Annotated in this window: 43 protein-coding genes and 1 pseudogene (1 of these 44 running past the window's edge); 36 read left to right on the top strand and 8 right to left on the bottom strand. The window is 47.4% G+C overall.

What is annotated here, in order from left to right:
• The 20 genes and pseudogenes from AC0YNT_RS19330 to AC0YNT_RS19235 all read left to right on the top strand — a co-directional run.
• On the top strand, positions 1-1,678 hold the 3' portion of the coding sequence (locus AC0YNT_RS19330) for a glycosyl hydrolase family 95 catalytic domain-containing protein (protein WP_475806102.1). The gene continues 1,040 nt to the left of window position 1, outside the view; 1,678 of the gene's 2,718 nt are visible here — the last part of the coding sequence; the start codon falls outside the window, past its left edge; its stop codon occupies positions 1,676-1,678.
• A gap of 34 nt (positions 1,679-1,712) precedes the next feature.
• Entirely contained in the window at positions 1,713-3,908 is a 2,196-nt protein-coding gene (locus tag AC0YNT_RS19325) for a helix-turn-helix domain-containing protein (RefSeq protein ID WP_475806101.1), read from the top strand.
• A 26-nt stretch (positions 3,909-3,934) separates the two neighbouring features.
• Positions 3,935-5,617, top strand: a complete 1,683-nt coding sequence (locus AC0YNT_RS19320) for a type 2 periplasmic-binding domain-containing protein (RefSeq protein ID WP_475806100.1) — start codon at positions 3,935-3,937, stop codon at positions 5,615-5,617.
• A gap of 245 nt (positions 5,618-5,862) precedes the next feature.
• Positions 5,863-6,810 (top strand): ABC transporter permease, encoded by a 948-nt coding sequence (locus AC0YNT_RS19315; RefSeq protein WP_475806384.1) that lies wholly within the window; start codon positions 5,863-5,865, stop codon positions 6,808-6,810.
• Between the two features lie 16 nt (positions 6,811-6,826).
• Entirely contained in the window at positions 6,827-7,726 is a 900-nt protein-coding gene (locus AC0YNT_RS19310; protein WP_475806099.1) for a carbohydrate ABC transporter permease, read from the top strand.
• A 114-nt stretch (positions 7,727-7,840) separates the two neighbouring features.
• Complete coding sequence (locus AC0YNT_RS19305) at positions 7,841-9,520, top strand: type 2 periplasmic-binding domain-containing protein (RefSeq protein WP_475806098.1); 1,680 nt, start codon at positions 7,841-7,843, stop codon at positions 9,518-9,520.
• 40 nt (positions 9,521-9,560) lie between these two features.
• Positions 9,561-11,051, top strand: coding sequence for an alpha-L-fucosidase (locus tag AC0YNT_RS19300; protein WP_475806097.1), 1,491 nt, complete (start codon positions 9,561-9,563; stop codon positions 11,049-11,051).
• Between the two features lie 271 nt (positions 11,052-11,322).
• Positions 11,323-12,417 (top strand): glycoside hydrolase family 88 protein, encoded by a 1,095-nt coding sequence (locus AC0YNT_RS19295; RefSeq protein WP_475806383.1) that lies wholly within the window; start codon positions 11,323-11,325, stop codon positions 12,415-12,417.
• Between the two features lie 35 nt (positions 12,418-12,452).
• Positions 12,453-13,892, top strand: a complete 1,440-nt coding sequence (locus AC0YNT_RS19290) for a glycosyl hydrolase family 28 protein (RefSeq protein ID WP_475806096.1) — start codon at positions 12,453-12,455, stop codon at positions 13,890-13,892.
• A 92-nt stretch (positions 13,893-13,984) separates the two neighbouring features.
• Positions 13,985-16,285, top strand: a complete 2,301-nt coding sequence (locus tag AC0YNT_RS19285) for a helix-turn-helix domain-containing protein (protein WP_475806095.1) — start codon at positions 13,985-13,987, stop codon at positions 16,283-16,285.
• Positions 16,286-16,539: 254 nt separating this feature from the next.
• A complete protein-coding gene (locus AC0YNT_RS19280) occupies positions 16,540-17,517 on the top strand; it encodes an ABC transporter permease (protein ID WP_475806094.1) in 978 nt (325 codons plus the stop codon).
• 20 nt (positions 17,518-17,537) lie between these two features.
• Positions 17,538-18,422 carry a carbohydrate ABC transporter permease gene (locus AC0YNT_RS19275; RefSeq protein ID WP_475806093.1) on the top strand — a complete coding sequence of 295 codons (885 nt, stop codon included), beginning with the start codon at positions 17,538-17,540 and terminating at the stop codon, positions 18,420-18,422.
• Positions 18,423-18,476: 54 nt separating this feature from the next.
• Positions 18,477-20,099, top strand: coding sequence for a DUF3502 domain-containing protein (locus AC0YNT_RS19270; RefSeq protein ID WP_475806092.1), 1,623 nt, complete (start codon positions 18,477-18,479; stop codon positions 20,097-20,099).
• A 158-nt stretch (positions 20,100-20,257) separates the two neighbouring features.
• Complete coding sequence (locus AC0YNT_RS19265) at positions 20,258-26,341, top strand: OmpL47-type beta-barrel domain-containing protein (RefSeq protein ID WP_475806091.1); 6,084 nt, start codon at positions 20,258-20,260, stop codon at positions 26,339-26,341.
• 88 nt (positions 26,342-26,429) lie between these two features.
• Positions 26,430-26,744: pseudogene (locus tag AC0YNT_RS19260) on the top strand (early set domain-containing protein); the annotation flags it as partial.
• Positions 26,745-26,899: 155 nt separating this feature from the next.
• Positions 26,900-27,859 carry a hypothetical protein gene (locus AC0YNT_RS19255; protein ID WP_475806090.1) on the top strand — a complete coding sequence of 320 codons (960 nt, stop codon included), beginning with the start codon at positions 26,900-26,902 and terminating at the stop codon, positions 27,857-27,859.
• Positions 27,835-28,128 (top strand): glycoside hydrolase family 95-like protein, encoded by a 294-nt coding sequence (locus tag AC0YNT_RS19250; RefSeq protein ID WP_475806089.1) that lies wholly within the window; start codon positions 27,835-27,837, stop codon positions 28,126-28,128. Before AC0YNT_RS19255 ends, AC0YNT_RS19250 begins: the two co-directional genes overlap by 25 nt.
• Before the next feature lie 113 nt (positions 28,129-28,241).
• Positions 28,242-28,493 carry a beta-xylosidase family glycoside hydrolase gene (locus AC0YNT_RS19245; protein ID WP_475806088.1) on the top strand — a complete coding sequence of 84 codons (252 nt, stop codon included), beginning with the start codon at positions 28,242-28,244 and terminating at the stop codon, positions 28,491-28,493.
• A gap of 262 nt (positions 28,494-28,755) precedes the next feature.
• Positions 28,756-29,670, top strand: a complete 915-nt coding sequence (locus tag AC0YNT_RS19240) for a glycosyl hydrolase (protein WP_475806087.1) — start codon at positions 28,756-28,758, stop codon at positions 29,668-29,670.
• Positions 29,671-29,763: 93 nt separating this feature from the next.
• Positions 29,764-30,096 carry a Spo0E family sporulation regulatory protein-aspartic acid phosphatase gene (locus AC0YNT_RS19235; protein WP_475806086.1) on the top strand — a complete coding sequence of 111 codons (333 nt, stop codon included), beginning with the start codon at positions 29,764-29,766 and terminating at the stop codon, positions 30,094-30,096.
• Between the two features lie 123 nt (positions 30,097-30,219).
• Here AC0YNT_RS19235 and AC0YNT_RS19230 read toward each other — a convergent pair whose 3' ends face one another.
• Positions 30,220-30,408 carry a hypothetical protein gene (locus AC0YNT_RS19230; RefSeq protein ID WP_475806085.1) on the bottom strand — a complete coding sequence of 63 codons (189 nt, stop codon included), beginning with the start codon at positions 30,406-30,408 and terminating at the stop codon, positions 30,220-30,222.
• A gap of 435 nt (positions 30,409-30,843) precedes the next feature.
• Between AC0YNT_RS19230 and AC0YNT_RS19225 the strand changes: the two genes are divergently transcribed.
• From AC0YNT_RS19225 to AC0YNT_RS19195, 7 genes are all read left to right on the top strand, one after another.
• Positions 30,844-32,607 carry a cache domain-containing sensor histidine kinase gene (locus AC0YNT_RS19225; RefSeq protein WP_475806084.1) on the top strand — a complete coding sequence of 588 codons (1,764 nt, stop codon included), beginning with the start codon at positions 30,844-30,846 and terminating at the stop codon, positions 32,605-32,607.
• On the top strand, positions 32,582-34,033 hold the full coding sequence (locus AC0YNT_RS19220; RefSeq protein WP_475806083.1) for a response regulator: 1,452 nt from the start codon (positions 32,582-32,584) through the stop codon (positions 34,031-34,033). Before AC0YNT_RS19225 ends, AC0YNT_RS19220 begins: the two co-directional genes overlap by 26 nt.
• A gap of 116 nt (positions 34,034-34,149) precedes the next feature.
• Positions 34,150-35,892, top strand: coding sequence for an extracellular solute-binding protein (locus AC0YNT_RS19215; RefSeq protein WP_475806082.1), 1,743 nt, complete (start codon positions 34,150-34,152; stop codon positions 35,890-35,892).
• Between the two features lie 75 nt (positions 35,893-35,967).
• Complete coding sequence (locus AC0YNT_RS19210; protein WP_475806382.1) at positions 35,968-36,924, top strand: ABC transporter permease; 957 nt, start codon at positions 35,968-35,970, stop codon at positions 36,922-36,924.
• A gap of 14 nt (positions 36,925-36,938) precedes the next feature.
• A complete protein-coding gene (locus AC0YNT_RS19205) occupies positions 36,939-37,862 on the top strand; it encodes a carbohydrate ABC transporter permease (protein WP_475806081.1) in 924 nt (307 codons plus the stop codon).
• Positions 37,863-37,893: 31 nt separating this feature from the next.
• A complete protein-coding gene (locus AC0YNT_RS19200; protein WP_475806080.1) occupies positions 37,894-38,817 on the top strand; it encodes a glycosyl hydrolase in 924 nt (307 codons plus the stop codon).
• A 547-nt stretch (positions 38,818-39,364) separates the two neighbouring features.
• The gene (locus AC0YNT_RS19195) at positions 39,365-39,538 is read left to right on the top strand and encodes a hypothetical protein (protein ID WP_167279225.1); all 174 of its coding nucleotides are present in this window, start codon (positions 39,365-39,367) and stop codon (positions 39,536-39,538) included.
• A 74-nt stretch (positions 39,539-39,612) separates the two neighbouring features.
• Here the strand turns inward: AC0YNT_RS19195 and AC0YNT_RS19190 are convergent, their stop codons facing one another.
• Entirely contained in the window at positions 39,613-39,795 is a 183-nt protein-coding gene (locus AC0YNT_RS19190) for a hypothetical protein (RefSeq protein WP_441891940.1), read from the bottom strand.
• A gap of 93 nt (positions 39,796-39,888) precedes the next feature.
• Positions 39,889-41,559 carry a ribonuclease J gene (locus AC0YNT_RS19185; protein WP_475806079.1) on the bottom strand — a complete coding sequence of 557 codons (1,671 nt, stop codon included), beginning with the start codon at positions 41,557-41,559 and terminating at the stop codon, positions 39,889-39,891.
• A gap of 189 nt (positions 41,560-41,748) precedes the next feature.
• On the opposite strand from AC0YNT_RS19185, the gene AC0YNT_RS19180 reads away from it, so the two are divergent.
• Positions 41,749-42,600: a sugar phosphate isomerase/epimerase family protein gene (locus tag AC0YNT_RS19180; protein WP_475806078.1), complete on the top strand. Its 852-nt coding sequence runs from the start codon at positions 41,749-41,751 to the stop codon at positions 42,598-42,600.
• A 128-nt stretch (positions 42,601-42,728) separates the two neighbouring features.
• The gene (locus AC0YNT_RS19175; protein ID WP_475806077.1) at positions 42,729-43,568 is read left to right on the top strand and encodes an SPL family radical SAM protein; all 840 of its coding nucleotides are present in this window, start codon (positions 42,729-42,731) and stop codon (positions 43,566-43,568) included.
• Positions 43,569-43,613: 45 nt separating this feature from the next.
• Here AC0YNT_RS19175 and AC0YNT_RS19170 read toward each other — a convergent pair whose 3' ends face one another.
• From AC0YNT_RS19170 to AC0YNT_RS19160, 3 genes are all read right to left on the bottom strand, one after another.
• Positions 43,614-45,968: an MMPL family transporter gene (locus AC0YNT_RS19170; protein WP_475806076.1), complete on the bottom strand. Its 2,355-nt coding sequence runs from the start codon at positions 45,966-45,968 to the stop codon at positions 43,614-43,616.
• A gap of 51 nt (positions 45,969-46,019) precedes the next feature.
• Entirely contained in the window at positions 46,020-46,634 is a 615-nt protein-coding gene (locus AC0YNT_RS19165; RefSeq protein WP_475806075.1) for a TetR/AcrR family transcriptional regulator, read from the bottom strand.
• Positions 46,635-46,971: 337 nt separating this feature from the next.
• A complete protein-coding gene (locus AC0YNT_RS19160; RefSeq protein WP_475806074.1) occupies positions 46,972-47,775 on the bottom strand; it encodes an alpha/beta hydrolase in 804 nt (267 codons plus the stop codon).
• Positions 47,776-48,159: 384 nt separating this feature from the next.
• Here AC0YNT_RS19160 and AC0YNT_RS19155 point away from each other — a divergent pair, with 384 nt between their 5' ends.
• Complete coding sequence (locus tag AC0YNT_RS19155) at positions 48,160-48,558, top strand: DUF1259 domain-containing protein (RefSeq protein ID WP_475806073.1); 399 nt, start codon at positions 48,160-48,162, stop codon at positions 48,556-48,558.
• A gap of 171 nt (positions 48,559-48,729) precedes the next feature.
• Here AC0YNT_RS19155 and AC0YNT_RS19150 read toward each other — a convergent pair whose 3' ends face one another.
• Complete coding sequence (locus AC0YNT_RS19150) at positions 48,730-49,047, bottom strand: cupin domain-containing protein (RefSeq protein WP_475806072.1); 318 nt, start codon at positions 49,045-49,047, stop codon at positions 48,730-48,732.
• Between the two features lie 204 nt (positions 49,048-49,251).
• Between AC0YNT_RS19150 and AC0YNT_RS19145 the strand changes: the two genes are divergently transcribed.
• The 5 genes from AC0YNT_RS19145 to AC0YNT_RS19125 all read left to right on the top strand — a co-directional run bounded on the left by AC0YNT_RS19145 (position 49,252) and on the right by AC0YNT_RS19125 (position 54,841).
• Complete coding sequence (locus AC0YNT_RS19145; protein ID WP_475806071.1) at positions 49,252-49,749, top strand: TRAP transporter small permease; 498 nt, start codon at positions 49,252-49,254, stop codon at positions 49,747-49,749.
• Positions 49,749-51,044: a TRAP transporter large permease gene (locus AC0YNT_RS19140; protein WP_475806070.1), complete on the top strand. Its 1,296-nt coding sequence runs from the start codon at positions 49,749-49,751 to the stop codon at positions 51,042-51,044. The genes AC0YNT_RS19145 and AC0YNT_RS19140 overlap by 1 nt, the downstream gene beginning before the upstream one ends.
• A 101-nt stretch (positions 51,045-51,145) precedes the next feature.
• On the top strand, positions 51,146-52,174 hold the full coding sequence (locus AC0YNT_RS19135) for a TRAP transporter substrate-binding protein (RefSeq protein WP_475806069.1): 1,029 nt from the start codon (positions 51,146-51,148) through the stop codon (positions 52,172-52,174).
• A 131-nt stretch (positions 52,175-52,305) separates the two neighbouring features.
• Positions 52,306-54,090, top strand: a complete 1,785-nt coding sequence (locus tag AC0YNT_RS19130) for a sensor histidine kinase (protein WP_475806068.1) — start codon at positions 52,306-52,308, stop codon at positions 54,088-54,090.
• Entirely contained in the window at positions 54,071-54,841 is a 771-nt protein-coding gene (locus tag AC0YNT_RS19125; RefSeq protein ID WP_475806067.1) for a response regulator transcription factor, read from the top strand. The genes AC0YNT_RS19130 and AC0YNT_RS19125 overlap by 20 nt, the downstream gene beginning before the upstream one ends.
• Before the next feature lie 7 nt (positions 54,842-54,848).
• Here the strand turns inward: AC0YNT_RS19125 and AC0YNT_RS19120 are convergent, their stop codons facing one another.
• On the bottom strand, positions 54,849-55,685 hold the full coding sequence (locus AC0YNT_RS19120) for a helix-turn-helix transcriptional regulator (RefSeq protein ID WP_475806066.1): 837 nt from the start codon (positions 55,683-55,685) through the stop codon (positions 54,849-54,851).
• Between the two features lie 167 nt (positions 55,686-55,852).
• Between AC0YNT_RS19120 and AC0YNT_RS19115 the strand changes: the two genes are divergently transcribed.
• Positions 55,853-57,241, top strand: a complete 1,389-nt coding sequence (locus tag AC0YNT_RS19115) for a family 4 glycosyl hydrolase (RefSeq protein ID WP_475806065.1) — start codon at positions 55,853-55,855, stop codon at positions 57,239-57,241.
• Positions 57,242-57,671 lie beyond the last annotated feature (430 nt).

Genomic DNA, 57,671 nt, shown 5'->3' with positions numbered 1-57,671 from the left:
CGTACGTTTTTCTTTGGCAGGCGACGATGACGGCAAGCTCGCAGACAATGTAACGCTGATCAACGCGCAGAAGGCATCCAAATCGAGGATCAATCATGCTTTTATGGAACAGGTGTACAACCAGGGGCGATATGCCTTGATTTGCTGCAGCGGCTCAAGCGCGCCGCGATTGTATGGCATGTGGACCGGAGAGTGGAATCCGGGCTGGCGCGCTATTTATACCCTCGACGCCAACGTGAATTTGCAGGTCTCTCCCATGATTACAGGCCATATGACGCATGCCCAGCTTGGATATATCACTTTCTTTTTGCGAAATACGCCCGATTTTGAATACAATGCGCGAATGGCCTACGGGATGCATGATGCGCTTCAGGTGTCGGTCAACTCGGACATCGACCGTGGGATGCACGTGGAATACGACAATGACTACCCGTTTCAATATTGGAATGCGGGAGCAAGCTGGTGTCTGCTTCCCATCTTCGAATATTGGCAGTGCTATGGAAATCAACAGATCCCGATCAACGATTACATGAGAATCCATGAACTGAAGCCTATTCTCAGCGTAAAAGACGGGGGGCTGACGGATGGAGAATTCGAAAAGCTGCTCGAAAATGGATATCTGGATTTGGAAAAAGATATTTTGCTTCCGCTGTTGACCAAGCAGGCTAATTTCTGGGAGCAGTTATGTACGCCGGAGTACTATACCGATGTAAACGGCAAAGCGTGCTATGAGCAAGGCAAATCGGTGCTAAATCCAGGCGAGAAATATTTGCTCATCCCTACCTATTCGCCGGAGAATAACCCGATTGGTTACAACAGCACGCTTACGGCCAATGCCACCATGGATATTTCGGCAGCGAGGGACGGACTGCATATGGTCATAACCGTGGAACGAGCGGTCATGCGCGAAGGATACGAAGCAGCGGTCGAACGATGGGAGTCTTTGCTGGGACTGCTGCCGGACTACAAGGTGGACAAGGACGGCGCTTTGCGCGAATGGGCGATGAATGAATATACCGAGAACAACAACCACCGCCATTTGAGCCATCTCTACCCGGCATGGCCAGCATACGAGACGCAGAACGATGCGGAGCTCACGAAAGCCGCCATTACCGCGGTGGAGAACAGAAACAAATACAATACGTCGGATGCCACGGCGGGGCACGGCTGGATGCACAAGGCGCTGGTCTCTGCGAGATTAAAGGACGGCAACGAAGTATCCGCTGCCCTTCTGCCGATGATGACGGATTCCGGTTATTACGCATCGCTGATGACGGACCATGATACAAACAGAAGATGCGATACTTATTGCACAGATACCTTATTCGGTACTATGGGAGCCGTTAATGAAGCGCTGCTATTCTCCAACACCGGTGAAATTGAGGTTCTTCCGGCACTGCCCTCCGAATGGCATTCGGGTTCCATTTATGGATTGATGGCAAGAACCCGGGTGGAGGTCCGCGCTTTAACATGGGATCTCTTATCCCAAACGGTGAGCGTTACCTTGAATTCCATTGTTAATTCCAATGAAATCAAATTAAAATTGGGCATCCCTTGGACAAAAGCCACAGTCAACGGAAGAGAAGCAGCGGCTCTTGAAGGGGGATCTGGCAAACATCTTCACCTATCGCTGAATTCCGGTATAGACGTTACCGTCGAATTTACATTATCCGATTAACGGGATAGACCGAGCTTGTTAGAGGAGGAGGCTAATGAGTAAGATTTGGCTTCGAAAGATGATCTGGTCATACATCCCGCTCTTTCTGATCGTTTTTTCCTTTTTGCTTTTCGTTTTTCTTCGGGTAATCGTGGACCAGAACCGAAAGAATGCGAAAGAGTCCAGCGAGGTATTCACAGCCCAACTGCTGCAGTCGGTCAATGTTTCCTTGAAAACGGTGGATCATATGGTGATCCGCGAGCTTCTGAACAGCAAAGTGCTGGCCAGTTATTTCGAAGACAGCGGAACCGGCAGCGTTTATTTAAACTATGAGGTTCTGGAGCGTCTCAACGAATTGAAGCGGGAAGTGCCGTTGATCGATTCCTTCTATTTGTACCGATACAGCGACGGAACCATTCTTTCGGGAAATATGCGGAAAAATATCGATATATTCGAAGACCGGGCGTTCGCTCGGTCCGTTTCCGGTTTCCATAACGGACCTCTTTGGACCGATGTACGGGAGTATCGCGAACTCTCTTTCCAGAACACAAAGCGTGTCGTCAGCCTCGTTCATGAGGTTCCAGTTAGCTCCGGTTCGAAAGGGATTATCGTGGTGAATATCGATACTTCTTCTATCCGGACAACCGTATCCTCTCTTTACGACGAATCTAACACTTACGTGAATATTTTTGGCCGGAACCGGCAACCGATTTATATCGGTAATTTGGAACCGGACCGCAAAGTAATGGCCAGCTTAACGTCCGATTACACCGGCTGGACTGTAGAAAGCGGGATGAACAGCGGACTACTGGCCCGGTCAACATCTGCATTCTCCAGCGTTTGGATTGCAGTCGGTGTACTTGTGTTTGTCGGCGGCCTTATACTCACCATCTATATTACACGAGCGAACTATAAGCCTCTTGAAGAGCTGGTGGTGAAGCTGAACCATTCGCTGTTCGACGGAAACGGCTCAGCAGGCAGCGTATCACTCGATGAGTTTGCCTTTATTGAATCCGCTATCAATAATTTTGCTGCACAGTCGAAGCTTGTCGAGAGGGAATTCAGCGAGACGGCCATCCTGAAACGCAAACATGCATTCAGCATTCTGATCCACGGCCATTACGAGAATGGAGAACTGTCGGAGACTCCTTTCGAGGACTTGCAATTGCCGACATTCCATACGTTGAAGGCGATCGTGATCGAGGTCGACAATGCGGAGCAGGCATTCTTTACATACAGCGGCCGGGACCGCTCGCTATTCAAATTCGTCGTCAGCAGTGTTGTTAACGAAATGATTCAGCAGCCGGATACATCCGTCTGGCTGGAATGGACATCTCCTACCCATTTATCCGCTTTTATTTTCCAGAATGAACAGAAGGACCTCACTTCCGTCTATGAATCGATAGTCGACTGGATTGCCAAAAATCTCAAGTTCACCGTTACCATTGGAGTCGGTCGTGCGGCATCCCGTATTGAAGATATTCGTTCTTCCTATGAAGAAGCTTGCTCGATCCTGCATTTCAAGGCCGTGCTTGGTACGAACCGGATCATCCGCTACTCGGACGCCGAGCACCAGCAGCGGAAGAATGAGCATGAGCATCTTCGCGTGATTCACGAGATCTCGTCCGCCTTTCGCCTTGGGGAGGAGCAGTGGAAGACTCTATATTGGAAGCTCTTCAACAATATTCGCGCGGATAAACCTAGGAAAGCCGAGATCGTCAAACTATTAGATTATTTGTTTGCCTACTTGGGCCTTCATCACTCGAACGGGTCCAAGGAGGAAAACCAGATTGTCAGGCAGGCCCTCGAAGACGTTCGCGTCAAGATGGAGACATTCGATACGCTGAACGAACTGAGCCAGACGCTGTTCGCGGTGCTGGACGAATGCAGCAGACAGCTGCAGGAATTGCGCTCGCCGCGAGCCTACTATACCTTATTGCAGGACATCAAGGAGTGCATAGAGAACGAGTACGCAAACCCGAATTTGTCGCTCGATTTCCTGAGTGATCGATTTTCTGTCAATTCCAAATACCTAAGCAGATTATACAAAGAAACATTCGGCGAAAATTTCCTGGACTTCCTGGCTTCCATAAGGATTGGGAAAGCGAAGGAGCTGCTTATCCACAGCGAGGTTCCGATCCAGGAGGTGGGCGAGAAAGTGGGATACCCCAATTCAGCGACCTTCCGCCGCGTGTTCCGAAAGATGGAGGGACTGCCGCCGCAGGATTATCGCAGTCGAATGCAAGAATAGGAGCTCGATTGCCGGAGGTGGACATAGTGATCAGAAGTCGAACGATTGTATTATCATCCTTGGCGATTACCGCTGCGATCGCGCTGATAAGCTTTATGTTATGGATCATCTATGAGAGAGGCCTTCCGGCCGGCGGATCCCTGAATCGCGGCACGGAGACGGTCATCCGTAAGCCAGGCGAATTCCCTATCGCCGACAAGCGCGTGAAGCTTGAGGTACTGGTGGGCTCCGACCTTACGAAAGAGGAATTGAATAATAATTGGTTCACGAAATATGTGGAACAAAAGCTCGGCATAGATCTCCAGTTCGTCATTGCCAAAGAGAGCGAACTGGACAATGCGGAAGACATGTTGTTTGCAAGCGGGGACTACCCAGCGGTCATTCTCGACGGCAGTCTTACACCCGATGAACAGGTGCGATATGGACAAAGGGGGATCCTTCGTCCGCTGAACGGGTTAATTGAACAATATGGCGATCGTCTGAAGGAGATTTTCCGCCAAAATCCGGATTTAAAGAAGTCGATTACGACTCCCGACGGAAATATTTACGCGCTTCCGTCAGTAAATGAATGCTTCCATTGCTGGTATGCGCAAAAGCTGTGGATCAATACGTCGTGGCTGAATAAGCTGAACCTGGAAATGCCAAGGACGACGGAGGAGCTCTACCAGGTGCTTCGCGCCTTCAAGTTGAAGGATCCGAATGGAAACGGGCTCCAGGACGAGATTCCGCTCAGCGGAGCCATGAACAGCTGGCATACGGAAATCACGGGATTTTTGATGAGCGCCTTTATTTATAACACAGACACCAATTACTTCTTTGTGCGTGACGGCACTGTCGGAATGGCTGCCATCCAGCCGGAATGGCGGGAAGGGCTTGCCTATATCCACAAGCTGTTCCGCGAGGGATTGATCGACCCGGAAGTGTTCACCCAATCCCTTGACGGGCTAGTGGAGACGGCATCTCGCAAAGATAATGTGCTAGGCGCGGTCACGACGGGATATGCCCGGATGGTATTCGATAGCAACACCCGCAACCGGAGCGGCAATTATGAGGCTGTCCCGCCCTTGATCGGTCCTTCCGGTTATCAGACTGCCGGATACTTCAGCTCATTCGACCGCGCGGCCTTTGCCGTCACCGATAAAGCAACGGCTGCCGATGCGGCTGCCGCTCTACGCTTGGCCGACTTCCTCATGACGGAAGAGGCGACTATCCGCAACGAGTGGGGGCCAGAGAACAAGTGGTGGCGGAAAGGACGGCCGGGGGAATACGACGAGCACGGAAGGCCCGCAAAATATTGGCTCGATCCCGAATTTCCCAGTTCGTCCGCACAGAACGACGTCTGGGCTCAGATGGGCCTGCTCTATCGGGATCGGGACCTGCGGGAGTCGTGGGCCGTGACGGAGAGTCCAGGTTCGTTCGTAGACTATGAGCATCGGCTTTATGAGGAGACGCTGCGGAATTATGCGGACAAGGAACCGAATGAGGTCTATCCGGACTATATCTTTATGAATACCTCCGCCGCCGAGGAAGCTGCCCGACTGAAGGTTCCAATCGATGAATATATTCAAACAAACCTGGTTCAGTTCATTACGGGCGTGAAGGATACGGTTGCCGATTGGGAAGATTATGTGGTCGGACTGAAGCAGTTGAAACTCGACCGGTACATGGAGATCCATCAGAACGCTTACGATGCCTTTAAACAAAAATAAGTACAAGCCTTGGTTCAGAAAATCCTTCTGGATCAAGGCTTTTTTTTGTTTTGAAGAATATTGACCGGTATGCGAAAGATGAGCGGCTCCTTAAATGTACAGGCGTGTAAGCGTTTTAAGAAATTTGCTCGGCAGTAGATTTCTGTCCGTTGACGGTCTCGGCCTGAGTTCGCTATCGTTAGGCCAGTCAGCTGAATCTACCGCAAGGAAAGGGCGTGGTCGGGTAAATGGAAACAACTCGTGTTATGGATGCGCGCGGCAAGTACAAGAGAAGCGGATTGCCGTCCGCCAGGCGGATGTGGAAAGGGATCAAGCGGCATTGGCAGCTGTACCTGCTCATTATTGCTCCAATGGCTTATATTGTGATCTTTAAGTACATTCCCATGTACGGCGCGCAAATTGCGTTTCGGGATTACAGCGTCATTAAGGGATTTACGGGAAGTGAATTTGTAGGACTCAAGCACTTTCAATCATTCTTTCAATCGCCGAACTTCTGGCTGCTGATCAAGAACACGCTCGGCATTAGCTTGTATTCATTGGCCGTCGGCTTTCCTGCTCCGATTATTCTGGCGCTGGCCCTTAATGAGATCAAGTTCGTGAAGTTCAAGAAGACCGTTCAGATGGTAACCTTCGCTCCCTTTTTCATCTCGACCGTCGTTATGGTCTCCATGATCATTATTTTCCTCTCTCCGCGGCTCGGCTTCGTGGATTACATTGTTCGCGGGCTTGGTTTCGATTCCATCAACTTCATGGGCTCGCCGGGTTATTTCAAGAGTATTTATGTCTTCTCCAATGTCTGGCAGGGAATCGGATACGGTGCCGTCATTTACCTGGCCGCGCTAGCCGGCATCAATCCGGAGCTGTACGAAGCGGCAAAGGTAGACGGCGCTTCACGATTGCAGAAGATACGGCACGTCGATTTGCCGGGCATAGCTCCGGCGGCAATCATCCTGCTGATTCTAAGCGTCGGCCAGATTATGAACGTCGGCTTCGAGAAGATTTACCTGATGCAGAATCCGCTTAACGTCAGCACTTCGGAAGTCATATCCACTTATGTGTATAAGATGGGTCTGCTTGGAGCGAACTTCAGCTTCTCGTCTGCCATCGACCTATTCAACTCCGTCATCAACCTGACTCTACTCATTACCGTCAATTCGATTGCCAAACGCATTTCCGAAAGTAGTCTGTGGTAAAGGAGGAACAATATTCATGAACCGTGTAAACGCAATACGCGAATCGGTCCGCGACAGGATATTCCTTGGGCTTATCTACTTCTTTCTCTTCTGCGTGCTTGCCGTGGTTATTTATCCGCTCATTTTCATCCTCAGCTCCTCATTCAGTTCGCCGCAGGCTGTCGTCAGCGGACGGGTCTGGCTGTGGCCTGTTGACTTAAGTCTGATGGGTTATAAGGTAATCTTCTCTAATCCGGCCATTCTGACCGGCTATATCAATTCATTCATCTATACCGTGCTTGGCGTAATGATAAACATTGTTATGACTGTGGCAATCGCCTATCCGCTGTCTAAGTCAACGTTCGTGGGGCGTAATTTGATCATGATGATTCTCGTCTTTACCATCCTGTTCAGCGGTGGACTGATTCCGACGTATCTCACAGTCAAGGCGGTAGGTATTCTGGATACAAGGTGGGCTATGGTTTTGCCCGGAGCGCTAGCTGTCTTTCAGGTCATCGTTGCGCGAACGTTTTTCCAGTCTACCATTCCGAAGGAACTAGGCGAAGCGGCGGAGCTTGACGGGTGCTCGGATATCGGGTTTCTGTGGCGAGTCGTTCTACCGCTCTCGAAGGCCATCCTGGCCGTACTGATATTGTTCTATGCGGTAGGCAACTGGAATGCTTATTTCGACGCGCTGATCTATTTAAAATCACCCGAACTTTATCCGCTTCAGATCATTCTGCGCAACATCCTTATTCTCAATAGCATTGATGCATCTTCTCTCGTGGACGCCAATCAGATGGCTGCGAGACAGGGGTTGCGCGATCTTTTGAAATTTTCGCTTATCGTCGTTGCGACGGTCCCTATTCTTTGTATCTATCCGTTCGTTCAGAAGTTTTTCGTCCAAGGGATCATGATCGGCTCTATCAAAGGGTAGCCGGTAGTAATCGCGAGGAAGGGTGGTGAGGCCGAAAGCGGGCAGGAAAAACGAAACGAAAGATAGCAGAATGACGATTCAAATGGAGTAAAGGAATAAAAAGGAGGAGTCATCTTGGAAAAGAGACGAAAAATCGGAATAGCCGTCAGTCTCGCGTTGATAATCGCCCTGCTCCTGAGTGCATGCAGCGGCGGCAACAACAATACCGGAAATAGCGGAAGCGGCGGAGCCGCCAACGCCGAAGGCGAGCAGGCGCCGGATAGCAAAGGTCCGGTTACGCTGGATGTATTCCTGTCATTATCTCCACGCATTGAGGATATAAAAACAAATGCCGTTACCAAGTATATCGAGAATAAGCTGAATATCAAATTCAAATTCGATGCGGCGCCGAGTGCGAGCGCAGGGGATAAGAAGAAATTGATTATGGCAAGCGGCGATTACCCTTCCGTGTTCCTTTCCGGCGATTTCACGCAGTCCGAACAGATCGATTACGGCCAGCAGGGCGTGCTGCTTCCGCTGAACGATCTGATCGACCAATACGGCAGTGAGATCAAAAAAGCGTTCGATGACGATCCCGATCTCAAAACGGCCATTACGGCGCCGGACGGCAACATTTATGCGCTCCCGCATGTGAATGATTGCTTCCATTGTTGGTACTCCCAGAAAGCATGGATCAACAAGGCGTGGTTAGACAAGCTTGGATTGCCTATGCCAAAAACGACGGACGACTTCTATAACGTTCTCAAGGCGTTCAAGACGGGGGACCCGAACGGCAACGGCAAAGCCGACGAGATTCCCTATTCCGGCGCCATTGGAACATGGCATGGCGTTCCTTCAAACTTCCTCATGAACGCGTTTATTTATGATAATGATGAGGACTTCTTCAATATGAAGGACGGAAAGGTTGATCTTTCCGCCGATAAGCCGGAATGGAGACAAGGCCTCGAATATGTGAACAAGCTGTACAGCGAGGGACTCATCGACAAGGAATCGTTCACGCAAAACGGTGACGCGCTTTCGCAGGTAGCCAACCAGGATGGCGATAACGTGCTAGGCGTCATCGCCGGCGGCATTCCAAGTCTGTACTTCAGCCTTGCGGCCGACCAAACACGCCACAAAGATTATGTATCCATTCCGCCTCTGACGGGTCCGAACGGCATTGCGTATACGGCTTACTACAAATCGTATGGCAACGGGCAATTCGCCATTACGAACAAGGCGTCGAAAGAACAACAGATTGCGGCGATCAAGATGGCGGATTACATGTGGTCTGAGGATCATGCGATCACGAACGAATACGGATTGGAAGGGAAGTACTGGGAGAAGGCGCCTTCAGGAACCGTTGATGTCCGAGGCAGGCCGGCTAAGTATAATCTTAAGCCTGAGTACTTCGATATGGTTTCTTCTACTACGAATAATGACACGTGGGATCAAATGGGCATCACACGCCGGACGCGCGATATCCGCGAATCCTGGGTTGCTCCGAAGGATCCGATGACGCAGGAAGGGTATGAGTACAGACTGTTCCTCGAGACGCAGAACAACTACGAGAACAAGCAGCCGAAAGAGACCTTCCCGCTCGGTATCTTCATGGAAACGGCGGACGCCAAGGAAGTTAACCAATTGAAGCCGCAAATCAATGACTATATCCGCTCGAATATGGCGCAGTTCATATCCGGATCGAAAAAGCTTACGGACAATGAGTGGAACGCGTACGTGAAGGGCTTCGATGGCTTAAAACTGAAACGCTATCTGGAAATTTATCAGAACGCGTACGACAAAATGGCAAAGTAACGGAGATCATGCCGAGACAACCAATTAGGAGGTTTTTCATTTGCTGAATACAGAAATTGCTAAGGGTCCCTATGAACCAACCTTTGATTCATTGCGGACGTTCGAATGCCCGGATTGGTTCCGGGACGCCAAGCTTGGCATCTGGTCGCACTGGGGCGCTCAATCGGTCCCGATGTACGGAGACTGGTACGCTCGCAACCTTTACGTCGAAGGCTCGGAACAGTACCGCTATCATGTCCGGCACTACGGACATCCGTCGCAATTTGGCTACAAAGACATCGTGCAGCTGTGGAAAGCCGAGAAGTTCGATCCCGAAGAGCTGATGGACTTGTACGCAGCGGCAGGAGCTAAATACTTCGTAGCGCAGGCGATGCATCACGACAACTTTTTCAATTACGATTCCAAGATCCATCGGTGGAATTCCGTGAATATGGGACCGAAAAAGGATATCGTCGCGCTATGGAAGCAGGCTGCAGTGAAGCGGGGACTGCCGTTCGGCCTGACCGAACATCTGGGCGCTACGTTCAGTTGGTTCCATTGGAACAAAGGGCAGGACAAGGAAGGACCGTACAAAGGCATTCCCTATGACGGCAATGATCCCGAGTACGAAGATCTGTACCTGCCGAACCGCGAACATCACGACCCGGGCAAGAAAATGTACGATCTGGACCCGTGGTATACGCCGAATCAATGGTGGCATCAGCGCTGGTTCGACATTGTAAAGGAAGTCATCGACCTGTATCAACCGGATCTTCTGTACTCTGACGGCGTGGTGCCGTTCGTCAACACGTGGGACAAATCGGATTTTAATCCTGATCATCCTGATTACCGGACGGGGCTGCACGCAGTCGCGCACTTGTACAACACGAGCGCGTCGCTTAACGGCGGCGTAAACAGGGCGGTGTATAACCAGAAGGACCGCAAGAAAGAGATTTACAGCATCGGCGTGATGGATATCGAGCGCAGCCAAGAGCCGGATATCAAACCGGAACCGTGGCAGACGGACACCTGCCTGGGCGACTGGTTCTATAATGTAAAATCCGTCTACAAGAAGCCGGGGCACGTCATCGAGTTGTTTGTAGATATCATTGCCAAGAACGGCAATCTGCTGTTGAACATTCCGCAGAAGCCCGATGGCACGATCGACGATGAATGCAGGTACATCTTGAGGGAAATGGCACGGTGGATTGAAGCCTGCGGGGAGGGGGTATATGGCACCCGGCCGTTCCGCGTGTCGGGCGAAGGCGGCACCCGCGTCGTTATTGATCACTTTAAGGAAGACAAGGCGGAGTGGACCGCGTCGGATTTCCGGTTCACGCAGAAAGGCAGCACGGTCTATGCGTTCCAGATGGGTGTGCCGAAAGACCGTCTTGCCGTAATCCGAACATTCGGCTCGGAAGAGAAGGTGAAAAACGTGCGGATGCTCGGTGCCGGAGAAGTGCCTTTCCAGCAATCGTTCGGCGCGCTCGTCGTTTCGCTGCCGGAGTCACTGCCGACGGAATACGTCAACTGCCTTGCCATTGAAATTTAAACATAGGCTTGAATGGAGAAAAGAGCAACGAATGCGTTTGCTCTTTTCTTTTTGATCAAATTTGAGTTCAAATCGCAGCGGGATACGCTGCAGCGTGTTTTTGAACAGGTTCAAAAACCATCAAATCGGCGTTTTGATAAAACGAGAACTTGAACACTCATAGATAGTGATATTAAAGTGAAAGGGAAAAGGCTTTGAGGAGGAGAGAAGTGTGTTGCTTGCAAGCGATCGACAGTGGGTCAGCGATGTTATCGCGAAAATCACGGCCAAAATGGACGTGGTGAGCGAAAGATCGCAATATAAAATTCCCTACACAACAATTAACGGTACGCATGACCATCGACCGGATATGAAACCGGGCAGCGATCCGGCGGATGGCATCAGTTGGTGGACGAACGGTTTCTGGGGCGGCATGATGTGGCTGATGCACCACGAGACGGGCAACGAAAAATATAAGGACATCGCGTTTCGATCGGAAGAGCTTCTTGATGAATGCTTCCATAGCTTTTATGGCTTGCATCATGATGTCGGATTTATGTGGCTCCCGACCAGCGTGGCCAACTATAGAGTAACGAAGAACCCGGAATCGAAGAAGCGGGCGCTGCACGCGGCGAACTTGCTCGCCGGTCGCTTTAATCTCGCCGGGGGCTTTATCCGCGCATGGAATGATCTGGAGGGGACGGATACCCGGGGCTGGGCAATCATCGATTGTATGTTGAACATTCCCTTGCTCTATTGGGCCTCTGGAGAAACTGAGGATCCACGTTACAAGCATATCGCCATGCGTCATGCGGATACAGCAATGTCCGCATTTGTTCGGGCAGATGGCTCCGTCAATCATATCGTCGAGTTCGATCCATACGAGGGTTCGGTCCTACGCACCTACGGCGGTCAAGGCTACGAGGATGGTTCCTCTTGGACTCGCGGCCAGTCCTGGGGACTGTACGGCTTCATGATGAGCTTCACGCATACAGGTAAACAGGAGTATTTGGATACGGCGAAACGAATCGCGCATTATTTTATCGCTAATATTCCTGAAAACGGTATCATCCCAATCGACTTCCGTCAACCGAAGGAGCCGGCTTACGAGGATTCAACGGCGGCTGCCATCGCTGCCTGCGGACTAATCGAGATTGCAAAGGTTGCTCAAGAGCTTGAAAAGGATTTGTACTTAAGCGCCGCTCTGAAACTATTAAAGACGTTGGATGCTTCTTGCTGCGACTGGAGGATGGAGGTAGATCATCTCCTTATCAATGGTTCTGCAGCGTACCACAATCCGGATCGACATACGCCTATTATTTATGGCGATTATTATTTCATCGAGGCTGTTTTCAAGCTGAAAGGGAACGATTTGTATTTATGGTAACGTATGATGAGCCTACGCTAGGAGGAGAACAACGCTTGAGCTATTTAAAGATTTGGGATGCGCCCGCAGGGGCGGTTGGCCGGGATGATTTTGAGGTAAGCGTCCGCATCCTTGGAGGGAATTGGGAGCCGCTTTTCGTGTATGAAGCGAAGGTGGATATGCACAATGTTAGACAGGCTTCCATGTCTTATTTGGACATGGGTGGTGGACCGGTAGAGGTACGGGTCGAGAACCGGAAGGGGCCTATTCACCAAGCTGTCATCCGGCCGCTCTCGAAGCGGATCCCGTTCGAAGTGGAAGGTGCGGCCGTTACCTTCCGCTTGGAAGAACCGTGCAAGCTGTCTATTGAAGTGAACGGGGACCGATTTAGCAATTTGCATCTTTTCGCAAATGCACCGGAGGACAATCCGCCGAAACCGGATGACCCGAATGTGTTGTTCCTGAAGCCAGCCATTCACAGAATGGAGGATATTCAACGTTTGGCGAATCTTCCGCTGCCTGGGGGAGCGGCACCGGAGGTGATTTATTTCGGGCCAGGGATGCATTATCTGGAGGAGACGATCTTCCGCATTCCATCCGGTAAAACCGTCTATATTGCCGGCGGCGCTATAGTTGTCGGTTCCCTTGTTTGCGATCATGTACAAGATGTCACCATACGCGGCAGAGGTGTGATATATTTATCTGACTTCCACCGATTCTCCGCCTTTCGGGGCGTTAGGATTATGTTCTCGCACCATATTTCGGTGGAGGGTATCGTGCTGCTCGATCCGCCGCATTACAGCATTTACATCGGCAAGTCCGAGCATATCCGGATCCGCGATTTCAAATCCTTCAGCACGCGGGGATGGTGCGACGGCATCGACATGATGTCCAGTTCGCATATAGAGATTGAGGATGTGTTCCTGCGGACGTCCGACGATTGCATTGCCGTATACGGCAGCCGCTGGGATTATAAAGGGGATTCGCGCTGCGTAAGCGTCAAAGACTCCGTCTTATGGGCCGACGTTGCACATGCAATGAATATCGGCGGACATGGAGACTATCGCCGGGGCGGTGACTTGATCGAGGATATCCAGTTCAGCAATATCGATATTTTGGAGCACCACGAGCCCCAGCCCGGTTATTGGGGGGCCATGAACATTAATGTTGGCGATAATAACAAGGTGCGGAACGTCACCTTTGACAACATCCGTGTGGAGGATTTTGAACTAGGCCAGCTTGTGGACATCCGTATCGTGTGGAATGAGAAATATAACCCTGTTGCCGGTAAACGCATTGAGAATATTCATTTCCGGAATGTGACCTATAACGGAAAAAATGAACATAAAAACCGCATTTACGGATTTGACCGGGAGCGGACCGTGGACGGTGTCACCTTCACCAATTTGCGTATTAACGGCGAGTTGATTCTGGATGCGGAGCAGGGGCATTTCGACATTAATGAGCACGCGTACGGCATTCAATTTCTAAAGTGACGAAAGGACGGTTCAGGGCGAACTGGGGGACTGGATTACAAGATCGGTTTCCCGGGTCGTTCTCCCAATAGATATAATGAGGGGGTAGCCAAATGAAAGTAGAACGTGTGGGGGAAAGGCTAACACGCCTCTTTAGAAGGGATACTTTATTAATAAAAATCTTATCGTCCTATTTCATTATTGTTATCGTTCTATTATCCGTTTTTTCCTTTGTCTTATTTCGCACCTACAGTAATAAAAGTATAGAGCAAATCAGTCAAACCTCTGAAAACTTTATTTCGCAATCTTATTATATTGCAGATACAATGCTTATAAATGTCTATTATAACTTTTATCAGTTATTTAATAATAGTATGGATAATGATCTTAATTACGGTTTGTATGTGGATAAACCAGATAAATTTGCCGATCAAGATGTATTAAAGAAATTAAAGCAATATGTGAAGTCAAATCCGCTTATCGGCTCCATTTATATTTATAATTCAAAGGCTGACAGGGTATTATTCAGTATATCTGAGGTAGGAGAAGGGATTCAGTCAACAACGGATTTTTTGGATCAAGATATAATTCGTATTCTGAGGAATAAGGAACATAACGTTTCGAATGAATATTTTACAAGAAAAGTGGATTATGTAATAAGTAATAAAAATGTAAGCGAAAATTTCTTGACCCTGGTTCTTGCAAACACTTCAAATAAGGGTGAAGTTGAATCGTCATTAGTCATTAATTTAAATCAAAGAATACTGCAGCAGATGGTTACCAATGGAAGTGCCGGAGATCTCAATCAAGTATTGATCATGTATAAAAACGGTAATGTATTATCCCATGATGACACTTCTATGATTAATAAAAATCTTGCCAATGAAAGCTTTGCGAAACAAATCATGCAGTCTAACAATGAAAAAGGCAGTTTTACAACGAAGATTAATGGTAAGGAATCATTGGTCAGCTATGTGAAAGCAAAGCATTTAGGCTTAATATTTATAGGCATTGGCGAATATAGCAAGCTATTATCGTCGGCCTATTCCATGCAAAAGACATTATTGTTTTTAACCGTTATTTTTATGCTTGCGGGGATCCTATTAGCTGTCTTTTTTACATCAACCATCTATAACCCCTTCAGAAAATTGCTTCATAAATATAGACTGGATTCAAACCGTTTATTGAATGATAAGAAGAAGACCTTATTAAGTAAAATAGTTAATGGGGAACTGGACGAAAAAATCTTCGACAAAGAGTATAGGATGGAGTGCGGGGTAAGTCTGGACGCTCCGTTCTTTTTGACCCTTGTCCTTAAAATGGATTCTCTTGAAAAGGTTCTTTCAGGCAAATGGTCGAAAGACGTCAGATTGGTTAGATTCGCCATTATTAATATTGCATGTGAATTTTTCAGGGAAAAAGGCTTTAAGGTAGAGGGCGTTGATAACGGAAATGACTATGTCAGTATTATTTTAAATGTCAATCATAGAAATGACGAGCTTTTGGATAACCTGCTCGATACGGTAAAGGAAATGCAAGACAAAGTAGAAAAATATTTGAAGATCTCGGTATCTGCGGGAATAGGGGACATTGTAGAAGGGATTGAAGGAATAGGCAAATCCTTTCAAAATGCGCTGGCAGCTTCGAATTATCGAATTATATTCGGCCGAAAAGCAGTAATAGAATATGGCGAAATCGCTCAGCGAAATGATAATGATCTCCAGGAATATCCTTATGATATTGAGAAGAGAATGATCGAAGCCATAAAGGAAAGCCATTTAAGAAAAATTGAGGCAAGCCTTAATGAGTTTTTTGAAAGGCTTGCTTTATATAGCGCGGATGTCATCCAAATAACGGTGCTGCAGTTAGCCGTGTTGCTTACAAGGACGCTAAGCGGTATCGCCAAGACGAGTATAGAGAATGGAGAATACAGCATAAAGGTACTGGTGTCTGAGATCCAAACCTGCGAAACGTTGGAAGAAATAAAAACGTATCTCTATTCACTCTGCTTCAAAGTTGTAGAGACCAAAAGCAATGATTCTAAAGAAAATGTAAAAACCGTGATTGCGAATAAAATTAGAGATTATGTCGGACAGCATTATAATAGTATAAACCTATCAACGGATACAGTGGCCAAGTATGTAGAGTTGTCTCCTAATTACGTCAGGTCTATTTTCAAAGAGATAACGGGTATATCCTTGTCGGATTATATTACGCAATGCAGGATGTCAGAAGCACAGAGGCTTCTCATTGAAACGAATGATCCTGTCAGCAGGGTCGCCGAATTGGTTGGGTATCCAGAGAATAGCAAGCACTTCTTTACCGTATTTAAAAAACACTTTGGCAGAACCCCGGAAAATTATAGACTGAGTATCCAGAACAACGAAAGTCCAGAAGCAAACGTCGAATGGTAAAGCGGAACAGAAAAAGAACCGACAGCATCCACGCTGCCGGTTCTTTTTCTTGTAAACGGCCTGAGTTCAATTAGCATCGGGTTACGCTGCAACGTGTTTTCGAACAGGTTTAAAAACCATCAAAGCGGTATTTTTGATAAAACGAGAACTTGAAGACTCATGCAGGTGATATTAGAGTCAGAAGGGGAAAGGCTTTCCGTATTACCACTACGCGAGCCGAGAGATTTATTTAGCATATAGGGGGGATGATCAATATGAATGTTGCTTTGAGCAGCAATAAAGCGGACAGCGTTGTTAAGAAGAGAAAAAAGAGCTTCCTATCAGATGTAAAACAAAATTTCTATTTGTATTTATTAGTTTTGCCAGGCGTCTTATATTTCGTGATTTTCAAGTACTTGCCAATGGTAGGGATCATCGTAGCTTTTCAAGACTTTAATACGGTGAAAGGGCTTTTTAAAAGTAAATTCGTCGGTCTGAAAAATTTTGAGTATTTCTTCACTTCAAAGGATTGGCTGGTTGTAACCTGGAACACGTTGTATTTAAATCTATTGTTTCTTATTACCGGTTTGTTTTTTTCGATCCTCATTGCCATTGTGCTGTCGGAAATCAGCTCCAAGTATTTTAAGAAGGTGACGCAATCGCTTGTCATCTTGCCGAATTTTATATCCTGGACACTAGTTTCGATGTTTGTTTTTGCCTTACTATCGACAGATGTAGGATTAATTAATTCCGTTTTAAAAGCGTTGGGTTTTATTCAGGAAGGACAGGAAATCAATTTTTATGCCAACCCGAGCTTATGGGCCGGAATATTGGTTGTTCTAAAAATATGGAAAACCGCAGGCTTCGGTTCCGTTGTCTATCTGGCTGCTATAGCGGGCATTGACCAGGAAATCTATGAAGCAGCCAAAATTGACGGTGCCAGCCGTATGCAGTGTATTACGAAGATTACTTTACCGCAGCTTAAAACGACAGCGGTGCTTTTGACCCTATTTGGCATCGGAGGCATCTTCCACGGGGATCTTGGAATGATTTATGCGATTGTAGGCGACAACCCATTTTTGTACGATACGACTGATGTCATTGACACTTATGTATTTAGAATGCTTAGACAAATGAATGACATGAGCATGTCTACTGCGATCGGACTTTATCAATCCTTTGTAGGTTTTATCATCGTATATATAACCAATTATCTTGCCAAGAAATATGATTCGGATTCCGCTATTTTTTAAAGGAAGGAGATAAACACAAAATGAAAAGCAGCGTGGAGAATAAAGCATTAGATCTATTTTCGTATCTTTTCATGGCTTTATTTTCAATATTTTGTATTGTGCCTTTTATCCTTATTTTATCAAGCTCCATATCAGACGAAAAATCCGTACGATTGACCGGCTTTGCTCTTATTCCTAAACAATTCTCGTTATTTGCTTACGAGGTCATATTCCAGGATAACGCCATATTCAGTGCTTACAAGACAACGATCATTTTCACGGTTGCGGGTACGATCCTTTGCCTGATCATTACCAGTGCGATGGCTTATGCCATTTCCGTGAAAACGTTTACTCACAGAAACAAAATCGCCTTTTTCGTCTATTTTACGATGCTGTTTAACGGAGGTTTGATACCTACCTACCTTCTTATCTCTAAGTATTTAGGTTTAAGCGATAATATCTTGGTTTATATTTTACCGGCCTTGGTTAACCCGTTTAATATGTTTCTGTTAAGGAACTTCTTCAAGCAAATACCGGATTCGCTGGCGGAGTCCGCCAAAATAGATGGTGCGAATGACATCTATATTTTATTTAAAATCATCCTTCCGCTAGCAAAACCTGCAATGGCAACGATCGGATTGTTTTATGGACTCGGTTTCTGGAACGAATGGTTTACAGCCACTCTTTTTATTTCCGATAAGGATCTGTATTCTTTGCAATATCTGATCATGAAGGTATTGAGAGAAGTAGACTTTGCCAATCAATTGAATCAAATGCAGGGAATTACAGTTGCTAATTATGTCGTTCCAACCAATACGGCAAAAATGGCTACTGCCGTAGTCACTGTAGGTCCCATTATATTTGTGTATCCATTTCTGCAAAAGTACTTTGTTAAGGGATTAGTAGTTGGAGCTGTTAAGGGCTAGACCCGCGAGAGCGGTTTAGTATATAGGATTGAATAATAAAAGGGAGGAAGAAAAATGAACAAAAAGTTTGTTGTATTACCGCTTGCTGCAACCATGCTTGCTGCGTCAATCGCTGGATGCAGCAAGGCATCAAACAAGCCGAGTGAAAGCACTGCGCCTACCAGCAACACGGCAGAAAGTACAGCGCCCGCAACAAAGGATCCGGTTACGCTTAATATTCGTCTGTTCGGGACCGAAAACGGGATGTATCGCGATGTCGATCCCGTCATTAAGGAGTTTGAGAAACGGACGAAGGATACGCTTAATACGACCTTGAATCTTACCTTTACACCGCCTGCCGACTATGGTCCAAAGCATGAATTATGGATCGCATCGGGAGAGGACATCGACCTCTTTAACCCGTGGTCAAAGGATAAATTCGCCAGAGACGGCGCATTGGCGGATTTAAGCGAATACTTTAACAACCCCAAATATCCCGGGCTTCAGAAGGCTTTCTCAGAAGAGTATATCAATGATAATAAGATCAATGGCAAACTCTATGCCATTCCGCTTACAAACGCTTTCATGGATATGGAAGGTGTCTGGTATCGGAAAGATTTGTTGACCAAGTATGGAATGAAGGATATCAGCAGCTATGATGATTTGTATAACTTCCTTGAAAAAGTAAAAGAAAACGAAATAGACATGACTCCGTTCGGGAACTATGGCAACACTGCATTCTTCAAACTATTTACCGATATCAATGCACAACAGCTTGAAGGGAACGTATTTCCATTTATCGGCGGCTCAAATCCGAAGAGAAATTTCGTTTACGTTCAAATCGCAGATGATGGGAAATCCGTCGCGGGTGTGGCAGCTTATGGAGATCCGGCATCCGAATGGGCGAACATTAATCCCCAATACGGTCTGAATTATCTGATGAACCAGTTTAACCAAGCGAAGCGGTTTAACAAATTTATTCCCGCAGATACCATGACTGCTGCGACTGGAACAGGAAAGCCTGCCGCTGCGGGATACGCAACATTAAATGGTTTCAAGGGAACGGAAGACGGAGCAAAAGCCATTGATCCGAATGCGGAGCTTGGTTTCTGGCCGATTTCCAAGAACAATCAAGAAATGACACCTGGAACACAATCTACGGATGGCAAGGCATGGAATTTCATTGCCATACCTGCTTCTTCTAAAAAAATTGATAGAGCAATGGAGTTCCTGGATTGGATTTTCTCCAGTCAGGAGAACAATGACTTATTTACTTACGGCATAGAAGGTACAAACTGGGAGCCTGTAGGAGATAATCAGTGGAAGATTCCGGATGGAGTCGATCCGGCTAAAAATTACGCGTTCCCTGCCTTCGAGTTGACTTGGAATCCGAATTTCCATCGAATTCCCGCAGGATTGCCGGAGCAGATTCAGCACTATTATGAATATCAATTTAAGCCGGATACCTATAAGAAAAATGTATTGGCAGGTTTTACATTCGATCAAGAGCCTGTAAAAAATGAAATCGCCAAATGCAGTACTGTTATGGATAAGTATCTTCCATTCTTATTGTCCGGTTTCGGCGACGTTAATGATAATTTGTCGAAGATGAATAAGGATTTGAAGGCTTCAGGTGTAGAAAAAATTAAAGAAGAATTGAAAAATCAAATCAATGCCTTCCTTGCCCAAAAGCAGTAAAACGCTTTGAAGCCATATCGCAATGAATGAGGAGCACTTGTCGATTCTGGTAAATCAGATCGGTAGGTGTTCCGATCTCAAGATATTGAAAGCGCTTTATATTTAGGGTTACCTTGCTGCAAAAGAAGTCTATCTTCGATATGAAAAGGAGATTACTTATGAACCAAAAGGGAAAAAGATGGCTGCCCCTGATTACAACCATCGTGCTGCTGGCACAGATGGTCCTCATCATTCTGCCGGGTACCGTCAAGGCAGAGACAACATCGATTTTTACGGATTATTTGCCGACGATTACGCAGGTTACCGATGATGCCGGTTTTATCCATCCCGGAGTAGGACAGACCAAGGAGCTTCTTGACAATGTTAGGTCGAAGATAAGGGCAGGCGCACAACCCTGGACGTACTATTTTAATTCTATGTTGCTCCCAGCACCCGAGGCTTCAAGAACGATTGGTTCAAGCAACAGCAGAGACGGTGTAACCGTACTCAACGATAATTTCGACAGTCAAGGTATTGAAGGAAGGTTTATTGCAGACGGCCTGAAGGCATATACACAGGCGCTGATGTATTATATAACCGGTGATGACGTATACCGTGCCAATGCAATGATGATTATCCGTATTTGGGAACAGATGGATCCTGCAAAATACGCGTACTATACAGATGCGCATATTCACGCAGGAATACCTCTTAACCGAATGGTCATGGCAGCGGAGATCATGAGGTACACAAGCACTCAAACAGAAGCACTGGCTTGGACAGATCAAGATACTACGAAGTTTACCAACAATCTTATTGTCCCGGCAACAGAAACCCTTTTGCATAGTCAAAACTATTTTATGAACCAGCATAATTATCCGCTTATTGGAGCCATATCCGGGTACATCTTTACCGGCAACCGCGATCGATACAACGAGGCTGTGGAATGGTTTACCGTTAACCGTACAGCTAATGACCAAGGCTTCAACGGATCGATTAAGGCGCTGTTCCGGTGGGTAACGGAGGAAGAAAAACCGGGAACGATCGTCGGGCAAGGAACACCGGTAGAACCACACGTTCAACATATGGAGATGGGTAGAGACCAAGCGCACGGCGGCGGCGATTTAACCAACGCGGCTATACTTACCCGGTTGATTCACGCCCAGGGAACCAAAGTAGACCCGGTAGCCGGAACCCCGTCTACAACTGATAATGCAGTAGATATCATGGAGTTTCTGAATAATCGGATTTTAGGGGCGGCCAACTATTTCTGGCAATTCATGCTTGGTTATGACACGCCATGGACACCGCAGGCATACGCCATTACAGGTGGCGACCCTGATAACATTGGTATGGGTGGATATATAAGAGATACCTATAATAGTATCTCAACTGGTTATAAGGGAAGATTTGGGACGGCTAACTTCTGGGATTTTTATTCCTATTATACGTATGTCAAACATCAGGATGTATCCCAGATCGCGCCCAAATATTATGAAGCCTTTACTAAGAAACTGATGCCATCTGTTGGCGGGTGGGAAAATAAGGATGCAGGAAATGATTTCTGGATCTATTTGCCACCGGAGGCGGAGGCTGACGCGGCGAAGTTTATTCCTCAGGATCAAACAAGCGGCACTACCTTGCATCTCGAGGATCGCTACACGAGTCTTGACAACAATACGGCTACTCTGCAAGAGGGCGATACCCGCTTCATCCGATTTAATGCAACGCAAGAAGGAAGTAAAATTGCTGTGCTCAGTTTTGGAGGTGTTGCAGGTTCAGGTACGGGACCCTTTGGATTCAAGATTCGTACCAATGGCGTAAGCACATTGGATGCGCTAGATTCGACCATTACCCTTCCGGATACGAAGGGGGAGTGGAGATATGTAACTCTTTCCGGGTCGTTTAGCGATTTTCTCTATATGACGGTAAAAGGAACGCCGGGTGTTACTGTCGATCTTGACTCCGTTGATACGGCGGCAGGTACGAATCTGACACCGCCGGTATTCAAAGCAGGAAGCTCGGATTTGAAGATTTATACCTATGTAGGAGCGTCCGTGAGTGTGGATTTGTCTGCTACGGATGCAAGCAGCACGGATGTGATTACGTATGAGCTTCAGAATAATTCCAAAGAGCTTCAGTTAGATACCCATACAGGCGCATTTACCTGGCAGCCTACAGAGGCAGGAAACTATTCCGTTGTCCTCGCGGCTACGGACGGCACTACCGTTTCAGCCAAAAATGTTAATATTTTCGTAAGCAGCGATCGCGCTTCTGCAGTACAAGCAATCACTGCGTCCTACGATGCAAACCAGGTTTACGTGCAAGCAACACTCAACAATTTCCAAATGGTTTATAACGACACAATCAGTAAGATCAACACGGCGTCCAATGTAGATTTCGATAAGCAGTTGCAAGCGCTAAGGGCTGCTACCGAAGGTCTGGCTGTAGTCACACCTTTAAACAATTTAGGAGGTATGCGTTGGTCCAAGGTTATAGCCTGGTCCTCTTGGGGTTCATTTGCCTCTGTTATGGACGACGGAGACTGGGGAACCGGCGGAGGATGGGGGCTTGGGTCACCGCCGCATTTGTACCAAATGTTGGACTTCGGTCCCGATTATAAGGTTTCAGCTACCAAGTTTGGGTTCAAGAGCAATATTTTCGTAGATCGTCTTGCCAACTCCGCGGTATATGGATCGAATGATAAGGTGAACTGGACACGTCTGACACCGGGAGTCACCCAGTATACGCAAGCTTATCAAACCCTTGATGTGGATCCTGCCTACCAAAATGAAAAATACCGTTATATCAAATTGGAAATGATCAAACCGCTGCCCGATGTTCTTCATAATGGTGTGGTCAATATTTTAGAATTTACAGATTTTGATATATTTGGAACGCGTCATGAAATTGGCAACAAGCTTCAATCGGTTTCCTTGAGTTCTGATCAGGCACTTAACGGAAGGGTTGTACTAGGAAATTCCGTTAAAGTATCCGTCACGGCCAAAGAAGCGATTCAAGACGTAAGGGTTAAAATTCAAGACCAGGATGTCGCCGTCAGTACGACGGACAATATCAACTGGACGGCTACGGCAATTTTGACCGGAAAAGATCAAACCGGCGATGTGAAGGTTAGTATCGATTATCAAGGGCAGGACGGAACGAACGGAGACACCTTGTATGGCACAACCGATGGTTCCACGCTGTTCCTTGTAGACGAGTCGGATTTAATTAAAAATGTGACTAGTATCGCCAATTTAATTGACTCTACTTCAGGAAGAACAGCAGCGCAAACCTTACAGGCGGTGAACTATTTATTTGACAGCAATGCAAGCACGGGTTCCGATATCCGTATCGGAAGCAACAACTCCGGCTCCGGAAGTTACATCATCTTTGACTTCAAGGAAGGCAATCAAGCCACGCTTACGAGTGTAGAGCTGCTTGCAAGACAAGATCAATATTATGGGAGAATCAATGGTGCGGTGGTCCAAGGCTCCAACGATAATACGACCTGGACGACTCTCACCAATGCGGCGGTATCAACACAAAATTGGCAAACCCTTGCGGTCAGCAGTAAAGTACCTTACCGTTACATCAAAATTGTCAATCCCAATGCTTGGTTTGGAAATATGAATGAGGTGAGATTCCACGGAAAAGTTGAAAATCTGATCAGAATCCAATCGGCTTCGATCAGTTCGGCTCAAAGCATCATGAATAGGATCGTGCCCGGCAACACAGTAAAATTGGCGATTGTATCCAAAGAGCCCATTAAAGACGTAAAAGTCGCGATTCAAGGCCAGGATGCAACTGTAACCTCCACAGACAATATCAACTGGACGGCTACAGCAACCTTGAATCAAGGCGTGGCAGCAGGTACGGTAAAATTTACCATTAATTACAATGAAAAAGACGGAACGGCAGGGTATCCGGCTACTCAAACAACAGACAACACTTCTCTTTACCTTGTGGATGAGTCGGATCTGATTAAAAATGTCACCAGCATCGCGAATTTAATTGATTCTACTTCTGGAAGAAGTGCTGCGCAAACCTTGCAGGTGGTGAACTATTTGTTTGACAGCAATGCAAGCACGGGTTCCGATTTCCGTATTGGAAGCAACAACTCCGGCTCCGGAAGCTACATCATCTTTGACTTCAAGGAAGGCAATCAAACCACGCTTACGAGTGTAGAGCTGCTCGCAAGACAAGATCAATATTTTGCAAGAATCAACGGCGCAGTGATCCAAGGCTCCAACGATAATACGACCTGGACGACGCTCACCAAACCGGCTGTAGCTACACGGGATTGGCAGACCTTGGCGGTCAGCAGTAAAGTACCATACCGTTTTATCAAAATTGTCAATCCAAACGCTTGGTTTGGAAACATGAATGAAGTGAGATTCCATGGGGCAGTAAAAGCGTCGGACGTGACGCCTCCGGTCACAACGGAGGATGCTCCACAGGGTTCGGTTGTCGTAGGTACAACGATAAACCTCAACGCTACAGATGACAGCGCAGGTGTTGCGGCAACTTATTACACCCTTGACGGCGGCACGCAGCAAGCCGGGAACACGGTTACGTTAACCACCGATGGAGCGCATACGATCGCTTATTGGAGCGTAGACTGGGCAGGCAATGAGGAACAGCATCACACGCTTACAGTAAACATCGACGATGTTACTCCACCTGTTGTGGCCGGCTTGTATGCAGATATTACAGTGCCGACCAACAAAGATGTTACAGTGACGATCTACTATCCACTTGACGCGGCGGTGAAGGAGTACAAAGTGGGCGATAACGGTGAATGGACCGTTTACACTGCTCCTGTAACGGTTTCCGACAACACAACCGTGTATGCAAGAAGTGCGGATGCCGCAGGCAACGTCTCGGAAGCGGCGAGCTGCACGGTCAGCAACATCTATAAGACAGCACCTTCGGACGCGGTCTTCACAGCTGACATTACAGACCCGACCAACGGCAATGTTACCTTGACGATCAGCTATCCGGACAACGCGACGGTCAAGGAGTACAAAGTCGGTGAGAACGGCACATGGACAGCGTACGAATCACCTGTCACCGTATCCGACAATGTGATTGTCTATGCACAGAGCAAGGACTTTGTGGGCAATGTTTCGAATGTGACCAGCTATACCGTCAGCAATATCGACAGGACGCCGCCTGAGGACGCCGTATTGTCCGCCGACATTACAGCGCCGACAAACCAGGATGTGACCGTAACGGTCACTTATCCGGTCGATGCTGCTGTGAAGGAGTACAAGATTGGTGAGGCCGGCTTATGGACAGCGTACGGCGCTCCTGTGGTTATCTCTGACAACAGTACGGTATATGCCAGAGGAACGGATGCGGCGGGCAATGTCTCCAACGTCATTCCATATGAGGTTGGCAATATCGACCGTATGCCGCCGGCTGACGCAATCTTGGCAGTAGATACCACTGCCTTGACCAATCAAGGTGTCACCGTAATGATCGCCTATCCGGACGATGCGGCGGTGAAGGAGTATAAAGTGGGCGATAGCGGCCTGTGGACAGCATATACGGAGCCCTTTGTTGTTCAGGAGAATGTTACGGTATATGCAAGAGGAGCGGACGCTGTAGGCAATGTTTCGAATGTTACCAGTGCTGTTGTAAGCAACATTTGGAAGAATGCCCCTGTCACCACGGCAGCATTAAGCCCTGCTCAGCCTACCGGCAAGAACGGCTGGTACTGGGCGGATGTTACCGTAAGCTTATTGGTATCCGCCGATCCAGCCGGAGGAGCTGTAATAACGGAGTATCAGGTCAATGACGGCGAGTGGATGGTATATACCGGGTCCATTCCTTCCTTTGGCGATGGGGTTTATAAGCTCGGTTACCGCAGCAAGGATGGAGCCGGCAATGTAGAACAACTCAAAACGATTGCGTTTAAAGTGGACAAGACAGCTCCTGAATTAACGGTCCAGTTGGACAAGACGATGATTTGGCCGCCGAATCATAGGATGATACCGATCAATGCCGCTCTAGTTTCGAGCGACGACGGTTCAGGGATCGAATCGGTGGTGTTGACCTCCATCACGAGCAATTTGCCGGATAGCGGCAGAGGCGGCGACATTCAGGCCAATTTCGGCACAGATGCCACTTCATTCAGCGTGCGTGCGGAAAAAGGAAGCATCTACACGATCACGTACACCGTTACCGATAAAGCGGGCAATAAAAAGTTAGTAACGGCAACCGTAACGGTGCCTCATGATCAATCAGGCATTCATTGATTAGAACTCTGCTGCAGGCGTATATCGCAGACGTGAACAAGCAAAGCGGCAAAGTGTTCACTGCCGAGCAGGCGACTGTGCTGATTCGTTGGGCGCAGTGGTCACCGACGCCGCGCCGGGCAAACCGGTCTTGTCCCATAATAACTGGGACGGCGACGGGGATTACGTTGTTACGATGAACATGTGGTGGGGGACGAACGGTTCCGAGTACCGCTTGTACGAGAACGGGACATTGATCGATTCGCAGACGCTGAGTGAAGCGACGCCTACGGCCCAAAAGGCGGCAACGAGCATCTCCGGCAGAGCGCCGGGCGTATACTCGTACCGCGCCGTATTAGTCAATGAGGCTGGCGAGACATTTAGCCAAACGATCACGATTACCGTCAAGGAGCAAAGAGGTTGATAAACGAGTCAACTTGCACATAATCATCGAAGCCCCCAATCGAATCTTCGTTAAATTGGGGGCTTTTTCTTGAAACGGATAGAGAAGGGGATAAACGCCGACATGCTGCAGCAGAAGAAACTATGATGAGCCCGAATAGAATGGAGGAATAAGAAATGGACCTGGTCCTAAAAAGCAATCGCCGCCAATTCTTTTTAGTCCTTATTTTTTGTTTTACGTTAGTCATGACCTTTACAGGTTTTGGAGGTGCCGGAACAGCGAATGCGGCTGTTTCGCCGCTCATTGCATCTTACAAACCACAAGCGGTAAACGCCGATGTGAATGCTTCCTACACGGATGCTAACGGATCAACGGTATCAGCAACGATCCATCATCCGGGCATTGCCATGACGCTGGCCGATCTGGACAATATGCGCGACCATGTAAGAGCAGGGGACGAGCCGTGGAATACGGCGTTCGAGGCCTTTGCCGCCGACTGGCAATCCAGACCGAATCCAAGAATCTTATATGAGGTCGGAAATGATCTATTCGTTAATATACGCGGTCCGTGGGCCTTTACCGATGCAAATGGTAAATACTGGTCTGACCCAAGCGATTATGTGGGAACGCGTGCGAATACGGATGCCTTAACCGCTTTTAAACAAGCCGTTATGTGGTACATTACCGGCGATGAGACGTACCGTTCCAGTGCGATGTATACCGTCAGATCTTATTCCGGCATCCAGTCTGTTGCTCCTCATACGAACTTCCGTTTTGCGACGATGACTTATTTGCTGGCGGCAGCGGCAGAAATTTTGCGTTATTCCGACACGCCTACAGCAGGTTTGAAATGGACAGAAACCGACACTCAGAATTTTATCCATATGATGGAGCTTTGCTCGGTCACTTATAACGCACATTCTTTTTTCATGAATCAGCATCAGTTTACGGTTATGGGAACGATGGCGCAGGCGATCTTTACCAATGATCTGGAAATGTATGCGGAATCCGTAGAAGCAACAACAGTGAATGCAGAAGGCGATGATGGGGGAAGGAATGGTTCGATCAAACATGAAATGTCGCTGCAACATCGGGAATCGCCGAGCTTCTATTGCAATCGCATCAAGGACTGTTAGAACTGCTGCCGGCACTTCCCGATGCCTGGCCGAAAGGTTATGTGAAAGGATTACGTGCAAGAGGTAATTTCGAAGTGTCAATAGAATGGAAAGAAGGAGAAGTTAACACTGCTGAAATTTTCTCTCATTCTGGGGGAATCTGCCGAGTATACTCTTCTGTTCCACTTCGAGTGGAATCAGAAGGTATCACATTTGCGATAAAGCCGGATGAGCAAGGAATTCTGACATTTGAGACGAATCCACAAGGCAGCTACCGGCTGAGACGATAGCTCTTGTAGACCGGGAGCCGAATCAGGGCGGACTTGTCGATACCGTTAACGGGGAATGGTATTTCATCTCGTATCAAGGAACGGGCGGATATTACGAAGGGAGACCGCTTCACTTGCTGCCCGTCACATGGGAAGACGGCTGGCCGATGATCGGTGACGATATCGACGACGAAGGAGTCGGAGAGATGGTATGGGGCGGCGTGAAGCCTATTAAAGGCCATCCCACGACGGTTCTTACTACGAATGACGATTTTGACCGGGCGGTGCTAGAGCCGTATTGGGAATGGAACCATCAGCCGAGAGCCGACAAATGGTCGTTAACAGAACGGCCGGCCACTTGCGTCTATACGCATGCCAACCGATAGAGAAGAAGGATTCTGAAATTACGGAATCCACGATTTGGTTAAGGTCTGTGTGGAACCTGGAGTGGATCAGTCAACTCACATATAGCTTCGATGGGGGCCATTTCACGAGATTCGGTGATACCTACCAGCTAGGATGGGGGAATTACAGGGGAGATCGAATCGGGATATACAGTTAAAACTGCGAGCGTGAACAGGGATATATCGATGTAGACTGATTTTGTAATGAGGTCACAAACCATGCATAAAGGGAGTGGAATATGGTATGAAAGAGCCATTGTTTAGAGACCCCATCTATGACGGTGCGGCGGATCCTACAGTCATCTGGAACCGGCAGGCCAAGGAGTGGTGGATGATTTATACGAACCGCCGGGCAACGCAGGAAGGTCCGAAATTCGGATGGGTGCATGGCACCGATCTCGGTGTTGCTTCTTCATCGGATGGCGGATCAACCTGGTTATACCGCGGAATCCTGGAAGGACTCGAAACGGGCTGGGGAAGGAATACGTTCTGGGCGCCTGAAATCATTTGGCATGACGGGCTGTACCATATGTATGTCACATACGTTCACGGCGTACCGAAAGATTGGACGGGCAAGGCTCGGATTCGGCATTACACAAGTACCGACCTTATTCGTTGGGCGTTCCAATCCACGCTTGGCCTTAGTGAGGAGAACGTGATCGATGCCTGTGTGTACCAACTGCCGGACGGCACGTTTCGAATGTGGTTTAAGCAGTGGAATCATACCTATGCTGCCGAAAGCAAGGATCTGTATCATTGGCAGCCGATTGGTTCGGTGATAGCAGAAAGAGGCCACGAAGGGCCGAATGTTTTCAGCTTGGGCGGCTATTATTGGATGATCGTAGACGAGTGGCGCGGTCAAGGCGTGTATCGCTCGAATGATCTTGAGACGTGGGAACGCAACGGCCTCATTCTTGACCAGCCCGGCAGGCGCGAGGATGACGGAACGATCGGCCTTCACGCCGATGTGGTCGTTCAAGGCGATGAGGGGTATATCTTCTATTTCACGCATCCAGGCCGTATTCATGGGCACAATGAAGATTCGGGCTATGAACTGCGTCGCTCATCCATTCAGGTTGCCAAGCTGGAAGTGGTTGACGGCGTGCTGATCTGCGACCGCGACAAGGAGTTTGAGCTGAATCTTAGGGCGGAAGATTGATCTTTAAAGGCAGGCTGATCGATATCGGCAAGAAGTAGGCTACGCAGATTGGAGCGCGCTTGCAAACTATTGAGATAGACGAAACTCTCCATTATGGATATATCCCTTAAATGTGGATTTAATGACAGCAATCAGCGTGAACAAGATCGCCCGGAAAGGAGACTTCCCATAAAATCGTCTTCGGATATCTATACAGCGGACCTGGATGCTCTTCGGCTTGAGATCGAATATAAGCGCAGGGAGCTGAATCTAATCGAGGAATCGTTGTCGCTGTATTCACAAGAAGTTGTCAAGGTATCTCAACGATTGGATACGTTAATCGTTCTGTACTTACAGGCTAGGCTGCTAGGTTCCAATGAAGAGCGTGCCTCAAGCCGAAAGCGTGGCGATGACAATGGTCATGATATTGACCGGAGAATTATTTGATAAATCATCCAATTTGGGATTAATCAGCCGGCTGAAGCCGGAGTAGCTCATGCAATGAAAAGCCTGCAACTGACCAATCGGTTGCAGGCTTTTCACAATAGCGTTTAGCCGGTTCGCTTTGTCTTACTCGGGATTCGATCTAATGAAGTGAAGCACGCCGTAAATGCCGATATCCCTCTCACGCGGAATGAATTGGACGGTTATCGTTTCCTTGCCGGAAGTTAAGGCATCCGGAAGAGCGAAAATACGCTCGTAGAACATCCGCTTCCACTCCTGCGGGATCCGTTCCGTGGAGAGAAGTTCTCGGTCCACCAGAATATCGAGCTGCGATCCGCATGCATACGGGAGAACTATACGATAACCCTGAAAGCCAAAAGAATGAGCGGACCTAAAGGCTTTAATCTCAAGTTTGGTCAGACGGACGAGAAGAATAACGGATTTGGGAGTTTGGCGGCTGGCAGAATCAGGATTCGATTATTGCCTCAAATATTAATGGAAGAGGCTCCGTCCTCACCAACAGCATTTTTAACGTAGAAGATCATAAAGAATACGCCTTGAAGTTGGAAGTATCCGGCCGCCGGATTCGTGCCCAAGGCAACCGGTTTGCGTACGATTTTCCCCAGTATTCCATCACGGTATTCAGAGTGAAATAGAGTAAGTCTTCAAAAATATCGCCTTAAAAAAGCGGTTTTTTGTTGTTTCGTCTGTTTGAGGACCATTAAGCCGCTATACGAAAAGAGGATCGTTATGGTGAACCGGATATGGAAGCCCAGCTTGATGAGGCAAATCTTAATCTTGATTGCGCTTATGCTGGTCACGCTGCTTATTACTTATATCATTACGAACCGGATTGCCCAGCAAATTATCGAACGGAAGGTAACCGCATCCGTTAATACCATCCTGCAACAGGTCAACGAGAAGATGACGAGCTTTGACAGCGACATGCAAGGAATATCCACCTTCTTGTTTTACAGCCCTACCGTGCAGACCTATATCAATACGGACGATATGCTGGACCGGGTACTGAAGAACCGCGAAGTGTTGTCGGTATTCGCCAACACGATGTCAATGAAATCCAATATAAGGGGGATTCAGCTATATGACCGAAGCGGGAAGCTGATGACAAGGCTTGGCGAGGGCCAGGACGAGACGACGGCTCCCGTACAGACGATGTCCTATTCCGGGCTGGTTAATCTGGATGACCGTCCGACGGAGCATTTTTACATCATTACGGCTCCAATCTATGGACTGGACAGCAACCATATCGCAACGGAATACCGGGGGACCGGTCGTTACGTGATGGATGTCTCTAACCTCAGCCCGATTCTGAGAAGCGCAAAAGTTACGGCCAACTCCCGGGTTATGCTATTGGACCGGAACGATCATATTTTAACGAGCGAAGGCAAGGTGTCCAGCAGCGACTCGGTGAACGTAGGCAAGTGGAAAGCAAACTCGAAGTTTATCGTCCAGTCGATTACGCTTGCTCCTTCCGGCTGGAAGCTGATCAGTATCATTCCGAAGAGCGAGCTGCTTAACGAGCTGGGAACGGTTAAACGGATTAATATTACAACCTACGCCATTATGTTCGGTATTTTGTGTATGTTTCTGCTGATTTTCTTCACCCGAATTCTCATGCCCATCAAATCGTTAATGGATTTCATTAAGTCCTATCCGAAAAACGGAGAGGATAGCCGCTATCAGGTCGTTCACAAAAACGAGATTGGCGTGCTTGCCCAAAAGCTGAATAATATGCTCGACGATATTAGCGAGTTAAGCGATGAGGTCCGCTCTACCCAAATCCGGATGCTGGAAATTGAGCTGGCCAAAAAACAAATGGAAATATCGGCTTTCCGGAACCAGATTAATCCGCATTTTCTGTATAACACGCTGGAAAGCATCCGCGCCATGGCCTTTTACCATGATGTCCGCGATATTGCGGATATTTCGGAGTCGCTGTCGCGCATGTTCCGCTATGCGGTGAAAGGGAGCAACTTTGTGACGATCGCGGAGGAGCTGGCCCACATTAGGGAATATGCGAGAATTATAGATTTTCGATTCAGGGGGCGGTTTAAGATCGTTATCCGCTGCGAGGAGAATTTATTGAACGAGACGATGCTCAAAATGCTTCTGCAGCCGCTTGTTGAAAACGCGGTATTTCATGGGCTGGAACGGAAGCTGGGTGAAGGTGAAGTAGTGATCGATATTCATAAATCCGCCGATCATCGGATCGGGGTTCTTGTTCAAGATAACGGCTACGGCATGAGCGAGAGCCAGCTGCAAGAATTAAAGGAAGGCCTTATCGGCGATCAGGAATTCGCGTCAGGGGAACAGGGGAAGCAGAAGGGTATCGGGATTTCGAATATCTATAACCGGACGCATCTATTCTATGGCGAAGCTGCAACGCTTGAGGTTGACAGCATGTTAAATGAAGGGACGAGCGTCAGGATTTCTTTCCCGTCGCACGTCATCGAGGGAGGAACCAAACATGTATCGCGTGTTAATCGTGGATGATGAGCCTTGGGTCGCTTACGGCATATCGAAGCTTATCGATTGGGAGTCGGAAGGGTTTCGGGTTATTGGCGAAGCTTACGACGGTTCATCGGCTTTACGGTTTATTGAGGAGCATCAGCCTGAAGCGGTTGTCTCGGATATCCGGATGCCGGGGCTTAACGGAATTGAACTGCTGAATGAAATAGCCAAGCAGAAGCTTGGGACGGAAGTTATTCTTGCGAGCGGGTATTCCGAATTTGAATATGCCCAGCAGGCGTTGCGGCTTGGCGCATTTGATTATTTGCTTAAGCAAATCGAGAAGGATCAGCTGCTCGAAACGATCGTGCGTTTGAGAGGCCATTTGGAGCAAAAAAAGCTGAAAGCCGGCGACCCCGATGCACCGCTGAACGATTTGTTTGAGCTGCTTGATGCCGACGGCCATACCACGATTGGTCAGTATCTAGGCAACCGGGGAATGAAGCCCGAGCATCCGAATGTTCTGCTCATAAACGCTCTATTTCCGTATGCCACGGTGACGGATTCCTCCGAGAGAGTTGCGGAATTGTCCGCGATGAATGCCCATGTTATTAGAACAGGCTCTAACAAGCTGTCTTATATTTTGCAATATGATGAAGCAGTGCACGCCAAGGAACTGCTGGATTTTATAACCGGCAGTCTTAATGATGCGAGCCATATCGGAATCAATATGCCGGCGGATTTGTCTTATCCGCTCTCAAAGATGTTTCAAGCGGCAGATATCGCGTTATTCACTTCATGCTTTTATCCGGATCAGCGCATCGTCCGTTATAAAGAGCATGAGGCAACGGCCGCCGGAATCTCGGGAACTATGCTGCAGCTGGAGCTGAGCATGAAAGAACGAAAATTAACCGGTATGCAGGAATGCCTTCAGCGCCTTATGGAGCAATGTCGCGGCATGCAGCTGGATCAATTCACTAGCGTGTACAATCAGATCATCTCGCTTATCCATAAATATTACAGCCAGGCAAGCCCGCAGCAGGATATGGAATTTCTGACTTACGATCAGCTGGCAAGGACCTATTCTTCTATAGATGCCGTATTTGAAAGGTTGAAGTCCGGCTTCGAGCTGGAAGGAACGCCCGATCTCCCGGTAATAAGCGGGCAGGTGAAAGCCGTAATGGACTATATCGATTCAAGCTTTACGGAGGATATCATGCTGGGGGCAATCGCCAAACGTTTTAATCTGAGCCTTAGCTATCTTAGCTTCCTTATTAAGAAGGAAACGGGAACCTCTTATTCGGACTATATTACGGGCAAAAGAATCGCGCTTGCAAAAGAGCTGCTCAAGGAAAGCTCCATATCCGTTTACGAGGTTGTGGAGCGTGTCGGCTACAAGGACTATTTTCATTTCAACAAGCTGTTTAAAAAACACGTCGGGCTAACGCCAAGCAAGTTCAGAAAAATATGAAAGCGCTATCTACAATTCGCACCAATTTGCAAAATTACAAACATATGGCTGTGGACTGGATCCAACTATCATGAGAAGGGTAAGAGCCATTACAAGTCTTAAGGGGGAACAAAGGTATGAGAAAGCATTACAGCTTGTGGACGGTCATGCTATTGTCTTGTTCGATTGCGCTTTCAGCCTGCAGTTCGAATCAACCGAATAACAGCCAGGAAGGAACGAATAACGCGGCAGCCAATTCCGCGGAACCGTCTTCCTCAAGCGGCGCGGCGGAGAATACAGCTCCGGTCAAGCTGACGTGGTTCTCTGACGTAAGCGGATGGAATCCGCCGTCGCCATGGAATTCGGATCCCAATTCGGTAGAAGGGACGATTACAAGCAAGACCGGTTTATCGTTCGAATTCAACATTCCGGCTCAGGATGCGGGCACGAAGTTAAGCCTGATGCTTGTCTCGTCCAATAAGCTGCCGGATATTATGACGCTGACGGACGGCACGCTGGAGAAGAAGCTGATTGACGCGGGCAAAGTATGGAATCTGGACGAATTTCTGAAAAAATATAATCCGTCCTCTCCGCTGCTGACGAACTTTCCGCAAGATCTGAAGCAAGCCTTAACCGAGCGCGACGGCGGCTGGTATGCCTATCCGAGTCATATGGATACGCAGGATGCCCGCAAGATTTATCCGCCATCGAGTGAATATTACTCCGATGCGGCTAAGTACCGCAACAATAACTCTATTATGTTCAATCAGGAAATTATGCAGCAAGCGGGTATTACGGAGGATGAGTTAAAGACGGAGGACGGAGTGCTTGCGGCTTTTGAGAAAGTGAAGGGGCTGAAAATCGATGGAGCGCCCGTTGTTCCCCTGATGATTAACGGGAAAGATTATCAAGGCTTATCGGTTGGCGGAACTGGACACGGCGGCACTCTAGGTACGCTGGAAGCCATGTTCGGAGCTATGCCGGTCGATAAGGACGGCAATTACCGCGACGTGATCCTGGCCCCGGAAACGAAGCATGCGCTTGATTTCCTGTACAAAGCGGCCAAAGCAGGTGCCTTTGATCCAAGCCAGATGACCGTGGACGATACATCCACGAAAGCATCCGTCAAGACAGGCCGCGTATTCAGCTTTATCGGCAATACGGCCAATACCGGATTTACGGACGAGAACGCGGTTGGCACGTGGATTACGCCAGGACCAATGTTGTCGAATGAGGGAACAAAGCCGGTGGCGGGCCGCTCCATGAAGGCGGGAACAGGTTGGATGAATACGTTTATTTCCAAGGATGCGCCTAATCCGGAGATAATTGCCAAATGGCTTGATTTCATGACCAGCAACGAAGGGCTCTTGCTTAACTATTACGGCTTCGAAGGAACCGACTATACGCTGGACGCGAATGGACTTGTCGTACAGACGGAGCAAGGTCTGAAAGATGCAGCCGATTATTCCAAAACCGGCGTGTTTGCCTTCTGGCCGTTCCACAATATTGCCTGGCATGACCATGCGACGGTTGCTCCTACCTCCAATAAAGGGGCGGACAGCGTCATGGCAATGCAGGTGCAGACAACGATAGGCAAAAACTCCGAAATTTACGATTCTTCAGCATTGATTATGCCTAGCAATTTCATTGAAGCCGGCAGCAAGATGGCCAATGATCAGCTGCAAATCAAGACGTACCTGGAAGCCCAAATCTCCAAAATCGTATTGGCTAAAGACGATGTTACAAGGGATAAACTCTATGACGATATGATCGCTCAGGTGAAGAAGATGGGAATCGAAGATATCAATGCGAAGATCAACGAGCAGTTCCATAAGCAGCAGGAAAGCTACGGTACAACGATTAAAGGGATCAATTCTTAAGTAGTGGATCAAGGGGATCGTGTCAAAGCCGAAAGCTACGGCATGATCCGCCCTTGAGCAGGAGGGAGTCAGTTGATGAATCCGTCGGATAAAAAAAGGAAGAAACAAAAGGGCTATGCGCTGCAATCCGACTTGCGAACGCAGACCGAGCTGACGGTTATGATTGGGCCAGGCGTGATCTCCATTATCGTATTCAGCTTTTTGCCGCTGTTTGGTCTGCTGATGGCCTTCAAGCATTATGACCCGATTAGCGGAGTTAAGGGGATATTCACAAGCCCATGGAATCATTTCGATAACTTCAAGCTTATCTTTGATAACTTTCAATTTTGGCCAATGGTCAAAAATACGCTCGGCATTAATCTGATTGGGTCGCTTGTTGGTATACCCGTCACGATTATTTTCGCTTTGCTGCTTAACGAAATCGTCAGTACGAGGTTCAAATCGGCAATTCAGACCATTACCTACCTGCCGCATTTCTTGTCCTGGGTTATTTATGGCGGCTTGTATATTACGCTTCTGAATCCGCAGGAAGGGATTATCAACTATCTGCTGGTCCATCTGCATCTGGTGAACGAGCCTCTGCAATTTCTGTCCGATCCAAGCTATTTCTGGGGTCTGGCAATCGTTACGAACCTGCTTAAGGATCTCGGATGGGGAGCGATTCTGTACTTGGCCGCGATGGCCGGCGTCGACCAATCGTTATACGAAGCAGCGGCAATAGACGGAGCGGGACGGTTCAAACGAATGTTCCATATTACGCTGCCAGGAATCATGTCAACTTTAATGATCATGATCATTTTCGCCGTAAGCGGCATGCTGAACAATAACTTTACGCAAATTTATGTCTTGCAGAACTCCTTGAATATGCCAGCCAGCCAAGTAATCGATACGTACGTTTATCAGACGGGCTTGCTGAATTTCCAGTTCGATGTCGCAACGGCTATCGGATTAATGAAGTCCGTGCTTGCGCTTGTCTTGCTTGTGGGAGCTAATTATGCTTCGAAAAAAATTACAAAATCAGGTCTGTTCTAAGGAGGCATCCCGGTATGGTTGGAGGAAAGTCTCTAGGAGACCGTACATTTTCCGTTACGAATACAGTGATCATGGTCGTGATCATGATTGTGACCGTATATCCTTTTTGGTACGCGATTATTAGTTCCCTGAACAGCGGGATTGATCTGCAGCGCGGACCGGTGTTTCTATGGCCACGCATATTTACTTGGGCGAGCTGGCGAGCGGTTTTGGCGGATCCGGGTCTGCTCAGCGCAGCCTGGATTACCGTATCCCGAACCGCCATCGTAACGATCATCTCGATATTTTATACGGCAATGTTCGCTTACGCCTTCTCGCGCCCCTACTTAAAGTGGCGAAAATGGTATATGGCGATTGGGTTTACGAGCATGTATTTCAGCGGTGGGCTTATTCCGTCTTTTCTATTAATCAACTGGCTTCATCTCTATGATAATTATTGGGTATACATTATTCCTTCTTTGTTTGGCGGCTTCTGGAACGTTATTATCCTGAATGCGAACTACAAAGCGATTCCGGATGCTTTGTTTGAATCCGCCAAGCTGGACGGGGCGAGCGAATTCTCGATTTTCCTGCGCCTCGTTCTGCCTCTGTCCAAGCCGGTATTGGCGGCATTATCGATCTTTACGGCGGTCGGCATATGGAATGATTACGGAACGACGCTTTATTTTACGCAGTCCAATGGCCTTCAGACCCTGCAATATTTGATTCTTAAGCTGCTTCAGACAAGCTCTGCGGTTGAACAGCTGTCAAGCTCGGCATCGCTCTCTAATCCCGCGGTATCCGAGTTGCTGTCTCTGGCGCAGGGACAAGGCGAAATTACGTCGCATACCATTGAATTAGCCTCCATGGTTATCGCATCGATTCCGATGATTGTCATGTACCCGTTTGCGCAAAGATTTTTTATTTCAGGCGTATTGTTAGGTTCGGTCAAAGGTTGATACTAATTGGAAACAGAGAGGAACGGTGGTTATGACAGCACCTTTATTCAGAGATCCGATCTATGACGGGGCAACGGATCCTACGGTTATCTTCAACCGGGAAACAAAAGAATGGTGGATGGTGTATACGAGCAGGCGGGCAACCGCCGAAGGGCCGGGAGTCGCTTGGGTGCATGGCTCCGATCTTGGAGTCGCGACGTCTGCGGATGGCGGACGGAACTGGGTTTATCGGGGGACGTTGCCAGGGCTTGATTTCGAGTGGGGGCGCAATACGTTCTGGGCACCGGAAATCTATTGGCATGACGGCATCTATCATATGTACGTCAGCTATATTCAAGGCATCCGGGTGGAGTGGACGGGAGATCGCCGGATTATTCATTATACGAGCAAAAACCTGATCGACTGGCAGTTGGAAGGACCGCTCTCGCTAAGCTCGAATCGCGTGATTGACGTATGCGTCCATGAGCTTCCGGGAGGCGGTTTTCGGATGTGGTATAAGGATGAAGAGCATGGATCGGCTACTTACGCGGCGGACAGCGAGGATTTGTACCATTGGCATAGCGCCAGACCCGTACTTACGCATCGCGGGCATGAAGGACCAAATGTATTCCTGTTCAAGGGCAGCTATTGGATGATTATCGACGAATGGAGAGGGCAGGGCGTTTACCGTTCCGATGATTTGGATAATTGGGAACGGAACGGGATGATTCTCGACACTCCGGGCGTCCGTAAGGATGACGAGTGGATCGGCCATCATGCGGATGTCGTCGTTTCCGGGGACGAGGCGTATGTCTTTTATTTCACCCACCCGGGACGCAGCGGAATGCAGGAGGGCGCAAAAGAAGGATACGAAGAGCGCCGGTCATCCGTTCAAGCAGCACGGCTCGATGTGCAGGACGGGATTCTCGTATGCGACCGCGACGAGGATTTTGAGATGAACTTGATAAATGAATAACGGCTGGCTGTAAGAGCAACTATTCCGAAACGGCATTCGGAATAGTTTCTTTTTTTTACATCTTGCAAGCGGTGAGTCAGCGCAGCTTGCCGAATGCGGACCGGAGTTCATTCGTGAATAACTCGACTGCTCCCAAGCGGGGAAGTGCCCGCCTTTATCCAGCACGTTGTAATAGAAAAGCTTAGGATAAGCTTGTTTCGAGCGCTTCGTAGACTCGTCCAGGAAAATGTTTATAGCAGCCGGCAGCTTAAGCCTTATCTCCACGGAGCAGGTCTCAGTAGTAAGTGTAAATTGAACAGTACATCTTAGTCGTAGATATACATTGTCTCAATTGTAGATATATAAATGCTTTATTTGAGAAGATTTTGGTCTCAATCGTAGATATTACTCACAGAGACAATAACAAACAACTGTTAGTATAGCCATTCCATCAAACAATACATCTATCCATTGAAGGATTAAGTTAAGAAATACTTGGATTGTATGATTCTAATCAGAAATTCACAATCTAGATTTAATTCTCTGTGGAAAGGATGTGTATGGATAAATGGCAAATAACAAAAACTATAATCACAATCAGCATGATCATACCGATAATAATGGACAGCGGCAGAATGACGTTCATGGAGGCGAGCTTCATAATGGACGTCTAAGCCAGATTAAGAATAGTAATCCTAATGGTGAAGCTGTGCAAAATGAATTTCTAAGTAAAAAAGAATAAAGTAGAAAAAACAACAAGCTGACTTCGGTTTAACAACCGGAATCAGCTTGTTTGTTTTACTCAGAAATTATCCCTTATTCGCTCTCTGTATCAACGATTTCTTCCAGTACAGAGGACTGCTCATGGCTTGCTGCGATTATTTCTTGGTCCGTATGATTAGTGCCTTGAATCTCTTCAGCAGCTTGTGCTTGACGATTCAATTGCTTCTCTACTTGTCCAATTCCATGTGCACCTTGATGGCCGCGGCTAGACGTCAATTGATTCTCCACCTTTCACATTATCATGCAGCCGATCTTATCGACCTAGGTAGTATATCCAGCAACTCCCCATTCCATTAGACAAAGACAAGGCTATACCTGAATGATAATAGGGAGAATCATGGGTCTTCTCTTGGTCTTAGCATATAAAAACTTTCCGACCGATTCTTTAATATTCTGCTTGTAGAGATTCCAAGGCTTGTGTAGATTTGTTTCCTGCAAAAGCTCCATCTGCTGCATTGTAATGCGATGCACTTCTTCCATTAATCCTTCCGATTCCTTAACGAATACAAAGCCCCGGGAAATGATGTCAGGACCAGATACGATCTTATTGTCTGACTTTCCAAAGGTGATGACGATGATTAAGATCCCATCTGCAGACAGTACTTTACGGTCTCGTAAGACAACATTGCCAACATCACCGATTCCAAGACCATCAACATAAGTGTCCCCATTGGTAACTCTTCGTTCCTGAAAAGCTTCTGATCCTGCGAAATCTACCACATCACCGTTGTTCAGGATGAAAATATTACTCGACTTAACTCCAACGGATTCGGCTAACAGACGATGCAAATGGAGCATGCGGTATTCGCCATGAATGGGAATAAAATATTCCGGTTTCATCAAAGTAAGCATTAGCTTTAATTCTTCTTGGCTGGCATGACCGGATACATGCATTCCGGTATTTGATCCTGAGCCATAGATAACCTTCGCTCTTCTCTCAAAGAGGTTATCTACGATGCGAGCTACGTTCCGTTCGTTGCCGGGAATAGGCGAGGATGCAAAAATAACAGTATCTCCAGCAGAGACAGAAATCTGCCGATGATTGCCACTGGCAATGCGTCCTAACGCAGCCATTGGTTCCCCTTGACTGCCTGTACAAGCTACTACGATTTCATCCCGCTTATATTTATTTACTTCCGCCAGATCAACCAGCATGTTTGAGGGCATATTCAAATAACCCAAAGTTGATGCAATCTCTACAACATTGACCATACTTCTGCCTGCTAAAGCGATTTTTCGGTCCGTCTTAATGGCGGCATCGATAATTTGCTGCAGCCGATGCACATTAGATGCGAAGGTCGTTATAAATATCATCCCTTCCGCATTAACGAAGGCTTCGAGAATATTGGCGCCAACTAAACGTTCCGAGGGGGTAAATCCGGGCCGCTCCGCGTTGGTGCTTTCAGACAATAGAGCTAATACGCCGTTTTTTCCGATGTCAGCCATTTTGTGAATATCAGCGTACTGATTATTTACCGGAGTCAAATCGAATTTGAAGTCTCCGGTGTGGACGACTGTTCCCTGTGGGGTATGAAAGGCAATGCCCAGACAATCCGGTATACTATGGTTAGTACTGAAGAAGCTGAGAGGAACGTTGCCTAAGGTAATCTCGGAGTGAGGATCAATCTGATGCAGGATCGTTGTACCGAGCAGTCCATGCTCCTTCAGTTTTCCTTTTATTAAGCCAAGTGTTAATCTCGTAGCATAAATAGGCATGTTCAATTGTTTGATGATATATGGGATACCGCCTATATGATCCTCATGTCCATGTGTAACGACAAGCCCTCTGACTTTATCCTGATTTTCAATTAAATAAGAAATATCAGGTATAATGACATCAATTCCTAACAGACTTTCATCTGGAAATTTCGAGCCGCAGTCTACGACAATTAGATCGTCTCCGCTTTGAATAATATACATGTTTTTCCCAATCTCGTTTACTCCGCCAAGAGGGATGATTGATAATTTTTGATTATTCATTTTAACCTCCGCAAATCTGAATAGTTATTTCCAATTGGTTTGTTTTTCCCAGTGTTCACTTGGTTTATTCTCTATGGAGATTGGGCGATTGATGCAAAAACAGATATTCGCTGTATCCAAAACATGTTATTATTCTCATAACGTTTATTTCTATTTTATGAGTCAGCCACACGGAAGGGAGATTCAGTTATGAAGTTTGGAGTCAGTACATACAGCTATTATCAAGCGTTAAGGTCAGGGGAATTAGACATACTTGGTGTCATAGGTAACATAGCGGAGATTGGCGGAGAGCATGTTGAGATTGTGCCTCTAGGTTTCGATTTGACTGAAGAATTAATCCAAGCTATTCGCCGTAAAGCGGATGAGGTCGGTATTTATATCTCCAATTATTGTGTTGGTGCGAACTTTGCTGGCAAGAGTGAGACCGAATACGAGCAGGAGATTGATAGAGTAATGGGGGAAGTGGACATTGCAGCTGCACTTGGTGTTAAGCTGATGCGACATGATGTTGCTTCGTCACCGGATACGTCGATCGGGAACTTTAATAAGGAACTGCCCAAGCTGGCTGAGGCTTGCCGCCGAATTGCTGACTATGCAGCTACGAAGGGGATTACGACTAGTGTAGAAAATCACGGTTACTTCCTTCAAGCAAGCGATCGTGTACAAACTCTCCTCCATGCTACGGACAGAAGTAACTTCAAAACGACGCTGGACGTAGGGAACTTCCTCTGCGTTGATGAGGATCCGGCTTCTGGGGTTACTAATAACATTGCTTATGCTTCCATGGTGCATGTGAAGGACTTTTATGTACGTCATCCTGAAAGCAATCTTGCAGAAGGCTGGTTCCGTTCCTCTCATGGCAATTATTTGCGGGGTGCTATCGTAGGTCATGGAGATATAGACATGCGTCGTGTGTTAGGCATCGTTAAGAAATCTGGCTATGACGGCTATATTTCAGTTGAGTTCGAGGGGCTTGAGCCATGTATATTCGCAACGCAGCAGGGCTTGAATCAATTGAAAACGATTTGGGAGTCACTTTAAACTTTTATAATAATCATTTAAGGGAAGCAGCATGTCTGCTTCTCTTTTTTCTTATTTGAATAATTCATTCTCTCTAGGTATAATATAAGAACAAGTGTTCCTTTTTATTGTGAATGGAGGGAATTGAAATGGCTGTTGAAATCAAAGAGATCCTGTCCAAGAGCATCCTTAGTGAAGCTAAGGGTTACTTAGATATTGGCTTTACCCACTCCCTTAATCCTTATAGCGGCTGTGCGTTTGCCTGCAAATATTGCTATGTTAGAGAAATGCCGATTCAGAAGTTCAAGCAGACTCCATGGGGAGAATGGGTGGACATCAAGTCGAATGCGGCGGAGATTTACCGGAATGAAGTGATTAAGCTTCGCCGGAAAAACAAGCCGATTAATATCTTTATGTCTTCGGCGACCGATCCTTATCAGCCTATTGAGCGGGAAGCGGGGATAACCCGTCGGATCTTGCAGGAAATGCTGGAGTCACCACCTGATCTTGTCCAAATTCAGACGCGAAGTCCACTTATTCTGAAGGATTTGGATCTCATTGTGCAGTTGAAGGACAAATGCGAGGTTCTAGTATCGATGACGGTAGAGACGGATCGTGAAGATATGAAGCAGCTGTTTGCTCCCTATGCGCCGGGCATCAAGCTTCGTATGAAGGCATTAAGAGAGGTTCATGCTGCAGGGATTATGACGCAAGCTGCGATTTCACCTGTGCTGCCGTTTACGCCTGATTTTCCGAAGACACTAGAAGGAATAGCCGATCGAATCTGGATCGATACCTTAAACATCGGGGACGGTTCGTTGGGGAAACGATCGAAGCGGCTAGGCATGCCTCAGCTGTTTGATGACCATGATCTGACGGATTGGTATAGAAGCGATATTCACTCCAGGGTAGAGACGTATTTCCGCTCGTTCTTCCCTTCAGAGATGATTCATGTGAGCAAGAGTGAAGCTTTCCCATTGAAGCCATAAAAAAGAAAGGACCACTGTCGTCAGTGGTCCTTTCTTGATTTACAGTTAATGTGCCCGGCTTGGTTTAGCCTTCTTCATCTCTTTATTATCTTTTTGATTCTCCGATTTGTTAAGCTCTGCAATCAGCTTATCGCCTTCCACGTCAAGGTTCGGAAGAATGCGATCAAGCCATTTTGGCATGCTCCACGCTTTGTCACCAAAGACAGCCATAATAGCGGGAACAAGCGCCATACGAACGAAGAAAGCATCAATCAGAATGCCGATGGTGAGGGCAAAACCGATCTGTTTGAGCATAATGTCTTCGGTTAGAATGAATCCGGCGAAGACGGATACCATGATGACAGCCGCTGCGACTACAACACGGCTAGCCTGTTGATAGCCATCAACCACACTTGAGGTTCCTTTGTGACCATGGACATAAGCCTCACGCATGGAGCTGACAAGGAATACTTGATAGTCCATCGCAAGCCCGTAGAGAATACCGGATACCATAATCGGCATAAAGCTGAGAAGCGGGCCGCCGGTATCAAAGCCAAATAGGTTATGCAGCCAGCCCCATTGGAACACAGCGGTTGTAATACCGAAGGTAGCCAGGATACTAAGCAAGAAGCCGATTGTTGCTTTAATCGGAACGATGATGGAACGGAATACGAGCAGCAAAATGATAAGTGACAGGATAAGAATGATACCGATATAGATCGGGAACACCTCAGCCAGCTTCGCGGACATATCAATGTTGATCGCGGTAAAGCCGGTCACGCCAAGTGTCACTTTGTTATTTTGCGAGATACTTGAGTTATGATCACGAAGCTCTTGAACAAGTTTGTTAGTTGATTCGTCTGTTGGACCTGATTTTGGAATGACACTGATAATACCGATGTCACCTGTCTCGTTAATACCCATTGGAGAAACGATTGCGACATCATCATGCTGTTGAATATCCTGAACAAGCTTGCCTAACAACTCAGGAGTGACTTTGTCAGAAGAGCTTGCGGGCTCAGCTACGAGAAGCAACGGAGAGTTGAAACCTTCTCCAAATCCGGCAGAGATAGCATCGTAACTTTGTCTTGCTGCCGTATCAAGGTTTGCTGTATCCCCAGAAGGCATGCCTAATTTCATTTCGGCAGCTGGAATGGCGGCTGCGCCAAGAACAACGATTACACCAAGAATAACGAGCCAGCGGCGTTTTACAACCCCATTCGCCCAGCGGTGTGCTGTGCCTTGACGGGATACTTTCGCTTGTTCCTTGTTCTTCTTCCGTGCTTTCTCGGAGACGATTCGCTCTCCTACAAGACCAAGCAGTGCAGGAAGTAGAGTTAAAGCTACCAGGACATTGATGAATACGCTCGCTGCTGCGACAAGCGCCATTGCAGAAAGGAAATCAATATTCATAACAATCATGCCGCATAACGCGATAATAACGGTTAGTCCTGCGAAGAATACAGCACTGCCGGCAGTACCAACCGCTCTGCTCGCAGCTTCACGTGCACTTAGACCCTGATCCAGGATCATGCGGCGCTGACGGTTCACGATGAATAAGGAATAGTCGATACCAACAGCCAAACCAACCATCATGGCAAGTGCAGGAGTGATATCCGTCATCGGAATAAATTTGGAGAGGGAGTATGCGCCGCCTACACTAATACCTACACCAAGAAGTGCCGTTACAAGCGGAAGGCCGGCTGCAACAACAGAGCCAAGTGTGATGAATAGAACGACAGCTGCAACAACAATCCCGATTCCTTCGGTTGCGCCAATAGCCGGTTTGCCTACAAGCGTGTCGCTTGGCAATGCTTTAATTCCCAAGTTTGCTTGTTCAACAGCTGTAACGTCAGCAACAACGGAGTCGATAACTTCTTGTGGCAGTGACATTTGTTGAACGGTGAATTGGAATTGGAACAAGGCTACATTCCCATCGGAAGAGATCATGACCCCAGGAACAGGATTGCCATCGACCATCAGTGGGCCGTATGGGGCTTGCTGAGCCGCAGCTGTTTGATCTGTTTCTGTACCTTGCGTACTATCGGAAGCAGCAGCATCTGTTGCAGCTGCACCTTGTGCCGCAGCTGCTTCAGCAGGATTAATAACATATTCAATACCATACACATCATTGATCGCTTTCATAACGGCGGTTATACGTTCCGGAGTATCCAGACGTTCGCCTTTAGGAGCGGTGAATACAACGCTTGCTTGACCGCCGGATGCTTCAGGCAGTTCTTTTGCCAGTTGATCGAGTACCTTTTGCGCTTCCGTACCTTTAATCTTCATTTCGGAGCTGGTGTGGATGCCGTTAATGCCAATCAGGGCTCCAACGATGCCAAGAATAGCGACCCAGGCGATAATAAAATGCCAAGGCTTGTTATAAGCGGTTTTGCCTATTTTGTACAGAAAAGTAGACATAACAGTATGTTTCTCCTTTTTATATAGGGAATGATAGTACAGGAAGACAACTTAGAAACCGTTCCTTAAAAACTTGAACATCTCATCCAAATATTGATCTAACAAGATAGACTCTGACGACTCATCCTTCGTTTGACCGGGAAACTGGATGTTGCTGCTTCCATACAGCATAGGTAATGCAGCACCATATACAGCTCCAACTAGCAGTTGGATATAGCCAGTCGCATATTTGTCTTCGAATAAATCAATAAGTAATTCCTGCGCATCACCTTGATGATGATGGAGAGCACTAAGAATATAGGGCTCTAACGTAGGATGCTGCTTGGATAGTTTGACGAGCTCGCGCGTTTTTTTGAACAAGCCGGCGGTAAGCTCCATTCTGACCAGTTGCTCCAATACTTCAAGCGGAGTGGAGTTTTCCGGCAGATTCTCGAGCAACTGCTGAACCTCATCCACATTGTTGAAGGCGGAGGCACCCATCACAATCGCCTCCTCCTTACAGGAGAAATGGTTTGCGAACGTTCTTCTCGAGTATCCTGCGCGTTGCACAACATCCTCAACAACAAAGCCATCCATTCCAAGTTCCATCGCGAGATCAAACGCGGCTTCGGCCAGCGCATTTGCCGTCGCCTCTCTTTTGACATCACGTAAGTTTTGCTTGTTCATGGTTATTCGGCAGTGCGCCTTCACCTCTTTTCGAATAAATATCTCTATATCTTATATTATTGCCCATTGGGCAAAGATGCACAATGGGAAGAGTTTGACGGTTTTGTGGCAATGGGAAAATACTACAAATAAAGAGGGGTTGTCCTCAAAGCCGAGTGGCTTATGGACAACCCCATTCGTATGTTCTAACGAATCGACATATTCTTATTTGCCCTTACATGCCCAGTCTAATAAGTATTTTGCCGAAACAGTGTTACTACGATTCGTTACACTTTGGCGGGCTGATGGGCTGGGGAAGGTTGTTCAGTTGGTCGGTCGACCGGCGCTATACCGTCCCTCACTCCAAACCAAACCCAATCGTGTCCAGCCACTCCACACATAGTTCAAACCAATGAGCTGCATGCGGGTGTGGCGTATGTACTTCCTGATTGCACATGGACAGGCCATGTTGTCCATTATTAAAGATATGGCATTCGAATGATACTTTGGCTTTACGCAAAGCACTGATCATGAGCAGCGCATTCTCGATCGTCACGGCCTGATCATCCTCCGTATGCCAGATGAATGTTGGAGGCGTTTCGCTGTTCACACGTTTCTCAATGGAATAGAAGCCGGATATCTGATCGTCTTCCCATGAGCCGCTCAGGTTGTAGAAGGATTCCCGATGGGCGAATTCGCCTGAGGTAATAACGGGATACCCCAAAATCATAGCATTTGGCTTCAATGCATTTCCTGTGTAACCCAGTCGTTCCATAAGGGCAGGTTCATTCCACATCGTACCGCATGCCGCTGCCAGGTGTCCTCCAGCAGAAAACCCGCAAACCGCGATTTTGTCCGCTGCAATACGCCATTCTTCAGCATTCTCTTTCAGAATCAGGATCGACTCTAAAGCTTCGATCATTGGCTGCATATTTCTGGCATCCTCCTGACAGGAGTAGCGGAGGACAGCTGCATGATAACCCGCCTTATAGAACGCAATCGCAACCGGCTCGGCTTCCCGTTCGGATACGAATCGGTACGCACCTCCGGGAGTGATCAAAATAATAGGGCGTGCTTTTTCCCTCAATTCCACAATGTCGTGCAAATAAAGCGTCAATGTTGCCCCGTTACTGTGCTCAAGTTTAATCGTATCTAGCTTCATCGATTATCATATCCCCCTGTACTTGTCGTTCAATAATTGCCGCAATCTCTCCCAAGCTTAGCGCATTTTCCGTCGAGATTCTCGCTCTATTTTGTGCTGTTTTAATAGAAGAGGGTGCCGCTAGGAGAGGAAACCTCTTCTATATAATGCCTTAGAGAATCCACGCGTACCGGTGTGAATACATTCAGCACTCCGCGGCAGCGGGGGTTCTTTGCCTAGAAACAGTGTGCCATCAATTAGATAATAACCAAAGATGGTGATTCTGCCCAAGGGCAGATGCACAGTCCATCGGCTTAAGTTTAACGTAATCCTATATAGAAATATCTTGATAGGTATTTCCCAACCGCAGTCTAACGGAGGATAAAAACATGGAGGGGAAGACGGATGCCCAATAATGGTACACGTTGCGAGAAGTTTTCAAGGATTATCGGAGGGCTGCCTGGCTTTGCTGGCGGAAAATGCGTTTCCACGATAAATCGAAATAAAATACGTGCAACAATCTTGGGAAAAAAATTTAGAGTTACGACTTCTTTTTCATATGAATCCTTAAGCGAAAAAACGGGCAGAGCGCTTTGTTTAGGGAGAGCCGCATTACTAGAGAAAGAAGTCAATCCTTTCATTACGGCTATTCGCAAACAAGGGATAAAAGTGACATCTATTCGCAATGAATGGCTTTTCGAGCATCCCCGCTTGATTTATATTAATATTGAAACGGTTGCTAGACCATTAGATTTCGCCAGAAAAGTTAGACGAGCGTTGAGCTCTGTCCGGTCATCAGGCTAAAGAACAACAAGAACGTTAACAATTAAGAAGTCGCATAACTGCTGGCAAGAGTACGTTAGATTTCTGTAAGAGACTAGCTCTTCAAGTATTCCTCAATTAAACGCAGTGAGTACGAAAAAGGATAGGGGAATAGGGTGTCCCAGACAGGGGGCACCCTATTCTTCTGCCTAATTAGCGCTTCAGCAAATCCTCACGCACCGGCGTGAACACATCCAGCAGGATGGATGCTTCAAGGGCTGTTACACCATGCTTAGCTCCACTTGGGATGCAGATCGTATCGCCCTCTGCGAGTACAGTTTCCACGTCATTAATCCGGAACGCTATCTTTCCTTTCATACAGTAGCTCATCTGCTCATGCGGATGACTATGCTCATAACCTTCAGCTCCTGGTTCAAAATGTACCTCCATCATCATCAGGCTGTCGCCAGCCTGCTTGATACAGCGGGTAACACCGGGCTCCGCCTTTTCCCACATTCCTATGTTGCTCATCGCAAATCACTCTCCTTAGCCAAAAATTTTCACTAGTGCTTATACGTGCAGTGTAGCGCAGTTTGCCCTGTTCGGGCAGTGCCAATGGGAAGAAACTAAAAAAACTACAAAAAATTATAAGATTACTCAAATACGGCTTTAGGGACCTCGCCGCTACAATAAACATGCAGGCCATGTGCCTTACAAATTGTAGGAGGAGGATAAATGAAAACGCTTAAAAAAATTGCGCTGGCTATAGACACTGTGCTGGAATCCATTACGCTTATTGGTCTTCTAACGATGATTATCATCGTTACCGTGCAAGTGTTTACCCGCAAAGTATTTAACTTTGTGTTTCACAGCTCGGAAGAAATTACGATGCTGCTTATGGTCTGGTTTTCTTTCCTCGGCATCGCTTTTGGCTTTCGAGAGTATTTGCATATGGGGATTGATTCTTTTACAGCAAAGCTGCCAAAGGTCGTTAATCTGGTACTTGATAAAATCATCGGTATCACCATCTTTGCCTTTGGCGTGTATCTCATTTATTACGGCTGGGACTTTACGAAGCTAATGAGTGAATCTGAACTCCCGGCAACCGGCTGGCCTAACAGCCTGCTGTACCTCGTTATGCCGATTACGGGCGTGTTAGTCTGCATCTACGCATTTCTGCAATTAATCGGGATCGATACGAGAAGGCATCGGCAATTAGGAGGGCATGAATAATGGACAGCACGGCAATTGCCACATGTATACTTGCGGTGAGTTTTATCCTGTTCGTCCTGCTTCGGTTCCCGATTGCGCTTGGGCTGGCGGGTTCTTCAATCCTAACCCTGCTGTATCTGAAGGTACCGCTCGCAACAATCGGCCAGACTATGATTCAAGGCATGAATTCGTATTCGCTGCTTACGATTCCATTCTTTATATTGGCGGGGCAGATCATGAGTGAGGGGAAAATGGCTCTGCGCCTCATCAATCTGGCTCAGCTTATAGTAGGCGGCATTCGCGGCGGGCTTGCTATGGTGAACTGCGTGGCTTGTATGTTTTTCGGCAATATATCCGGTTCGGCCATCGCGGACGTGTCCTCCATTGGTTCGGTTATGATTCCGTCCATGAAGAAGAAGGGTTACGATACGGATTATTCAGTTGGTGTGACGGTATCGTCGGCCATTCAGGGTGTCGTTGTACCTCCGAGCCATAACCTGGTGTTGTATTCACTGGCAGCAGGAGGAGGTATCTCGATTACAAGCTTATTCCTTGCAGGCATTGTTCCAGGCATTATGATGTGTGCCGCGCTTATGGCCACCAGCTACGTTTTTGCTGTGAAGCGTGGGTATGAGAAAGGCGATCCCGTCGCTCGCAAAGATGTTCCGCGTATCCTGTTTGACGGCTTCATGTCCCTGTTGACGGCGGTCATTATTTTGGGCGGTATATTTACCGGCTGGTTTACCGCAACGGAAAGCGGTGCGATTGCCTGCCTGTATGCTTTTATCCTTACCTTCTTTATTTACCGGGATATTCCGCTGAAGCGTATGACCGTTATATTGAAGAGAACTTTCCGAACGGTATCTATGGTGCTGTTCCTGATCGCTGCCTCTGCTGCCTTCAGCTGGGTTCTTGCCTATTTACAGGTGCCGGGCATGATTACGGATTGGATGCTGAACATCTCAGACAATCCGATTATTATTCTGCTTATCATCAATATCGTCCTGCTGCTGCTCGGGGCGCCGATGGATATGGCACCACTGATCCTGATTATGACGCCGATCCTGCTTCCGGTTGTTACATCGATTGGGATGGACCCTGTTCATTTTGGCATCATCCTTATGTTGAACCTTGGCATTGGGCTGCTGACCCCTCCGGTTGGAACCGTTCTGTTTGTGGGTGCGGCCATCGGCAACATCTCCATATCACAAGCAACCAAAGCGATGATGCCTTTCTTCTACGTATTATGTATCGTCCTGCTTATCCTGACCTATATACCGGGAATTGTGATGTGGCTGCCCAATATGGTCCAATAGCTATATGTAATTGGAACTATTTATATGATTCTAACAATGTATGCGCTTTCCTAAGAGGAAGGCCGTATCGTATAATTCAAAAATAGAGGAGCGAACCTGTTATGAACAAAGGAAAATGGGGATCTATTCTAGCCGTTTCTATGTTTGCTATCATGCTTGCTAGCTGCAGTTCTAATACGAAAGAAACGATCGATAGCACGAATTCGGGAGGCAGCGCCGCCGAAGGGCCTAAGTATACGTTCCGTTTGGCAGATACACATCCGGAGGGTTATCCGACAGTAGTAGGCGACCGGAAGTTTGCCGAGCTGGTGAATGAAAAGTCTGGAGGCCGAATCAAAGTTGAAGTATTCCCTTCGTCTCAGCTGGGTGAAGAGAAAGCGGTTATTGAGCAGGTTCAGCTTGGTGCGATTGAGCTTACACGTGTCAGCACAGGTGCGCTTGGCGGGTTTAACAAGGAATACGAAGTATTCAGTTTGCCATATATCTTCAATAGTGATGAGCATTTGTGGAAGTTTCTTGAGAGTGACAAAGGCAAAGAGCTGCTAGGCAGCCTGGAGTCTTCCCGCATGAAGGGTCTTGCGTATTACAGCTCTGGAGCTCGTAATTTCTACTCGACGAAGCCTCTTACCAGTATTGATGATATGAAGGGTCTTAAGGTGCGAGTCATTCAGAATAAAGTGAACATCGATCTGATGGAAGCACTTGGAGCCAATGCAACACCAATGGCTTATGGTGAGGTGTTTGGCGCTTTGCAGACGGGTGTCATCGATGCTGCAGAAAACAATTACCCAAGCTATGATACGTCCAACCACTATCAGCAGGCCAAAAACTTGATTCTGGATGAGCATCAGCGTGTACCGGAAGTGCTGCTTGTCAGCAAGATTACTTGGGATAAACTTTCCGATGCGGATAAAAAGATTATGAGCGAAGCCGCGCAGGAGTCAGTAGCGACACAACGCGCGGAGTGGGATCGATTCGAAAAGCAGTCGGAAGAGAAAATTAAGGCAGCTGGTGTCACTATTACCGAGATAACTGATTTTGCACCTTGGCAAGAAGCGGTGAAGCCGGTCATTGAGAAGTACCGTGCCGATTATAGCGATATTCTGGACGCGATCGAGAAAGCCGAGTAAATAAGGAAGAGAGGCTGACTCCCGGTTTCCTTCTGATAGGTTGGATTTGGCGACGCGTCAATTCAGGGGGACCGGGTATGCGCCTGTAACAAGCTTACCGATTAGGGCAGACACTGCATAAACTGCTGTTTTTGAAAGACCGGCCGCTTGCGGTCAAGCTGCTTGTATTCTTGGCCTTGCTTGTTGTTGTGCCTTTGACGGTTGTGGGGCTGATCTCTTATAGCAACTCCTCTGCGGGTCTAAAGGATGCTGCCAGCCGCAGCAGCTGGCAAATTATTGAGCAGGTGAAATCGCATATTGAATATTACATCCGTGATTTCGAGATTGATTCCATTAAGCTGCTCAATCAGCCTGAGATGAAGATGATGCTTTTGGCAGACAGCACGGATAAGCTTCAAACCTTTCGTCCGTCCATTATGCAGCATTTCAAGGATATTGCTTATTCGCGCCCGGATATTTCCCGAATTACATTGCTGATAGAGAATAGAGCAGTCTTTGATACCGGGAACGATATGGATATGCAGCTTGCTGCCAAGCTGGGGCAGGAGCCTTGGTATGATACCGTTCCGATGAATGGTGATATTAAGCTGATCAGTCGTCTGTCCAGCCGAGGTGATAGTGCTGCAGAGCCGGTTATTTCGATCGTAAAGCGCATTATTGATTCAAGGACGCTGGAGCCGGTCGGCATGTTAATTATGGATATCAACTTCAAACGGATTCAGGAAATCGCCTATAACGTCACCGTTGGCCGTTCGGGCTATATGGCAATTGTAGACGAGAACGGGAAGTACATTTATCACCCGGATCCGTCCATGATTGGCAGTAAGGCAGATTTTCGTTACGCGGATTGGATGCTGCAGCAGGATGATGGTTATTTCCAAAGCGGGAAAGGGCCGTTTTATACATTTAACCGCTCCTCCTATTTGAATTGGCATCTTGTAACGGTTATGCCTAATGAGGAGCTTAATCGGGGCGTCGCTTATATTGGGCGTACAATTTTGCTTACTGTACTGATTACTTTGGTTATGGCTTATTTGCTGGCAGCTGCCTTTGCTGCAAGTATCGTTGCTCCGATCCGTAAGCTGCAGTTTTTCATGAAGCGCGTGAAGGATGGTAATTTCGCGGAGCGGGCAAAGGTCGAGTCAAAGGACGAGATTGGTATTCTAACCAATGACTTTAACCAGATGGTCGAGAAGGTGGAACAGCTGATGAAGGAGATCTACACCTCCGAGCTGCGGGAAGCAGATCTGTCGCTTAGGCAAAAGGAAATGGAGCTGAAGGTGCTCCAATCGCAGGTGAATCCCCATTTTCTATACAATGCGCTGGAAACGGTGCGTGGGATGGCGCTTGAACAAGGGATAACGGATATTTCCAAGCTTGTGACCTCGCTTGCGAAGATGCTCCGCTACAACTTGAGTCATGCCTCTCCAATTGTGACCCTTCGTGAAGAGCTGGCCATTTGCTGCATGTATCTGGATATTCAGAAGTTCCGTTTCGAGGAAAAACTGCACTACTGCATTAATGTTCCTGATGAGGCACTTGAACAATACATTCCCAAGTTCTCGCTGCAGCCGCTTGTTGAGAATTGTGTCATTCATGGCACGGAAACGGGCACTTCCAGAGTGATGATTACGATATCCGCTGTCTTGAACGGTTCTGATTATAAGGTTACGGTGGCTGATACGGGATCAGGTATAAAGCCTGATCACTTAAAGCTTATCGAGCGGGACTTAGGGGAGAAGGAGCTGTCGACCGACGGGGCACATATCGGCATTATTAACGTCCACCGCCGCATGATGCATTTATTTGGGGAACGGTACGGATTACGCCTTGCAAGCCAAGCGGGGACAGGGACTACCGTTACGATCACTTTGCCGCTGAAGGAGGCATGTAGCCATGACGCAATCTCCGTATAAAGTATTGGTGGTCGAGGATGAACGTTGGGTAAGAGTTGTCTTGCGGGAGGTGCTCCGCGAGACAGAGCTGCCCTTTCAAATTGTACAGGAATGTACCAATGGCCTGGAGGCTCTCGACTGGCTGCAGGGACATACGGTCGATATGGTACTGGCTGATGTTAAGATGCCTGTTATGGATGGCGTCTCCTTTATCGAACGGCTTGCCGATTTAAAGAATAGACCTCCTGTTGTTTTCATAAGCGGTTATGATGATTTTCATGCCGCACGTAAGGCGCTTCGCTGCGGAGTGATCGATTATTTGATGAAGCCGGTCGAGGTTGAAGAGATGGCGAAGACGCTTGGCAAATGGATGGAGGAGCAGGAACGGAAGCAGGAGACTTTACAGGGAACAAGCGCCGTAAGCATGGAAGAAGGCCAAAGCGAAATTATGGAGCGGGTACTTCAGCTGATTCATGAGCGTCCTGGACATGTCAGCCTGGCTGAACTTGCAAGTCAAGTTCATATGAATGCCAGTTATTTAAGCCAATATTTTAAGCAGCATACCGGACGGAACTTTACCGATTACGTTGCCGGCCTTCGGATGGAAGAGGCGAAGATGCTTGTCGCCCGCACCTCGCTCCGTATTTCGGAAATTGCGGAGAGGCTAGGGTACAGTGACATTGCTTATTTCAGCAGCACCTTCAAAAGAACAACCGGAAAAAGCCCGCTTGATTTCCGCAAGCAGGAGCTATTGCAGCGGAGCATCTTATGAGTTCAGCTCAATCGAACTTGGACGGCGGCACGTTATAGTATTTTTTGAAAGCTTTTGAGAACGTGAATGGATCAGGATAACCAAGAAAGCCTGCGATTTGCTGGACGGTGTATTTCTTTTGGTAGAGATAATCGCGGGCTTGGTTCATCTTGATCTGATAGATATATTGCCCCGGCGTGATGCCGAGGGCTTTTTTGAAATACGAGATAAAATATTTCTCCGAGATCCCTGCAAGTGCAGCAAGCTCACTCATCTTGATTGATTTATTCAAATGGTCATAGATGTATTGGAAGATGGGCTGCAGAACATCGAGAGATCCTTCAGACTTCCTCAGCTTTCTCCCGTTCAGGAAAGAGCCGGTATATTGGCCATGCCCGTGGAGTTCAATGATTTTGGCAATTACGGCTAATAGGCTGGCCTTCAGATATAAGCGGTTCCCCGAGTGCTGCTTCTCCATTTGAGCAAATGATTTGTTGAACAGATTTGCTTCCTCGGATATGAGTCCGTAAGGAATAATTCCAGACAACGGATAGTCATTTAAGATCCGCTGCTGCGCGCCAATGCCATAATCGAAATGAACATAGACCAGATGGCATCCCTTTTCGGAGGAGGCTATATATGGGATATGGGGGTAAAAGAAGATGACATCTCCCTGTCTCGCCGTATGTTCAATCCCTGCGATCTGAATCTTGGCCGTGCCGGATTGAATAAACCAAATATCATAATCGGTATGTGCCTTATGCTCGATCCAATCCCCGCTATGCTCTTCCCCTCGGCATGATTTCATGCGCAGCGTAATAAATTCAGACAGCTCGTTAAATAGCTCCATATCTATGTCCGGCATGTCATTGAACCTCCACTATCAGACATCATTTGTTTTCGTTCATTATATCAACGGGTTTGAAGCCCATCAATCTTCTTACTATTTGACATGTTTGTGGAACTATCACATATTCTGCTTTTTATAGGCTTCTCTATAATGAGGGTATATCCGAAATAGGAGGGCTTAATGTGAGCGATTCGAAAGTGTTGCAGCCAAAAGTAGTAGTTATCGGAGCAGGCAGTTTGTTTTTCGGCCGTCAGTCGATTTGGCAGATGGTTCATTCCCCTTATTTGAACAACGGGACTTTAACTCTAGTGGATACAAACGAAGAAAAGCTGGCTAAATTGGTCAAACTCGCCGAAATGGTAGCGCGTGAGAATCAGGTGCCTCTGAAGATAGAAGGGTCAACGAATCGAAGAGATGTGCTGAAGGGGGCGGACTTTGTTGTTCTCAGCTTTGCGGAAGATACAGTGAAGTATCGCGGCATCGATTGTGAGATTTCCTTGAAATACAGCATTCGCATGTGCTCAGGTGATACGATTGGTCCTGGCGGGATTTTCCGAGCAATGAGAGAATTACCGGTTATTATGGAATGTGCAAAAGATATCGAAGAGCTATGTCCGGATGCCTGGGTGATCAATTATATTAATCCTTCTACTGTTCATGGGATGGCTCTGAGTCGTTATGCGCCAAACCTGAAGACGTTTGCGCTTTGCGACAGCCATCATATGCCTCATAAAAAAGCCTACTACGCGGTTCGAGCGGGCATTATTCAAGACCCAAGTGAGTTTACAGAGGAGATCGACCGTAAATTCGACTTCCGTATAGCCGGGGTTAATCATTTCACTTGGCTGCTGAAGGCGGAATATGACGGGAAGGACTTCATGCCCACGATCGCCGCTTCGCTTAAGAAATCAGCAGGAACGGAAAACAATGGCGGAGATACAGGTGCCAAGGCGCTTCATAACGATGCCATTAGCTACGAGCTTTATGATATTTTTGGCATTATTCCGACCTGTACAGCGCACACCAAAGAATACGTCAGATACTGGCAGGGGCTTGGCGTGACGAAGGATGCGATTCCGCCATTATCGATCTGGGAGACAGAGGATCGCTACAAGCGTCATGAGGAAATGTGGCAGCAGGTCGATGACTTTATTTCCGGGAAGCTCCCTATTAACAGCTATATGGGAAGCTTTGGTCCCGATCATGCGACGGATATTATTGAGAATATGGTGGGGAACCTGGGCAAAAGATTCTTCATAAATACACTCAACAGCGGCGCTGTAACGAACATGAACGATGATTCGTTCCTGGAGCTGTTAAGCGAGGTCAGCATGGACGGCATCAAGCCGCTTCATGTGGGAGAAATGCCGCGTGGTATTCGAGGCATGCAGGAGCTTGTACTCGACACGCATGAACTGACAGCTGAGGCGGTTGTGGAACGGAGCTTCATCAAGCTGCGCAGGGCGATGATGACCGACCCGCTTGTGAATTCCATCCATGATGCAGATATGATTATTAAGGAGCTGCTAGAGCAGGAACAAGAGAGGATCCCAAAAGACTGGTATGAATAATAGATAAGCCCGGACTTCCTGATGGAAAGCCGGGCTCTTTCATTCGGAAATCAAATAACCCGGCAAAAAAAAGTCTATTGTGTCTTCGTTAAGACACGGCGTATAGTCCAGTTAGAATGGATTGAACAGGACATCTAGGGAAGGGACGAATTCACGGTATGAGCATGAAAGAAATTCACGCAAGAGGGCTTGAAATTGATCCTCGCACACGGACCTATTTGGAGCCAACATGACTAATTTGGAGCACCGGCTGTGGAGAAACTTCTGAGGTTATCAATCCGCTCAGCAGCATGATTTCTCGCTCGTACACTGGATACCACGGCTCGACCCCTTAAATCCGGAGTATCTCCGACCAAATAACGAATTTACGTAGCCATGCTCATTATTTCAGCAATTTACATGGCTCTATAGAACATACTTCGATCCTCCA

It is taken from the genome of Paenibacillus sp. J22R56 (assembly GCF_056269375.1).
Note: the sequence above shows the minus strand (reverse complement) of the source record. Positions and strands in the feature narration are given on the sequence as shown.

What these genes read in the sequence shown, in the direction of transcription:
- AC0YNT_RS19325 (WP_475806101.1), top strand. Translation starts at nt 1,713, where the DNA reads ATGAGTAAGATTTGGCTTCGAAAGATGATCTGGTCATACATCCCGCTC.
- AC0YNT_RS19315 (WP_475806384.1), top strand. Translation starts at nt 5,863, where the DNA reads ATGGATGCGCGCGGCAAGTACAAGAGAAGCGGATTGCCGTCCGCCAGG.
- AC0YNT_RS19310 (WP_475806099.1), top strand. Translation starts at nt 6,827, where the DNA reads ATGAACCGTGTAAACGCAATACGCGAATCGGTCCGCGACAGGATATTC.
- AC0YNT_RS19295 (WP_475806383.1), top strand. Translation starts at nt 11,323, where the DNA reads ATGGACGTGGTGAGCGAAAGATCGCAATATAAAATTCCCTACACAACA.
- AC0YNT_RS19285 (WP_475806095.1), top strand. Translation starts at nt 13,985, where the DNA reads ATGAAAGTAGAACGTGTGGGGGAAAGGCTAACACGCCTCTTTAGAAGG.
- AC0YNT_RS19280 (WP_475806094.1), top strand. Translation starts at nt 16,540, where the DNA reads ATGAATGTTGCTTTGAGCAGCAATAAAGCGGACAGCGTTGTTAAGAAG.
- AC0YNT_RS19275 (WP_475806093.1), top strand. Translation starts at nt 17,538, where the DNA reads ATGAAAAGCAGCGTGGAGAATAAAGCATTAGATCTATTTTCGTATCTT.
- AC0YNT_RS19270 (WP_475806092.1), top strand. Translation starts at nt 18,477, where the DNA reads ATGAACAAAAAGTTTGTTGTATTACCGCTTGCTGCAACCATGCTTGCT.
- AC0YNT_RS19265 (WP_475806091.1), top strand. Translation starts at nt 20,258, where the DNA reads ATGAACCAAAAGGGAAAAAGATGGCTGCCCCTGATTACAACCATCGTG.
- AC0YNT_RS19255 (WP_475806090.1), top strand. Translation starts at nt 26,900, where the DNA reads ATGGACCTGGTCCTAAAAAGCAATCGCCGCCAATTCTTTTTAGTCCTT.
- AC0YNT_RS19240 (WP_475806087.1), top strand. Translation starts at nt 28,756, where the DNA reads ATGAAAGAGCCATTGTTTAGAGACCCCATCTATGACGGTGCGGCGGAT.
- AC0YNT_RS19235 (WP_475806086.1), top strand. Translation starts at nt 29,764, where the DNA reads ATGGATATATCCCTTAAATGTGGATTTAATGACAGCAATCAGCGTGAA.
- AC0YNT_RS19225 (WP_475806084.1), top strand. Translation starts at nt 30,844, where the DNA reads ATGGTGAACCGGATATGGAAGCCCAGCTTGATGAGGCAAATCTTAATC.
- AC0YNT_RS19220 (WP_475806083.1), top strand. Translation starts at nt 32,582, where the DNA reads ATGTATCGCGTGTTAATCGTGGATGATGAGCCTTGGGTCGCTTACGGC.
- AC0YNT_RS19215 (WP_475806082.1), top strand. Translation starts at nt 34,150, where the DNA reads ATGAGAAAGCATTACAGCTTGTGGACGGTCATGCTATTGTCTTGTTCG.
- AC0YNT_RS19210 (WP_475806382.1), top strand. Translation starts at nt 35,968, where the DNA reads ATGAATCCGTCGGATAAAAAAAGGAAGAAACAAAAGGGCTATGCGCTG.
- AC0YNT_RS19205 (WP_475806081.1), top strand. Translation starts at nt 36,939, where the DNA reads ATGGTTGGAGGAAAGTCTCTAGGAGACCGTACATTTTCCGTTACGAAT.
- AC0YNT_RS19200 (WP_475806080.1), top strand. Translation starts at nt 37,894, where the DNA reads ATGACAGCACCTTTATTCAGAGATCCGATCTATGACGGGGCAACGGAT.
- AC0YNT_RS19195 (WP_167279225.1), top strand. Translation starts at nt 39,365, where the DNA reads ATGGCAAATAACAAAAACTATAATCACAATCAGCATGATCATACCGAT.
- AC0YNT_RS19185 (WP_475806079.1), bottom strand. Translation starts at nt 41,559, where the DNA reads ATGAATAATCAAAAATTATCAATCATCCCTCTTGGCGGAGTAAACGAG.
- AC0YNT_RS19180 (WP_475806078.1), top strand. Translation starts at nt 41,749, where the DNA reads ATGAAGTTTGGAGTCAGTACATACAGCTATTATCAAGCGTTAAGGTCA.
- AC0YNT_RS19175 (WP_475806077.1), top strand. Translation starts at nt 42,729, where the DNA reads ATGGCTGTTGAAATCAAAGAGATCCTGTCCAAGAGCATCCTTAGTGAA.
- AC0YNT_RS19170 (WP_475806076.1), bottom strand. Translation starts at nt 45,968, where the DNA reads ATGTCTACTTTTCTGTACAAAATAGGCAAAACCGCTTATAACAAGCCT.
- AC0YNT_RS19165 (WP_475806075.1), bottom strand. Translation starts at nt 46,634, where the DNA reads ATGAACAAGCAAAACTTACGTGATGTCAAAAGAGAGGCGACGGCAAAT.
- AC0YNT_RS19160 (WP_475806074.1), bottom strand. Translation starts at nt 47,775, where the DNA reads ATGAAGCTAGATACGATTAAACTTGAGCACAGTAACGGGGCAACATTG.
- AC0YNT_RS19155 (WP_475806073.1), top strand. Translation starts at nt 48,160, where the DNA reads ATGCCCAATAATGGTACACGTTGCGAGAAGTTTTCAAGGATTATCGGA.
- AC0YNT_RS19150 (WP_475806072.1), bottom strand. Translation starts at nt 49,047, where the DNA reads ATGAGCAACATAGGAATGTGGGAAAAGGCGGAGCCCGGTGTTACCCGC.
- AC0YNT_RS19145 (WP_475806071.1), top strand. Translation starts at nt 49,252, where the DNA reads ATGAAAACGCTTAAAAAAATTGCGCTGGCTATAGACACTGTGCTGGAA.
- AC0YNT_RS19140 (WP_475806070.1), top strand. Translation starts at nt 49,749, where the DNA reads ATGGACAGCACGGCAATTGCCACATGTATACTTGCGGTGAGTTTTATC.
- AC0YNT_RS19135 (WP_475806069.1), top strand. Translation starts at nt 51,146, where the DNA reads ATGAACAAAGGAAAATGGGGATCTATTCTAGCCGTTTCTATGTTTGCT.
- AC0YNT_RS19125 (WP_475806067.1), top strand. Translation starts at nt 54,071, where the DNA reads ATGACGCAATCTCCGTATAAAGTATTGGTGGTCGAGGATGAACGTTGG.
- AC0YNT_RS19120 (WP_475806066.1), bottom strand. Translation starts at nt 55,685, where the DNA reads ATGCCGGACATAGATATGGAGCTATTTAACGAGCTGTCTGAATTTATT.